Source organism: Methanobrevibacter cuticularis, assembly GCF_001639285.1.
In the GTDB taxonomy this organism is placed as follows: domain Archaea; phylum Methanobacteriota; class Methanobacteria; order Methanobacteriales; family Methanobacteriaceae; genus Methanobaculum; species Methanobaculum cuticulare.
The window spans coordinates 1-57,671 of record NZ_LWMW01000044.1 but is presented as its reverse complement, the minus strand read 5'-3'; the positions used below and the strand labels follow the sequence as shown (position 1 = coordinate 57,671).

Genomic DNA, 57,671 nt, shown 5'->3' with positions numbered 1-57,671 from the left:
AATTTTTCAATAGCTGAAATAACTTCATTTAATCCTTTATTTTTTTTAAGACTAGTTGTTATAATTTTAACATCAGGATTTATAGTTTCAACATCAGATACCATTTTTTCAGTATCAGCTCCAACAGCATCAGCTATATCTATTTTATTAATAATGACTAAGTCTGAATCTTGGAATATAAGTGGATGCTTTTCTACAGTATCATCTCCTTCACTAACACTAATAACTACAACCCTCATATGAGATCCTAGATCAAAATCAACTGGACAAATTAGATTACCTACGTTTTCAATAAATAAATAATCAATCCTATCAAAAGGAATATCATCTAAAACATGTTCTACTAGATGAGCATCCAAATGGCATTCTTTTCCAGTATTCAATCCTACTACTGGAATGTTATGTTTTTCAAATCTTCCAGCATCAAATTTACTTATAACATCTCCAGCAATTACAGCTATTGAACCCTCCATGTTTTCAATCAAATCTTCAATTAATGATGTTTTTCCAGAACCAATAGCTCCTACAAAATCAACACCAAAAACATTATTGTCATCTAATCTTTTCTGAATTCTATCAGCTATTTTCTTATTAGCTTTCATTATATTATGTTGAACTTCAACTTCAGCTATTTTATGCATAACAAATCCTCTCTTACAAATAAAAATCTTGTATAATTAAAATTTCGTATAATTACATATAGTTAATAATATTGATTAAAGCCTAGTGTTAATAATATTGATTAAAATCTAGTGTTAATAATATTGATTAAAAGATATTGAATTATTCACCTAGTTTTTTATTTATTAAAAACAATGGAATTATTCGTCTGGTTTTTCGATTATTATATTTCTCACTATGCAATCTTTTCCATTGGTTATATTCAATCTTTTGTTTCCACATTCTGGACATTCTACCAGGGGAGTATAATGATCTAAATCGTCATCATTTGCTAATCCGGAATAATTGCATTCTGAGCATTCAATTTCAATAGGGATATCTTCAATTACAAATTTAGCTCCTTTAGCTATAGTATCTTCACTTAAAACATCCAACATAAATTTCACTTGTTCTGGATTAAGCAAAGCCAAACGTCCAAGTTCAATAATTACTTCAATAACCTCAGTAGCGTTATTTTCTTCAGCATTTGAAATTACAGCTTTTAAAATTCCATCAGCCATTGATAATTCATGCATGAACACACCTCTATTTAAAATTTTTTCAATAATTTAATTTCTGTAATATTTATATGGTAGCTTTAATATGATATTATTTTCTATTTATTCTGTAATTCATTCTATAAAAATTAGTGTATCTTTAATATATTAATTATTATAATCCTAATAATTATTATTGATTTCTTAATTCTCCTTAGTTATTTATTGATGATTGGAAAACTTATAATCCTAATAATTATTATTCATTTCTTAATTATTATTAGTTATTTATTGATGATTGGAAAACACTTTAGGATACACTTGGCTATTTAAAAATGGATTTAATAATAAATTAGAATGCTAATTTATAATATATAATTTGGAGAAAATTTAGAATCCATAATCTCGAAACTATCGCTATTGGAATTATTAAATAGCTACTATAAGTTAAATTATTATTATACCTTATTAAATCAAATTGAATGCCTAAGTTGATTTAAGCTAAGTATGATATTAAATTAAATACTAAAAGCGAAATTTACTTAATATATAATATTGCAATATAATACTATAATTAAATAGCTAATATTAATTACTAAGAATTACTATTAAACTAAAATTATAAATAATAATTAATACAGATAAAATTATTATATAAACTAATAATTTTCTAAGATAATATACTCATATGTATTTTATTACATCCTACTAAATAGCTTTTGATTTAGTATATTTATCACATTTTCTTATTATTTAATATATTCAGATATTATATTAAGGGTGATATTATTGATAATTGGTGGTTCAGCATCCCAAAAATTGGCAGCTAATGTTGCAGAAGAGCTTGGAGATTGGCTTTGTCCAATTGAAACTAAGAAATTTCCTGATGGAGAAAGATATATTAGAATAAATGGAAAATCAGAAAATGGAGAGTTGGATAAAGAGGCCGTGATAGTTCAATCAACAGGTTATCCTCAGGATGAAAACTTAATTGAGCTTTTATTCTTGATTAAGAACTTAAAAAGCTTGAATGTTGAAACAATAAAAGTAGTGATTCCATATTTTGGTTATGGGAGACAAGAAAAACGATTTAAAGATGGGGAAGCTATTTCTGCACAAATTGTAGCTAATTTACTAGAAAATGCTGGAGTAAATCAAGTTTTATCTATTAATCTTCATGAAGATAGTGTAAGAGACTTTTTTAGTATTCCTAGTACAAATATATGTGCAATGGGGACAATAGCTGAGTATATAGATAACTTATCTAATGATCCAATAATAATAGCTCCAGATAAAGGAGCACTTGGTTTTGCAGAGAAAATAGCTAAAGCTTTAGATTGCACTTGTACATATATGGATAAGGTTAGATTAGGCCCAGATAAAGTTGAAACAAAAATAGCTGATATTAGATGTGATTTCTCTTCGAATGATCCTGATTTTGTTAACAATGAGAAAAAAGTAGATATGAAGTCAGTGAAAGGGAAAGAAGCTATAATTATTGACGATATAATAGCTACAGGTGGAACGATTGTCAATGCTATTAAAATATTAAAAGATCATGGAGCAAAGAATGTTCGTGTTTGTTGTGTTCATCCAATTTTGGTCAATGATGCAATATTGAAAATTTATGCTGCAGGTGCTAAATCAATAGCTGGAACAGATTCCTTAAAATCAGAAGTTAGTTGTATTTCAATTGCTAGAATCATTGCTGATGCATTGAGATAAATATACTAATATTGATAGCTATTAAAACATATAAATCATATTATATAAAATTTAAATTATTAAAATTACTAATTCAGTAAAATACAATTATAATGGATGTTTATTAAAATAATGCAAATATTTATTAAAGTAATAAAAAATAATAGAAAAACAATAAAATCATTTAAATTTATTATAAAAATTTAATAATAAAATTATTTAAAATTAGATTATTTAAGATTATTATAAAAATTTAATAATAAAATTATTTAAAATTAGATTATTTAAGATTATTATAGAAATTTAATAATAAAATTATTTAAAATTAGATTATTTAAAATAATAAAAAATATAATAGAAAAAATAAGTTAATTAAAATTAACTTAGCTATGATTTATTAGGAGTATTGTAGCTATTATTAACTCCTTCAGGAACTTTTGTAACTGCAGTGCCTATTGCTTTCATTTTCTCTACTAATTTGCTTTTTTTACTACCTTCAATTAATATGTTTTCTAAGACATCACTTAAGGTATCAACAGGAATAATCTCAACTTCTTCCTCATATTTCTTTTCAATCATAACATCTTTCATGTTGGATCTTGGAATTATGACTTTTTTAATTCCTGCTTCAGCTGCAGCTTCTATTTTACTAGTAGCTCCACCAATAGGTAGAACGTCTCCTCTTACACTTAGTGATCCTGTTAAAGCAACGGTTTGATCTGCTGGAATTTCTTCAATAGCTGAAATAACAGCTGCTGCTATTGAAACACTCGCACTGTCACCTTCAACTCCATCGTAAGTTTGTAAAAATTGAACATGAATATCATATTGCGAAATATCAGTTCCAGTATGCTTTTTAATTAATGCACTCACATTTTGGACAGATTCTTTAGCTATTTCACCTAATTTACCAGTGGCTATAATTTTACCTTCCCTTGTACTTTGAGCAGGAGCTGCTTCAGCAGCTATAGGTAACATAAGACCACTTCTATCTCCAATAACAGATAAACCATTGACCATACCAATTTTACCACCTGTTGGATGGAATACTGCGTACTCTTTCCTTTGGACTATGGACCTATCAGCTATTTGTTGTTCAAGTGTTCTTGAATATTTTTTAGCAGTAACAACATGTTCTGATGTAACATATTTGGCTCCTTCTTCTTTAGCTACATCTCCTGCAGCTCGAACAAGACCGCCTAAATCTCTGAGCTTTAAAGTAAGGGCATCTTTTTTACCAGCTCTTCGTTTAGCTTCTTTTATTATTTCATCTAACGCTTCTGGATTGAAATGAGGGATTCTACCATCATTTTTAATCTCTTGAGCTACAAATTGGATGAGTTTTTTCCTATTTTCTTCTGTATCATCCATACTATCTTTCATGAAGACTTCATAACCATAACCTCTGATTCTAGATCTCATAGCTATGTGCATACCTTCAAGGACTTGAATATTTCCAGAAGCAACAAGGACAAAATCACATGGAACTGCTTGAGTGTGAACCATTGCTCCACTACTATTTTCACTTTGACCTGTAATTGAATATTTTTTCTCTTGCATTGCAGATAATAATTCTTGTTGGGTTTTCATAGACATTGTACCTATTTCATCAATGTATAAAACGCCCCTGTTAGCTTTGTGGATCATACCAGATTCTACACGCTCATGAGCAGGAGTTCCTAATCCTCCAGATTGATAAGGGTCATGTCTAACATCTCCAAGTAAAGCCCCGGCATGAGCTCCAGTACCATCTACAAATGGAGCAAATCTTTTTTCACCATTGCTAACTAGTAACTTTGGACCCATGGATATATTTTGAGGTTTTATTTGCATGGATATGAAGAATATAAAAAGACATGCTAATAAAGCTATTAATATTTGGTTATAGACAAACCCTAAAGCCATTACTCCAATTATTAAGAATACTGTGATTAAAGTTTTCTTTTCACCATATCCTTTTTCATTGTGTTTACTAGCCATTACAATTTTTTTCCCATCTCCTGCAGGAACTGGGCGTATTAGAGGGTTATTATTATCTTCAGCATTAGGATAAACTAATATATCTTGTAAAACTTCAGGAGGTAGTAATTCAGCCATTCCTTTAGCTATCATAGATTTTCCAACACCAGGATCACCAATAAGAAGAACATTTCTTCTTTGTTTGGCAGCCTTTTTAATAGTTTCCACAGACTCTTCATGTCCAATAACTTGATCAATGAGAAGCGGAGGAACTTCAATATCTTCAGAACTTCCAATATTACCATAATCTAGCATTGGATTTTCTTCTTCAAGGTTATATCTCTCAGAATTCTTTTCAACTAATTCTTCTTCAGAGATATTTTCATCATTTTCTTCGTCTTTATTGATTTTGACATTATATTTGTCAGAATCAATCTTGTCAATTTTCATTTAAGGACCTCGATTAAACTTGATTTGAGTTAATTTTATAAAAATAATTTTAACATTTTTGAAAAATGAACATTAATAAACATTAGAAACAAAGATGGTTTTTAGATATGTAGTTTTACTATTTAAATTGATTTTTTATTAATTAAATAACTTTTTATCAACTTAACAGCTTTCTACTAGTTAAACAACTCCAATAACAATATTGGGAGTATAAGTGTTTTTTATATTGTAATTATCAGTATGTCTTTATTTTCTATTTTATTCTGAAATTTTTCATTTATATTAATTATAAAAATTTTAAAATTTAATGTAGATATAGTTTATAAATATCTATATATAAAAACTTTTGTATTTTAGTTAATAAAAGTAATTAAAATATTTTAATATATTTCAAATATTAAACCCAAACATTATTTATCATTTTAATATATTTTTTATTTTCTTTCAATTTTTTTATTTATTTTAGATTATTATTTTTTATTTTCTTTCAATTTTTTTATTTTCATCTAAACTTTTTTATCTATTTTTAATATTCTTATTTTTATTTAATTATTCTAAAACATTTCTTTCTATTATATTTATAATCGATATTAATGTAATATAAGTTTCTATAAGATGTGATAATTGTATATACAGAAATCTATAATTTAAAATAGAATTAATTATAATTATTTTATTGAATTATTCATAGTTATTCTTTAATTATTTAAGTATAATTAAGTGAATCTTAATTAACCAATAGCTAATTAGATTTTTAGAAAATTAGCTAATTTATAAAGAGAAATTTATAAAAATGTACTTAAAATTCAAATTATTGTAAATTAGATTGGTTCTATAAAATTTTTATTGTAAATTAGATTAGTTCTATAAAATTTTTATTGTAAATTAGATTAGTTCTATAAAATTTTTATTGTAAATATTGATTGATAAAATTTTTTATTATTCTTTATAGGGATTAATTAAACTTATAGGGACTAATTAAGATGTTATATGAAATAATTAAGAATCTTCTAGAAAGTTAAAATGATTTTAATCGTTTATTAATAAATATTTTATAATAAAATATAAGAAAGATTATTATAATTGATTATCAATATAACTTTAAATAATATTTAAAATAATATTTAAAATTTGTAAACCTAACTTAAATTAAAATTTTTGTAACTAAATGATATGATCTTAATTGCAATAATCTTCGAAATTTTATAATTAATTTCTATCAAACTTACGAAAATAGATTGAATATAAAAATATAAAGTTATGAAGGAATGAATTCAATGGCTAAATGTATCATGGTTCAAGGAACATCTTCTAATGCAGGAAAAAGTGTTATGGTAGCTGCTCTTTGCAGAATATACTCAAGAAGAGGGTATAAAGTAGCTCCATTCAAATCACAAAATATGTCTTTAAACTCATACACTACAAAAGAAAATGGAGAAATAGCTATTGCTCAAGTATTGCAAGCAGAAGCAGCTGATATAGAACCAAGTATACACATGAATCCTATTCTCTTAAAACCAAAGGGAAATTTCAAATCACAGGTTATTATTCAAGGAAAAGCAATATGTGATATGAATTTTTATGATTATCAACATGATTTTAGACAAACAGCGCTTGAAGCTATTAAAGAATCATTAGCTATTTTAAATGAAGAATATGATTTGATTTTTATTGAAGGGGCGGGATCACCTGCTGAGATAAACATGAGGGAAGAAGATTTAGCTAACATGGAGATAGCTCATTTGGCTGATGCGGATGTATTGTTAGTAGCAGATATAGATAAAGGGGGAGTTTTTGCATCAATAGCTGGAACATTCTTACTTTTAGATGATTATGATAGAAAACGTTTAAAAGCAGTAATCATCAACAAATTCAGTGGAAATTTAGATATTCTCATGCCAGGAATAGAAAAAATAGAAAAAATAATTGAAGCTCCAGTTTTAGGAGTTTTACCCTATGATCATAGCCTTCACTTACCAGAAGAAGATTCAGCTTCTCTTTTTGAACACAAATTTGAAAAAAATAGAGACATAACCATTGGAGTGATTAGACTTCCAAAAATAGCTAACTTCACAGATATAGACCCATTTGAGTTTGAAGATGATGTAGGTTTAAAACTGATAGATATAAATGAAAACATTAAAGATGATGAATTAGATGCTATAATAATTCCAGGAACAAGGAACACAGTGGAAGATATGATAGCTATTAAAGAATCTGGAATTGGAGATGGAATTAAAGAATTAGCTAAAAAAATCCCAGTAGTTGGTCTTTGTGGGGGATATCAAATATTGGGGAAAAAAATATTTGATGAATCTAACAGAGAATCTCCATTGGGGACAATAGAAGGATTAGGATTATTGGAAATAGAATCATATTTCTCCTTAGATGAGGAAAAGATTGTACAACAAAGTGAAGGAATTTTAGTTGTAAATTATGAAATTGGAAATGATGGGCTTGAAAATAATGAAAATGGTATTATAAGAGGATATGAAATTCATGAGGGGACAACAGAGCTTAAAGGATCAAAACCTCTACTAAAACTCATAAAAGGTATTGGTAATTCAAAAAATAGTGAATTTGATGGAGCTATTGAAGGAAATGTCTTTGGTACATATTTACATGGTATATTTCACAACTATAATTTTAGAAGATCCTTTTTAAACTATATTAGAAAACAAAAAGGTTTAACACAGAAATTTGGTGATGATCCATATGAAACTAAAAAAGATTATTCCATTGATAAGTTAGCTCAGTTAGTGGAAAATAATTTGAATATGGACTTTATTGATGATTTAATTGAAAAATAATCTCTATGAATATCTAATTTAACAGATATTCTAAATATAGCTATTATAGATAATGATTTAAAGTAATAAGACTTTTTTTATTTTTGATAACTGCTTAAAACCTTTTTAAATTAATAATTTTCATTAGATTTATTAATTCTTTGCTATTAGTATATATAGAACAATAATTCCCATTAATTCAATTATATTTTCAATTAATGGCATTAATAAATCGATGGATAGAAGAATAGTTGCCAGTGTAAACACATTTTCAATTATTATAAGGGAAGTAAATGTTAATAATCCAATAGTAAATCTTGCTTTAAATTTGAAATAATTTTGTAAAAATATACTAAATAATCTACCTAAAATTATAAGTTTTATAAGTACTATTATTGTAGTAAGTGTTATTTGTATTGACTCAAAAATCACTATAGTATTTTTCCAAACTTTTTTGACATGGACAAAACAATAATGGAAAATATTTTTTTCCAGTTTGTAAGTATTTATTCATGTTTTTAAAGGTTTTTAGAGCTTTTTTCCAAACTCAATTGTTAATGATCGAATGTTAGATAAGTCACGAGAAGTACTATATGATCACCTGACTATTGTAAATAATTCTAATTATCTTTTATTTAGACCCATATATTATTTAAGCTATCGTAATTTTTTTCTGCTTCGTCTGAAAGTAGATATATTACGCCATAGTTTTCTCCAGCTGAAGGTACTATATTATTTTTTTCTAAAATATTTAAATGGTGAGAAATAGTTCTATAATTGAGATGTAATTTTTTACTAAGTTGATTTGCATTATAGGGTCTTGAATGCAATTTTTTCATTATTCTTGCACGATTATTACCTCCCTTAGTACCAAGAACTAGCCATAACATAATATTTTTCATAATATCTCACTTAAATATTTTTATTTATTAATTTCTATGTTACTATATTAAGAAAACAAAAAATATTCAATTTTTTCTATTATTTAAAAATACTAAATAATTTCTATTATTTAAAAATACTAAATATTTTCTATTATTTGTTTAATGATTAAGTGATAAAAAATAAATAAACATAGCTTTTAAACTATTTTACTATATTTTTTTATATTCTATATTTTGATTTGATAGTCTTCTTAATCTTGTTTAGATTCTTAATAAAATGAATAATAAGCTAATTTTTTGTTATAATATTTTCTCAAATTATTTTTATTTGTTATCAATCTAACAGTAAAATAATTATTATATAATTATCTATGGTTGCTTCAATATGTTTCTATTTAATAGCATATGTTTATTAAATTTAATAATATATAAAATTAATTGTAAATAATAAATGTGATGTATAAAACTTATAATTCTTAGTTTTTATAGAATAATGCATATTGTTCAGTATTCCTAATTTTAATTAATTATTATGGGAAAGACATATTTACACATGGTTTTATGAATATATACATCAACAATACATATTCCTTTATTTTTCTTCTAAATCGTTCATTACTATTCTTCTGAATTAAAGAAAAGGATACAATATAATATATAATTCAGTTTGTGTCAATGAGCAAAGTAAAATAATAGTAAATCAAAAAGTTAAAACACAAAACAATATTACAGTTCGTGAAGGAGTAATTGAGTATGTTGTTGAAAATTGGAATAATGATTTGCTAAATAGTACTGCAGGATTCAATAAATTCCAAGAAGGTGTGTGGGAATATAAGTAAAAACAAAGATTTAGCTTTTGTTCCATATGAAGATTATCATAATGTTTTGAAAAGTTTAGACAGTAATAAAATAATCACTAATAAAGAAATTAATTGTAGTAATTATACAGTTAGCAGATGGAGCAGTATAGTAAATGAATTTATTTTTAGAATGACTGGAGATGGGCATGGAACTGACCAACAAGATTTATTTATTTGGCTATTTAATAGTTATACTTATGAACATGAAAATTTGTACTAATACTATCCCCCGTAGATCCAACAGATCCGATTGATCCTGTTGATCCAACAATTAATCCAACAGAAAACAATACAAGTGACCCAATAGAAAATAATACAATTGATTCTAAAGAGAATAATACAATTGATTCTAAAGAGAATAATACAATTGATTCTAAAGAGAATAATACAATTGATTCTAAAGAGAATAATACAATTGATTCTAAAGAAAAAATTGACATTCCTGAGGAAATATCAAATATGACAAAAATGAATGCAGGTATGAAAAATGCAGGAGTTCCAATTGTAGCTATTGTTATTAACTTTACTAATCACAATATCTACAATAGAATCAAAAAGAAATAATTAAGGGAGTGTCTCATAAGTCACTTTTTTTAGAAATTTTCATGAAATTAGTTTCCATAGAAATCATTTAAATATTAAATAGTTGATAAAATGTGTATTAATAGCTATAATAAATTAATTGTTTTATTTAATTCAATTTTTAAAGAATCTATATTATTTTAAGTTTAATTTATAGATTTTTTAAATATTATTTTTAATAAATAAAATAATATATGTAGTTATACAATATTTAAAGATTTTAAATGATGAATACTTTTATTAAATTTTTTAAAAATCTTACTTATGAGACACTCTCAAAAACATAAAATTCAATAAAAAAATAGAAAAACATAAAATTCAATAAAAAAAACACCAGATTAACAAAAAATAGAAAATGTGAGGATTTTTGAAAATAATCAATTTAATCCTCTAAAAAAGTTCGTTTGAATTATTTTTTCCTATAACCTACAAGACCTAATAAGCTCATTAAAACTACAATTAATGGACCTATAGGGGCACCAGTAGATTCCATCTTTGCTAGAGCAGGATTAAATCCTGAACTTGAAGCATTAGAAGGGCCTGATGGGCTTGGTGGGCTTGGTGGAACTGGTGGGACTGGAGTTTCACCAGAACTATTAATGACTAAAAGTAAATCCTCATTATCTGAAATAGACTCTAATCTATAAGTCTGATTATCAGTTACAGTTAAAGGATAAAGAATACTAGTAGTCCGAATATCTTTAACAACAATAGTTCCATTAGGTAAAATCACTTCCACTAAGAAATAAGGCAGCCTACTCTTATCATTAGCAACTGGTTTATTAGTAGTTAACATATACTTCAAGAGAACCTTACTACCCTCAGCAAAAGATCTTGTAGCATTTTTAGTAGTATTAAAGCTATTAGCTGAAAGTTGTAACACATACCAATATTTTAAGTTAATACCTGAGACCCGGGGAGAATTACTACCCCACCAATTCAAATCAGCATTAGTATTAACACCATGGTTTTCAAGATTATAACCAGTAGCATTCGTATCATTAAGAATACGATTATAATTAATAACAGTGTTTTTAGCATCAGCTCTTACAACAATCCCCCTACCATTATTTAAAATAGTAGAACTTAATATCTTATTACCAATACCAGAAATAGCAATCGCATAAGAATCACCACTTATAGTAGAGTTATAAAGAGTATTATTTACAGAAACAGGATCGAAAGTCACAGCAACACCAGAAATACCACTCACCGAAGTATTATGAACAGTGTTATTCACACCAGTGAAAAGAATACCATTATAATTACCAACTAAACTGTCCTCAATAACATAACTAGAACTCAACCCAGCAATAGAAACCGCGTAAGTGTTATTAACAACAGTGTTATTTTTCAGCCAATCCACAGTATAATTTTTATTATTCAATAAAAATTGAACACCAATACCATTATGAAGTATATTATTATTGTTCACACTAAGATTAGTTGTATTGACACCAATAGCTTGGCTATTATTGGTAAAATTAGACCTAGAAATATTCATACTACCTGCAGCATAAATACCACCACCATAAACAGCATTATTACCTACAAAACTGGAATCAATAACAGTAGCATTCAAACCATTATTATATAAAGCTCCGCCGCTATGAACAGCAGAATCATTAACAAAAGTAGAATTACTAACAGTGAAATTGTTACCAGTGTTAAATATGGCACCACCATCATGACCCGCGGAATCATTAATGAAACTAGAGTTATTCACAACAAAATCATTAGCATTATTAAAGATGGCACCGCCATCATGACTAGCAGAATCATTAATGAAATTAACGTTATTCAAAGTAAGACTACTCTGGTTATTGTAAATAGCACCACCATCATGACTAGCAGAATCATTAATGAAGTTAACGTTATTCAGAATAAAGCTACCGTGATTACTGTAAATAGCACCACCATCATGACTAGCAGAATCATTAGTAAAGTTAGAATTACTAACAGTGAAATTATTACCATAATTATTGTAAATAGCACCACCATCATGACCATCATAATCATTAATGAAGTTAACATTACTTACAGCAAAATTATCACCACGATTGTTGTAAATAGCACCACCATCATGACCAGCAGAATCAGCAGTGAAAGTAGAATTAGTTACAGTAAAATTATCACCATAAGAATTATAAATAGCACCACCATCATGACCAGCAGAATCAGCAGTGAAAGTACAGTTACTCACAGCGAAATTATTACCGTTAACATTGCCGATATCACCACCATCAACCATCGCAGTATTTTCATTGAAATTAGAGTTGGTCACAGTGAACTTATCACTATAAGAATTGAATACCGCGCCACCATCATAACCTGCAGTGTTGTTAGTAAAATTAGAGTTATTTACAGTGAAGTTGTCACCGAAATAGCTTCGAATAGCACCACCATTACTACTTGCATAATTATCAGCAAAATTAGAATCATTTATATTAAAATTAGCACCATAAGAGTTGTAGATGGCACCACCATCAGCATTTGCAGAATTATTAATGAAGTTAGAACGCATAAGTGTGAAATTATCACCATTCTGATTCCTAATAGCACCACCACCAGCATTTGCAGAATTATTAATGAAGTTAGAATCAAAAACAATAATAGTGTTACCATTAGTGTAGAAACCACCACCAGTATAACCTGCAGAGTTATTAATAAAATTACAAGAATTAAGTACGAAATAATAACCATTATAATTTCTAATAGCTCCTCCATCAATTTTTGCAGAATTATTAGTGAAGTTAGAAGTCCATACATAAAAACCATAGCCATCTTCATTATAGATAGCACCACCATCATAATCTGCAGAGTTATTAGTGAAGTTAGAATCTGCAACTAAGACTAAATCACCACGATTATTATAAATAGCACCACCATCACTGCTAGCACTATTATTAACAAAAGTAGAGTTTGTTACAAACCAATTAGATGCATTAAAAGTATATATGGCACCACCATCAGCATTTGCAGTGTTATTGAAAAAACTAGAACTATTCACATTCAAACCACCATCATTACAATAGATAGCACCACCATGATATGCAGTGTTGTTCAAAAATTGACATGATTGAATACGAACAGTACTTCCATCAACATATATGGCCGCACCATTACCAGTAGTCAACCCATTCCTAAATGTTATGTTTTGAAATGTTACTACAATTCCAGGCAGGATATTAAATATCGGCCCTGTACCATTTGCATCAATTATGACATTGTTATTGATACCTATATAATGTAAATCCTTTGAAACTGATATGTTATAGTTCCCATTACCAGTGAATGTCCCATTGCTTAAAATCACATTATCAAGTGAATTTGCAGAATCTGTTGCATTTTTAATAGTAGCTTTAGGATCAAGACCACTACCAGAACCAGAATCGTTTCCAGTTGGTGAAACATGAATATCAGCAGCCGAAACTGAAGAAGTAATTACTACTAGTAAAAACCCTAAAATCATCAGCATTGCCAAAACTTTAGCATCAATTCTATTATTTGAAATACTTTCCATTTTTCTCATTTATTGATCACCCCTATTTAAATTTAGTAAAAGTATGACATATTTTAGTGAAATTATAACAATAGTAGTAACTACAAGTAGCAGAAAATAATGGTAAAATTTCCAAAAATGTGTTATATCCATAATTATTTTGTTGCTAATAGCCATTGCACTGAACAAATATTACATTAACTAGTCAGTACAATGATAATAGCTTTTCTATCGTATAATGAACACTAATCTTGTATATATATGAACTTAATCGTATATATAATTTTCTATAAAAAAAATTAAAATATATAACGTTATATTAAGGATAAATATGATGCTTATACCTTTTTTAACAGAAATTATAGCTATTTGATTGAGTATATAATAATATAACGAAATTAATAACAAATTTAATAAAAATATAAGAAAAAAAACAAAATTATTAATAATACGTTAATACTAGTTTCTAAAGATTATAATATGAATAAAATCTAATTAACAAAAACTATTATAAGCATGAATTTTTTCATACACTCATCAGATATTTTTATCGAAAAAATTAAAAACAAAAATTATAGAATAATAAGAAAAAAAACAAAATTATTAATAATCCATCATCACTCTTCCTTTAATTTTACAAAGAGTATCTAGTTACTATATAAATTATATTATTTCATGAAAAAAGATAATAATAATGTTTAAAGGCTAATCATAATACTCAAAACCATTTATAATAAAAATAAAAAAATTATATTATCAAAAAAGAAACAAAATGTAAATTTTAACATTAAGTAAATTTTAACATTTTAAGCTAATTAATAATTTAAATTAATTTTAATATTTAGGTAGATTTTAATATTAGGTAGATATTTAATATTTTGAATTAATTTTAATATTTTAAACTAATTTAATAATATAAATTAATTTTAACATTTAAAACTAATTTAATATTTTGAATTAATTTTAATATTTTAAACTAATTTAATAATATAAATTAATTTTAACATTTAAAACTAATTTAATATTTTGAATTAATTTTAACATTTAAAACTAATTAATAATTTAAATTAAGAGAAAAAATAGAAGAATTTTAAAGAATTGTTTTATTGATTAATTCTGCATTTAAAATAGATGCTCCTGCGGCTCCTCTGACAGTGTTATGTCCTACTAAAATATATTTAAAACTATTTTCAAATGCGGGATCTTTTCTAAGCCTTCCTGCAGTTACAGACATTCCATTGTTCGTATTTCTATCCATTCTAGGCTGAGGTCTGTCATTTTCTTCTCTAATTAATACAGGATTTTTTGGAGCAGAATGCAAATTAAGGTCTTGAGGAATACTTTTAAAATTTTTCATTGTATTTTTAATATCCTCAATATCAACATCATTATCTAATTCTACAAAAACAGCCTCAGTATGACCATCTACAACAGCTACCCTATGACAAGATGCAGATAAACCAAAATTAGCATTTGTAACATCTGAACCATCAAGAGTTCCAAGTAAATGAAGTGTTTCACTTTCCATTTTTTCCTCTTCTCCACCAATGTATGGAACTAAATTATCGACAATAGCCATAGAAGGGACACCATTGTAACCTGCACCAGAAACTGCTTGCATAGTGGAGACATATACTCTATTTATATCATAGCTATCATATATAGGTTTCAATGTTAATGTCAAAGCTATGGTTGAACAATTAGGGTTTGTTACAATAAATCCATCCCATCCCCTATTTCTTTGTTGTATTTCAATGAGATCTAAGAATTCAGGATTAACTTCAGGAATAACAAGAGGAACATCTTTTTTCATTCTCATAGCACTAGCATTGGAAGCCACAATATAGTTTTTTGCAAACTTTGGTTCTACAATAGCTGCATTTTCAGTAGGTAGTGAAGAAAATACTATTTCAACATTATTAGATACTTCAGTTGGATCAGTATCAGTCACTATAATATCCTTAACAGAATCAGGCATTGCATCATCAAGATACCAAGTTGTAGCATCTTCGTATCTTTTACCAGCTGAGCGAGAAGAAGCTGTTAAAGCAGTTATTTCAAAATCAGGATGTTTATCCAGAATTTGGATAAATCTTTGTCCTACCATTCCAGTTGCACCAAGTATTCCTACATTTACCATTTTATCATCCTTTTCATATTATTATATTAATTGAATCAGTGGATTAAAATTTTTAATATATAATTAGTATTCTATAATTATAATTTAATTATTAACTTATTAAATATTATTATAAGAGACTTTCAGATTATTTAATACCTAAAACGTCAGCCATGTCATGAACTTTTCCAGGTTCACCACTACTAACAAATTTTAAGGCCCTCATCACTCCAGCTATGAAAACTTCTCTAGTGTGGGCTCTATGAGTGATTTCTAATCTTTCTCCTTCACCTACAAACATTACTGTGTGATCTCCAACTATATCTCCTCCACGAATAGCATGCAAACCAATTTCTTTCTTTGTTCGTTCCCCTACAATTCCTTCTCTTCCAAAAATACCTACTTCTTCAGTATTTCTATCTAATTCTTTAGCTATTACTTCAAAAGCGGTCATAGCTGTTCCAGAAGGAGCATCCTTCTTTTTATTGTGATGAGCTTCAATGATTTCAATGTCAAAATCATCTAAAACTGGTGCTAAATCTTTCAAAATTTTAAAAAATACATTGACACCAATTGCCATGTTTGAAGAAATAACAGATTTGACATTAGTTTTTCTGATTATATCGTTTATTTCATTTGATTGTTCTTCTGTAAATCCAGTCGTTCCTACAACTAAATTAACACCCATATTTGCTGCTGTTTTAATTGATTCAAATGCTGCACTAGCTATTGTAAAATCAACTAAAACATCCGGTTTAGCTGATTTTAAGATATCTTCAAGTTTTTCAGCACCATTAACATCAACACCAATACTTCCAATACCAATTACTTCCCCAATATCTTTTCCCTGAAGTTGAGTGTTTGGTATTTCAATAGCAGCTACCAGTTTCATATCTTCTTGTTCAACAATCTTTTTAATGATTCCAGAGCCCATTCTTCCCCCAGCTCCAGTTACAGCAACTTTTAACATTTTTAAAACTCCAAATTACTTGATATTTACTTAAACTAAATCTAAATCTTGTAATGTTTTTTCAATTAAATTCCTATTTTTCTCTTTTAAAGAAGAAAGAGGTAACCTTACATGACCTGCAGGCCTATTTAAAATTTTCAAAGCTTCTTTTGTTGGAACAGGATTACTTTCTATAAATAACACTTTCATTAAATTGTATAATTCATAATGTAAATCCATAGCCTTTTCATAGTTACTGTCAAGAGCATTATTAACCATTTGGGTCATCCTTACTGGATCAACATTAGCCACTACACTAATAACACCTTTAGCTCCGAGAGACATCATAGGGACAGTGAGATCATCGTTTCCTGATAGAATAGAAAATTTGTCATCTAATTCGTTTTCTAATAAGATTTTCTGGATTTTGGAAACTTTGTTTAAATCTGGATTTGCTTCTTTAATAGCTATAATATTATCCATTTCAGCTACTGCACCTATAGTTTCAACATCTATATCAGTACCAGTACGAGACGGAACATTATATACAATAATTGGAATATCTGAATTGTTATTCATAGTTTTATAATGTTCTATCAATCCATGAGCTTGTGGTTTATTGTAATATGGAGTTATCACAAGTGCATAATCTGCCCCAATATTTTCACTGTATTGAACTAAATCTAAAGCTTCTTTTGTAGAATTACTTCCTGCTCCAGCTATTGTAGCTATTCTGCCATCAACCTCATCAACTAAGATTTCAATTAATTTTTTTTGCTCCTCATGTGTAATAGTAGCTGATTCCCCTGTTGTTCCAGCAGCGAGTAATCCATCAACACCATTTTTAATCAAGAAGTTTATGTTTTCCCTGTATCCTTGTTCATCAATTTCATCATTTGAGGTAAATGGTGTGACCATAGCTACTGCCGTGCCTTCAAAACTCATATATCTATCCTCCATTTAAACATTTATATTTAAATATTTTCTAGTTTTACAATATTATAATATATTAATTTTATAATATAATATTTTAATGAAACAATTTTAGATTTTAATAATATTTAATGATAAAAATATAATTATAAAATATAATATTTTAATAAAACAATTTTATGATTTTAATAATATTTAATGATAAAAATATAATTATAAAATATAATATTTTAATAAAACAATTTTATGATTTTAATAATATTTAATGATAAAAATATAATTATAAAATATAATATTTTAATGAAACAATTTTAATGATATAAGATATAATTACAGATATACTATTTACTAAGAATTCTTAATCAGCATAATAACCTTATATCACTTATACTATGATTATAAAATTTCTTTTAGAAGTTCATAAGCTTTTTTACCATCTTCCCATTCTACAAAAACAACAACGGCTGTTTGGGAAGAAGATATTTCCACGATATTTATATTATTATCTCTAAGTGGATCTGTAATATCAGATATGATTCCAGGAGTTTCAATGAAGTCTGGACTCTCTAAAGTCAGCATAGCTATTTCTTTTCCTAAAGAAAGGGAACTAAGTTCACCACAATCAACAACCATGTCATGTAATAGATGATAGGCTTCCATAGAATATTTTTTATTAACAAAAGTTGTTACTGAATTTTGACCTGCTGAAATACCAAATATATTTATATCATTTTCTGCAAGAGTTGTTGTTAGCCTAGATAAAATTCCTGTTTTTTTAAGCATTCCTTTCCCAACAATAGCTACTACAGATATTGGTTCTGGATATAAAATTGTAGTTTTCATCATTTCTCCCTCAAAAGGTCCTACTATTTCAGTTCCATCTTCTGACAGATCTCCATTTTTATAATTAATTATTTTTGCATTTATTAAGGGATCTTTGTATTTTAATGCATGAGGATGTAATACTTGAGCTCCATGAGTAGCTAGATCCCTCATCTCTTCCACTGAAATCTTATCAAGTTTTTTAGCATCTTGAATCTTATTAGGATCAGTTGACATTACCCCATTAACATCAGTGACTATTATTACTTCATCAGCATTTAAACAATGCCCTAAGAAAAAAGCAGTGATATCGCTTCCACCTCTACCTAAAGTAGTGATTTCACCATCAGAATCTTTTCCTAAAAATCCACAGAGGACGGGAATTACACCCTGATGTAAAAGTTTTAATATCTCTTGAGATTTAGTTTCACTTTCTTCAATATCTAATTCAGCATCTAAAATGTTATTATTGGTTTGAACCGGCCACAGTTCATTGTAGGGATCAATATATTCTGATTTTACTCCTAATGACTCAATAACAGAAGACATTACTCTCACACTTGTCATTTCTCCCATAGATAATATCTCTGCCATTTGTTTATCAGACACATTAGAACCTAAAGAATCTTCAATAATCTTTAAAAATTCATCAGTTGTTTTATTAATAGCGGAAACCACAACTACAATTTTTTTCCCCTTCATATACTCATTAACAACTGATTGGGCTGCTTTTTTAATTTTTTTTCCATCTCCTATGGAAGTTCCTCCGAACTTTGCTATTATCAGTTCCATTTCATTTCACAACCTTTAATACACTCACTAGAATCTTTTTGATATAAATTCAATCTTAATTATTAAAGTATATAATTTATAAGTTTACTACATAATTTTGCTACATATCCATAAATAATGATGATAACAATAATGATACATATCAATAAATAATTAATAATGATACATATCAATGAATAATTAATAATGATACATATCAATAAATAATTAATAATGATACATATCAATGAATAATTAATAATGATACATATCAATGAATAATTAATAATGATAATAATGATACACATCAATAAATAATTATTACAAAATTTAAGAATTTATTCTGAATTCTTATATAATATAATTTATCATTTAGTAGATTATGAATAATGCAATTATTAATAATTTTTTATATTATTCATAAATATTGCATTTAACATTAATATAATTAGCTATTACATAATTAAAATATCTTTTTAAAAAATGACACACACCTAGTTATTAAGTAATTGTTAATTTTAAAATCAAAAACTCTTAAATTATTTTAATAAGATATTATATTTTTTTATTAAAATTAATTCTAATAATGATATTGTGTTTTTTATTAAAATTAATTCTAATAAGGATATTATATTTCTTTATTAAAAATAATTCTAATAAGGATATTATATTTCTTTATTAAAAATAATTCTAATAATGATATTATATTTTTTTATTAAAATTAATTCTAATAATGATATTGTGTTTTTTATTAAAAATAATTCTTATTATTTATTATAAAAATAAAAAATCATTATGAAATTAAACGTAGTCTAATTAATGATCTAAAATAGAATGTAATGACTTTTATTCAAAAAATAAGAAAATAATAATAAATAATAAGAAGATTATTAGTAAAAAATAGTAACTATAATTAAAAGTAATATGACTAAGGGAAGATGAATTAACTTAAACTTGAGTTAATTCTTGTCTAACTAATCTAGTAACATATCCTGCTATTTTATTTCTTAAATGTTTTGTACTTACAGTAGAATATTCAGCTACTAATCTTTTATTTTCATCAAAGTCTGTAGTAAATGTTCCTTTATGAGTCTCAATAAGTTCTTTGGATATACGTTTAACAAATGAAGTTCTAATATTTCCCATTCTATTTCCTCCTTAAAATTTCTTCTTTGTATTTATTTTGTTCAACTTTACTTAAATCACGTAATGTATTCATAATTCTACTTAGAATATTTTCATCAATATTTTTTTCCTTAGCTATTTTTAAGATTTTATCATGGATAATCTTTTCTCTTTTTTCATCAAATATATCCATACCTAAAAATATTTTAGATGATACAATATCACCTGCTAAAGAAGTTCTTTCATGAATTAAATCAATTAATTCATTATCAATTTCATCTATCCTAGTTCTAGATTTTTTTAGAAGTTTTTTTGCTTCCTTTTCATTAGTAAATGATATTAATTCCATTATTATTCACATCAACTACCATTATTAGACTATCTGGATTCCATCAGTTACCAATAATTAAATTATCTTGGTTCCATCATTATTCACACTGGTTTCAATGATTTTACCAGAATAAGAATTCCAAACATCCTTAACTTCGTCCTTAGAAGTTTCATCTACAATAGCTACATATGCAGACCCTGTTCCAGATAATCCTGAAGCAATAGCTCCTGCATCTAAAGCATCAATAGCTATGTTAGTATCAAAACCTAAAGAACTAGAATATAATATTCCATTTAAGTTTAAAGCATTGAAATACTGCTTTTGACATGCTTTTTCAAATGCAATATCCACAAGTGGAGCTAATAATTTCATTCTACTCACATCTGACTTTGCAGTCATTGACTCTATGTTCGGAATGTATATTAATAGTTTGTGTTTTTCCATCTCTTCTTGGATTATAATTTTCCGAAGAAGATTATTCGTAACAGTTATTCCACCAAAATATGAGGCTGTAGCATCATCAAAAGCTCCAGTGATTGTTACTCCTGCTTGTAGTGATGAATCAATAGCCATATTTATTATTTCCATATCATTCATATAATTTAAATCAAATTCATCAGCTATTAATTGTGATGTTGCTAATGTAACAGCATTAGAAAGTGCGCTACTGCTTGAAAGTCCTGAAGCAGGAGGTAACTCTGATATTGTAGTAAGTACCACTCCTGTTTCAACACCATAATGTTTTAAAACATTCTTAATACATAAATCCATGAGTGAAGTATCCACATCTAAATCAGGGACACATTTAACTCCTTGGGATGAAAGTTCAGCTTCAGCTATTATTCCTATATCTATACCAAATGCAGAACCACATCCAGTAGCTATTGCATTAACAACAGTAGCTGAACCTGGAGAATACACTTTTTTTTTCATCTAAAAACACCTTACAAAAACCAATACCAACATTTCTAACAAAATTCTAAAATAACACATGATAAAGAAGAATATATCATTTAAAATCTTATGATTAAGTTAATAGATTAGTTTAATTATATTTTAATATTGATCATTTATTCTTATTAAAATTATCATTTAAATTATTCATATCATTATATAAATCTATTGAGTATTTATTATATATTATTGTTGAGTATTTTATAAAATTAGTTAGTAATATGAAAAAGTTAACAAAAAAATTAATAAGAGAGTGTCTCATAAGTAAGATTTTTAAAAAATTTAATAAAAGTATTCCTCATTTAAAATCTTTAAATATTATATAACTACCCATATTATTTTATTTATTAAAAATAATACTTAAAAAAGCTATAAATTAAACTTAAAATAATATAAATTCTTTAAAAAATTGAATTAAATAAAACAATTAATTTATTATAGCTATTAATACATATTTTATCAACTATTTAATATTTAAATGATTTTTATGGAAATTAATTTCATGAAAATTTCTAAAAAAGTGACTTATGAGACACTCCCATCTATTAATCTTTTAATCAGAAAAAAATAAAAAAAAGAATGTTTGGAAAGAATACTATATTGATTAACTTCTTTCCAGAAAAAAATAGATAACACAAAAACAATTTATTTTTTAGGCTTTTTTGTATACTGTTATTTTGAGTTTAGCTATTTTGTTGTATGCTAGGTTTTTGACCATTGTTTTTAGTATTTTAGATGCTTTGTTGTAGTTGTATTTGGTGTTTTTTGTTGTTTGTATTTTGTAGAGTTTGTGTTTTTTGAGTATGTTTTTGAGTGATTTTGTGAATGTCTTTGTGCCTGTTTTTTCTCCGTAGTTTTTGATTGAGTATGTTATGTAGTAGATTTTGTAGTTTTTGGTCTTTTTTGAAGTTGTTTTTTTGCTGTAAACTTTTATTTTTGCTGGTGTTAGTGGTTTGTTAACATTTAAAGATTTTGTTACACTTGCTGATTCTTTGAATGTGTATTTTCCAGTTGAATTAGTTATTGTAGTTTGTTGTGATTTTGCATAGATGCTGTAGTTAGCTGTTTTTGGTACTTTGTAAATGAATCTTGCTTCACCGTATTTATCAGTTGTTGCAGAACCTACTTGTTCACCATTAACATAGAAATAAACCTTCTCACCTGCTAATTTTTCTCCAGTATTTTTGTTTGTCAGTATTGCTGTTATTGTGATTTGTCCATTACTTGAAGAAATCACTAAATCGGTGTTAGTTTCATAAGTCACATCAACGGTTATATTACTGTTGTTCTCTGATTCTGTGTTATTATTACCTGTGTTATAGACTATATCTCCGGTGTTATTGGTTGAATTAGTATTGTTAATAGCTACATTGTTGTTGTCGCCTTCATTGGTGATTAGTCCGTCTTTTGCTGTGTTGTTGGTTATAGTGGAATTGTCGACTGTGATTTTGTTATCATCGCCTTCACTGCTTAATATTCCGTCATTATTGCCTGATAATTCACTGTTATCTATAGCTATCTTGTTTTCATCACCAGTACTACTAATCGCTCCACCATTCTTTGCATTATTGTTATTTGCTGTTGAATTATCCAAAACAATAACATTATTATTGCCATTACTATTGATTACTCCACCTTTATTTATAGCATTGTTATTGCTGAAATCAGTATTATTAACTGTTAAATTATTATCATCACCGTTGCTGCTGATTGCTCCACCATTCCTGGCAGAGTTATTGTTGAATGTAGAGTTGTTAATATTAATCTCGTGGGATTCTCCATTGATATCTATTGCTCCACCAGTAGAACCAGCAGAATTATTCTCAAACAATGAACTATCAATATTAACTTCAGATCCTTCACCATTAATATCTAATGCTCCACCAGTCTTAGCACTATTATTCACTAAAGCACTACCTTCAATATTGATGGTCTGATTAGTACCACTAGCATATAATGCTCCACCATCTCTAACAGCAGTATTATCACTTATAGTACTATTTTTAATAGTAAGCACATTATTATCCTTAGTAAAACCTATTCCACCAGAATCAATACCAGCAGAATTATTAACTACAGTAACATTATCCAAAACAGAATTACTACCATCACCACTAATATAAATAGCACCATAAGTATCTGCTTTGTTGTTTTTGAATACTGAATTTTTGATAGTATTACTGGAACCATCTCCACCCATATGTAAAGCACCATATTGAGAACCTGCAGTGTTGTTTTCAAAAGTACAATTATCAACCAAATTAGTACTATTAACTCCAGTTAGATATGCAGCACCACAAATATTACCTGCTTTGTTATTTTTGAATACTGAATTTTTTAAAGTATTACTAGAACCCTCTCCATCCATATCTAAATTAGCATGCTGAGAACCTGCAGTGTTGTTTTCAAAAGTACAATTATCAACCAAATTAGTACTATTAACTCCAGTTAGATATGCAGCACCACGATTACTACCTGCTTTGTTGTTTGTGAATACTGAATTTTTTAAAGTATTACTAGAACCATCTCCACTCATAATTAAAGCACCATAACTAGCAGTTGAAGTATTGTTTTCAAAAGTACAATTATCAACCAAATTAGTACTATTAATTCCACTTAGGGATGTAGCACCATAACTACCAGTACTTGCTTTGTGGTTTTTGAATACTGAATTTTTTAAAGTATTACTAGAACCATCTCCACCCATACGTAAAGCACCATAACTATTTGCAGTGTTGTTTTCAAAAGTACAATTATCAACCAAATTAGTACTATTAACTCCAGCTAGATATGCAGCACCATAACTAGTACCTGCTTTGTTGTTTTTGAATACTGAGTTTTCGATAGTATTACTGGAACCATCTCCACCCATATAAATTGCTCCACCATTATTTGCGGTGTTGTTTTCGAATGTGCAGTCGGTTATGGTTAATGTGGCATTAGCTTGAGTTGATGTGATTACACCACCATTACCGGTGGTGTTTCCGTTGATGAAGGTTATGTTTATCAGTGTTAGGTTTATTCCTGCATTTATTGTGAATGCTCGTCCACTGTTTTCCATGTCTATTATTGCTCCACCTTTGGTTTTACCAGCTATTGTCATGTTTTTGTTGACTGTGAGAGCTTTATTACCTGCTCCTGAGTATACACCATCTTCTAAGTACAGTGTACTTCCATTTGTAAAGCTATTGTTGTTGATTGCTGCATCTCGTATAGTAGTAGTGTTATTAATAGTAACATCTACTGCGTTTGTTGTGCCGATTAAAGAAAAAGCGCCAATAGCTATTATTGCGGAAATTATCAAAAAAATCGATAATTTCTTAAATTCATTTTTATACATAATTTAAATTCACCTCAATATTTTTTTATTTAATTAATATATACGAACCGTGTTTTTACTTAAATATCTAATATTCAATATAACGCCAGCTATTAGTTAAAAACTAAAAAACATTTAACAGTCATCACCTACTAACTAATATCTCATAAATAATAAATGGAAAAAATTTGTTAGTTATTGGAAGAACAGTTAGTATCCTATTAAACTATTAACTTTTAATTACTGGACAAACATACTTATAGTAATTACCCATATATAAAGATATCACTTCTACGCACTTCAATACAAAAACAAGAAGAAATTACAAGTCAGAACTAATTCCATAGACTACCCCCCCCCCCCCTTAACATATAAAGAACTTAAAACCATTCACACAAAAATTAAACACAAAAAATTATCTTTTTCACAAAAACAAGACATCTAATCCATCACCGAATTTTCAATCTATTCTTTTATTATTTAGCTGGGAAATAATTATTTCTGATTTTTTGTGTTTTTCTTTGTTAAAATCGTTAGTTTTGTATATGAGTTTGTGTATATTAGTTATATGGTTTGTTTGAATTTTTTTGTGGTGTTTTGATGGTTTTACATGAGGATAAAATTGGTCAGACTTTTTTGATTCCTACTAATTTGTTGGATTTGGTTCCTGAGGGTCATCCTTGTTTTTTTGTGAAAAACTTGGTGGATCAAGTTGATTTTGATGATATTCATTCTAAGTTTGTTGGAACTGCAGGTATGCGTGCTTATTCTAAGCGTATGTTAACTAGATTAGTTATTATGGCTTCTAATTGATGGTATTCGTTCTTCTCGTAAAATTGCTAAGTTTTAGCTTGAGGAAAATTTGGTTTATATGTATTTAACAGGTAATGATAAGCCTAGTTATCGTACTATTATTAATTTTAAGAATGAATATGGGTCATTAATTGAAGAAGTTTTAGTTTTAACTATTGGTGTTGCAAGAGAAGCTGGAATGGTTAAATTAAATGATTTAGCTATTGATAGCACCACAATAAAAGCTAATTCCTCCTCATCAAGCATTATTAAAGAAAATAATTTAGAATTAGCCCGTAAAATCATCAAAGAAGGGAAAGAAACAGATATAATAGAAGATGAAAAATATGGAGATAAAAGAGGAGATGAAGTTCCTCAAGACTTAACACTTAAAAAAAAGATTAAAAAACTAATTAAAAAAGTAACAACTGAAGAAGAATGTGTTGATGAGGAGAGTATTGTTTTTACTAAAAAAGAAGTGGAAAAACTTGATCATGTGTACGAAGAACTTGAAAAAATAAAGGAAACACATGAAAATAAGGATAAAGAATTTAGTATTAGTTTAACTGACCCTGAAGCAAGATGGATGAAAAATAAAAAAGGTAAAATAGAACAATCTCTTAATATACAGAACATAGTAGATGTTGAAGAGGGAATAATACTTAAAAGTGAAGTAGTTCAAGATCCAACAGATCATCATCAGCTACCAATACAAATAGAAGGATTAAAAGAAATCTTAGAAAATGACTTGAAAGAAACCAATATTCTAGCTGATAATGGTTATAACACTTCAAAATCAGCTAAATATTTACATGACAATGATTTGAACGGATTCATGCCAAACAGAGCACAAACATCAGCCAAGAAAAATAAAATAAAAAAATTTTCCAAAGCACAATTCCAATACAACATAGAAAAAAACACTTACACCTGCCCTAATAACAGAATACTACCATATAAAAAGACTTACGATATTGATGGTAAAAAAAGAAAAGTATTTTACACAAAAGACTGTAAAAATTGCCAATACAAAGAAGAATGCACTCCCCATTCCAATTATAGGATAATATCACATTATTCAACCAACTATCAAGATTTAATGAGTCAAAAAAATGGATAAAAAAGAAAACCAAGAAATCTACAAAAAAAGGATAATAGTTGAAAGGCCTTTCGCCCATATGAAACATAATCTAAACTTCACACAAGCAAGCACAAGAGGAATAAAGAAAATTCAAAACGAAATCAATTTAATAGCAGCAACACACAACATAAAAAGAATACACACATTCATCAACAACCCCCAAAACCAAAACACATCAAATAACCAAATTTTAACATTAAACCAAAAAAACAAAACAAAGAAAATAAAAAAATGGAACTACATAAAAAATAAGAAAAAATTCATAACAAACACAAAAAATTTTAAAAAAATTATTTCCCAGCCAAATAAATGTGATAAAAAACATGAAATCTTTGTTAAATTAATTATACATTTTTTGAATTATTATTCTTCTTATTTTATTCTCTAGCTATATTTTTTATTTACTTATTTATGATATATATATATATATATATATATATATATATATCAATTCTTTTTCAATAAAGTTTATATATAATATATAATTGTATATTAAATCATGCAGTTAATTAATAGTAGAATAAACCGGAGTTGAAAAACTTATGAAATATAAAAAAATAGTTTTGTTTACGATAATCGTCATGTTTTTAGTTGTATATAGTTTATCAACTATTAGTGCAACAGATCAAAATATTAATAATTCATCTACGATAAGCTCAGGAATAAATAGTACAGGCGATGGGGACACATTAACTTTACAAGAAGGAATATACAACAAATCAGGTGACTATGGAATCACAATCGACAAAAACATAACAATACAAGGTAACGCATCAACAAACCAAGTAATCATCGATGCACGAAAACAAAACAGAATATTCACAATAGGCAATAACTTGAATGTTACATTCATAAACCTAACATTCACCAATGGAAACAGTGTTTCTGGTGGAGCAATCTACAACCAAAATACAGGTACATTATTAACTTTTATCAACTGCACATTCAACAACAACACCGGTACTGGTAGTGGTGGTGGTGGTGCTGTGTATAATACTGGTGCTAATATGAGTATTACTAGTTCTAATTTCACTAACAACACCGCTTTTCGTGGTGGTGCTGTGTATAATACTGGTGCTAATATGACTATTAATAATTCTAATTTCACTAACAACACCTTTAATAGTATTGGTGGTGCTGTGTATAATACTGGTGCTAATATGAGTATTACTAGTTCTAATTTCACTAACAACACCGTTACTAGTACTGGTGGTGCTGTAACTAATACTGGTGCTAATATGACTATTAATAATTCTAATTTCATTAATAACACTGCTGGGGTGGGTGGTGCTGTGCATAATAATGGTCGTACTATGAGTATTACTAGTTCTAATTTCATTAACAACAAAGCTCTTGAGTATGGTAGTGTTGTGTATAATGGTAATGGTGGTGTTACTGTGAGTATTACTAGTTCTAGTTTCACTAACAATACCGCTAATACTGGTGGTGCTGTAGTTAATCAGGGTGGTAATATAGCTATTATTAATTCTAGTTTCACTAACAACACTGCTAATATTGGTGGTGCTGTAAGTAATGGTGGTGGTACTGTGAGTATTACTAATTCTAGTTTCACTAACAACAATGCTACTAGGGGTGGTGCTGTGCAAAATATTGGTACTATGAGTATTACTAGTTCTAGTTTCACTAACAACAATGCTACTAATGGTGGTGCTGTAAGTAGTGAGAGTGGTACTGTGAGTATTACTAGTTCTAATTTCACTAACAACAATGCTACTAATGGTGGTGCTGTAAGTAGTGAGAGTGGTACTGTGAGTATTACTAGTTCTAGTTTCACTAACAACACTGCTAATATTGGTGGTGCTGTGTATAATTATGGTACTATGAATATTACTAGTTCTAGTTTCACTAACAACAATGCTACTAATGGTGGTGCTGTAAGTAGTGAGGGTGGTACTGTGAGTATTACTAGTTCTAATTTCACTAACAACACCGGTACTGGTAGTAGTGGTGGTGCTGTGTATAATACTGGTGCTAATATGACTATTAATAATTCTAACTTCACTAACAACACCGCTACTAGTACTGGTGGTGCTGTGTTTAATGGTGGTACTGTGAGTATTACTAGTTCTAGTTTCACTAACAACACTGCTAATATTGGTGGTGCTGTGTATAATGGTGGTACTATGAGTATTACTAGTTCTAGTTTCACTAACAACACCGCTGGGGCTCGTGGTGGTGCTGTGTATAATTATGGTACTATGAATATTACTAGTTCTAACTTCACTAACAACAAAGCTGCTACTAGTAATGGTGGTTATGGTGGTGCTGTAGCTAATGGTGGTGGTACTATGAATATTAGTGATTCTAGTTTCACTAACAACAGCCTTATTATTTCTCTGACTTCGAGTCTTGGTGGTGGTGCTGTGTTTAATGATGGTACTATGAATATTACTAGTTCTAACTTCACTAACAACACCGTTGGGACTCGTGGTGGTGCTGTGTATAATTATGGTACTATGAATATTACTAGTTCTAACTTCACTAACAACAAAGCTGCTAGGGAGGGTGGTGCTGTGTATAATACTGGTGCTAATATGAATATTACTAATTCTAATTTCACTAACAACACCGCTACTAGTACTGGTGGTGCTGTGTATAATACTGGTGCTAATATGAATATTACTAATTCTAATTTCACTAACAACAATGCTACTGCTACTAATGGTAATGGTGGTGCTGTGTATAATACTGGTGCTAATATGAGTATTACTAGTTCTAATTTCACTAACAACACCGCTTTTCGTGGTGGTGCTGTGTATAATACTGGTGCTAATATGACTATTAATAATTCTAATTTCACTAACAACACCGCTAATTATGGTGGTGGTGTGTTTACTTCTGGTATTAATAGTGTGATTGTGGATTCTAATTTTACTGGTAATAGTCATGCTGTTGGTTTAGCTACTACTAATTTCACATTATCTGGTAATCGTATTGTTAATAATGCTGTTGGTATTCAATTTATTTTAAATAATTTGAATTATAATATTAGTGGTTTAAATAATACTAATACTATTACTGATAATTTGTATGCTGTTGCTATAAGTGGTAATAATACTAATTATGCAGTGAGAGATAGTTTTGGTTATAATGATAATGGTGGGTTCATATTCACTAATGGTGCTAATGGTAATCGTTTAACTGGTAATTTCACAGGGTATACTAGACCATCTGATAGTGATGGTGGTGTTGCTATATTCTTTAATGCTAGTTCAATTAATAATGAGGTTTATAACTCCACTATCAGCAATAGTGATTTTGGTGTGATTTTTAATGGTACTAATAATAATTTAACTGGTTCTACTATACTCAATAACCTAGAAGGAATAGTTGTTCTTAATGTGGCTGGTAATCGTATCAATTATAATCGTATACTTAACAATACTAATAAAACTGGTTTTGATATGGTTAACCTTGAAACTACTACTGATGCTAGCTTGAATTGGTGGGGTAATAATACTCCTGCTGTTGAGAGTGTTAACGATCTTGGTAGTTGGTTTGTTATGGAACTATCGGCTGATATTTTCAAAACTATTGTCAATGATACATATAATCGTACAATCGGTAATGTTAACTTGTCATATCAGTTCGTTTTGTATAACAATGTTAGTAAAACAACTAGCTCTTCCAGTTATGGTGATCTACCATACTTTATAGTTAATATCACATGGAAAGACAACACAAATACTACAATAAACAGTACTACAGGTGATGCAAGAAATAGCTACTCTGATAGTGTACAGTTAAATTATACTAATGGTTTCTCTATTGAAGCTATTGGTGATAATAAGGACATAATTCTCTATCTTGGTCCTGATATTAATGGTACTGTGAATTTAACTGTGACTAAGACCGCAAATGTTACAGGAGTTGTTATAAATGGACAAGAAGTAACTTATACTATAACTGTTACTAACAATGGCCCAGCAAATGCAACCAATGTAATTGTTTATGAAGACTTATCAGGCAATTTCATTCTTGTAAGTGCAGATACTAATAATGTTGGATTGTATGATAATGCTACTGGAATATGGGCTATAGGCAACTTAGACCTGGGTGAAACAGCAACTATGATTTTGACTGTTCGTGTTAATGCAACAACTAATGGTAACAGAGTAAACTTAACCAACAATATAACAGTTACAACTGATGATGATAATCTTGGTGACGATACAGCAAACGCTACAATCACAATCGACCCAGGGGTTAATCTTACTGTGACTAAAACTGTTAATGTTACTGGTAATGTTGTTAATGGTCAAACTATTAGTTATAATATCACTGTAACCAACAATGGTCCAAATAATGCAACTAATGTTAAAGTTAATGAATTATTACCAAGTGCTCTTGTCTATCTTAATCATACTGCTAGTCTTAATTATAATCCAAGTACTGGTGTGTGGAATATAGGTAATTTAGCTAATGGTGATAGTATTTCTTTAATTATTGTTGTTCGTGTTAACGGCACAGGTAATATTGGTAATAGTGTTAATGTTACTTCTACTGAGGAAAACATTAATAATGAAACCAATGGCACTAATATTACTGAAAATATCACTGTTGTTCCAGGAGTTAATCTTACTGTGACTAAAACTGTTAATGTTACTGGTAACATTGTTAATGGTCAAACTATTAGTTATAATATCACTGTAACCAACAATGGTCCAAATAATGCAACCAATGTTAAAGTTAATGAATTATTACCAAGTGCTCTTGTCTATCTTAATCATACTATTGGTGCTAATTATGATCCAAGTACTGGTGTGTGGAATATAGGTAATTTAGCTAATGGTGATAGTATTTCTTTAATTATTGTTGTTCGTGTTAACGGCACAGGTAATATTGGTAATAGTGTTAATGTTACTTCTACTGAGGAAAACATTAATAATGAAACCAATGGCACTAATATTACTGAAAATATCACTGTTGTTCCAGGAGTTAATCTTACTGTGACTAAAACTGTTAATGTTACTGGTAATGTTGTTAATGGTCAAACTATTAGTTATAATATCACTGTAACCAACAATGGTCCAAATAATGCGACCAATGTTAAAGTTAATGAATTATTACCAAGTGCTCTTGTCTATCTTAATCATACCGCTGGTGCTGGAACTTACGATCCAAATACTGGTGTGTGGAATATAGGTAACCTCAACAATGGCAATAGCATTTCTTTAATAATCACTGTTCATGTTAATGGAACAGGCAACATTGGTAATAGTATTAATGTCACTTCCAACGAAGAAAACATTAATAACGAAACCAACAATACAAACATTACAAAAAACATCACTGTTGTAGGAGCTGTTAATTTAACTGTGACTAAAGTGGTTAATGTTACTGGTACTGTTACTAATGGCCAAACTATTAATTATAATATCACTGTAACCAACAATGGCCCAGATAATGCAACTAATGTTATTGTTAATGAAGTATTGCCAAGTGCTCTTATCTACATTAATCATACCGCTGGTGTTGGTTCTTATGATCCAAGTACTGGTGTGTGGAATATAGGTAACCTCAACAATGGCAATAGCATTTCTTTAATAATCACTGTTCGTATTAACGGCACAGGTACTATTAGTAATGGTGTTAATGTTACTTCTAACGAAGAAAACATTAATAATGAAACCAATGATACCAACATTGCAGAAAATATTACTGTTGTTAAGGGGAATGTTGTTATTGATATCAATGTTCCTGATGCATATATCGGTGATACTGTAAATGTTGTTGTTAAACTAACTGATCAGTTTGGTAATGTTTTAGCTCATACTACCGTTATTGTTGTTATTGATGGTAAGTCAATGACTCTTACCAGTGATAAAAATGGTAATATTGTTATTCCTACTTTGGTAACAAAGAAAACCACTTTAGGAACTGTTAGTTTCCAAGGCAATGATAACTATAACTCTGCTGTTGCAAATGATAGTGGAGTTAATAAAAAACATTATATTATCGTGACCTTCGAAGTTATAGAACACAAAGATGGTTCTATCACCATCACAGCCAAAGCTATCGATGACCTTGGAAAACCTGTCAAAGACTACCCAATTAGTTTCTATTTAGATGGTAAATTGATGGGCTCTGACAAAACAAACAACAAAGGTATCACAACCCTATACATACCAACCAACAAAATATCAGACGGTAAACATCTAATAACTGTAGTAGCTATCTCTAATAATAAATATGATGGTGACAGTGCTTCAGATAACTATGTTAAAAACACTACAGAAAATCCTAGTGATAATTCAACAACAAAGACCAATGGTTTAGTTGTTATGAAAAAAACAGGAATACCAATAATAAGTGTCTTAATACTACTACTGATATCCGCATTTGGTATCTACAGAAGAAAGGATAAAAAATAAACAGAAAAACAATAAAATTTAAACATTTAAAGGATTATGATGGAAAAAGAAAACATTTATTGTAATGAGATATACTTTTTATCACTCTACAATAATAACTTTTTTCATCAATCCAATTTTTTTATTAATGAGCTGGGTCACAACATATATTTTTAAATTTTAGCTATTTTAAAATTCTATGAAAATATTTTAAATTTATCATATCTATTAATTTTAGTTTCAATTAATAAAATAATAACTATTAAATCAATAAATTTAAAGAAAGATTAAGCTATTAAATCAAAATTAAAGAAATCAAATTTTTCTTGAAAATAATCGTGTCCCATCCTCAAAAACAATCAAAAAATCAAAGTTAGTCAATACAAAAATTATTATAATATTAACAATTATATTAACTATAATATCAAATTGTAATGAGAATAAATTGTAATATTTTATTTTTATTTTTAATATATGGTGAAATGATGGATAAAAAAACAAAATATTTTGGATTAGGAATTTTGGGAGGAATCGGAATAATAGCTATTTTTATAGCTATATTAATTTTTATTCCCATAGTTTCAATGATCGCTGGACCTAGTGCAGTAGCTGTTATACCTGTAGCCGGAGAAATTGGGTATGGTGCAAGTAGTGAAAATATGACTGTAGCAAACCCTGATATAATTAATGCATTAATTGATAGGGCTAATACAGATCCATCAATTGGAGCTATTGTTTTAGATATAAACAGTCCCGGAGGTAGCCCAGTAGCTAGTGAAGAAGTATTAAGTAAAATTAATAGCTCTCAAAAACCAGTGATTGCTTGGATAAGTGATACTGGAACTTCTGGAGCTTATTTAATAGCTGCAGGTGCAGATGAAATAGTAGCTAGTCCTTCTTCCTGGACTGGAAGTATTGGAGTGATATTAACATTAGCTGACCTTTCAGAATATTATAAAAAACAAGGAATAGACATATATTCATTAACTGGTGGAAAATATAAAGCTATAGGCGCAGATTATAAAAATTTAACTTCAGAGGAAAGACAAATGCTCCAAACAATGATTGATGAAGAATATGCTCATTTTATAGGACTTGTAGCCAAAAATAGAAACTTAACTATTGATTATGTTGAAAGTATAGCAGAAGGAAAAATATATACTGGACAACAAGCTCTTGATTTCAAATTAATCGATAAATTAGGTGGAAAAGAATATGCTATCGAATTAGCAGCTAATAAATCAGGTATTGGGCCAGGTTATCAGGTTATTACCATGTCTCCTGATTATGGACCTTTAGGGGAACTTGGTATTTAATTTTCTTATGTCCCTTATTGAAGAGAATACCATTAAAAATTATTCAATACATCATTTAAAAAAAAACCTAAAATCCAAGATTCACCCAATACATCATTTAAAATAACTCAATATTTAATATTTTTTAATTATTTATTATAGAAAATTTCATTTAGACAATTCTTAGCCTATTTTTCAATGATTTTCATAATAAAATATATCAAATTTTAAATATTATTAAAAATATATAAATGTTATAAAGTGAAATATTAATTGATTGTTAATATATAATATAATAACATTTATAAGAATGAATAATATAATAACTATAACTATAGACAAAATATGATATTATAATAATTGTCACATGGAGGATTACACAATGAGCTTAAAAGTAGAAGTATTCACATCTCCAAGTTGTCCATACTGTCCAATGGCAGAAAAACTTGTAGAAGAAGCAAAGGAAGAAATTGGAGACAGTATGGAAGTTGAGGTCATTAATATAATGACTGATAGACAAAGAGCAGTAGATTATGGTATAATGGCTGTTCCAGCCATAGCTATTAATGGTGTTGTTGAGTTTCTTGGAGCCCCTGATAAAGAAGAATTAATGGCTAAATTAAAAAAATAATTATTTAAATTTTTTATTTTTTAATTAATACCATATATATCATTTATTTTCTAATTTAATATATTTTTTATTATTTTTCCAATATTTTCATATCAATTACATCTTATTTTAAAAAATAATATTCTATACTGACTTAGTTCCTTTATAACCAATAGCTATTGTATTATTAAACTATATTATTAATATTAAAAATTATTAATATATGAAAGATAAAAGAATATTATGAAAAATATTATGAATAGTTGCTATAAAATAGTAATATAAGATAATAGTATAAATGAATTTTAGTTAATCAATATTGAAATAAAGAAGCTGCTTTTTATGATCAATGATGGAAAGATTACTGATTCAAAGGAATTAAAACCAATTTATGGATTGACAACTGGGAGTTTAGCCACAGCATCATCTATTGCAGCTTTAAAAACAATTTTAACTGATGAAACAATAGAATTAGTTAATATCATCACTCCTTTTGAAGAAATCAATGTAGAAATTGCAAAGTGTGAGAAAATAGCTAAAAATAAGGCTATAGCCTCCTCAGTGAAATATCCATATAATGATCCTGATGTGACTGTTAATTTAGATATCGTAGCTATTGTTGAATTATTAAATAAAAATAAGGATGATAATGTAGAAAAAAATGTGATAATTACTGGAGGAAAAGGTGTTGGAACAATAACAAAACCAGGACTTCAAATTCCTGTGAATCATCCTGCAATAAATCCAGTTCCATTATCTATGATAACTAATAACATTGAAAAATATCTCCCTGAAGATAAAATAGCTAAAGTAGAGATAACTATACCAAATGGAGAAAAAATAGCTAAAAAAACTATGAATCCTCGTCTTGGAATTATTGGAGGAATTTCCATACTTGGAACAACAGGCATAGCTAGATCCATGTCTAATAAAGCTTATAAAAAATCTTTACTATGTCAATTAGATATAGCTATTGCTGAAGGTTATAAAAAGGACAGTTTTGTTTTTGTTCCAGGCAATATTGGAGAAAAACTTGCATTAAAGGAATTAAGTATTGATAAAGATCAAGTTATACAAATGGGTAATTTCATAGGTTTCATGTTAGAAGAAGCTAAAAAAAGAGGCATAAATAAATTAACACTTTTTGGACATATTGGAAAATTAGTTAAAATAGCCGGAGGAATATTTAACACCAAACATGCAATAGCTGATGGTAGAAGAGAAATAATAGCTGCCCATGCTGGACTATTGGGAGCTAACTCACAAACAATTGAAAAGATTTTTAATTCTAAAACAACTGAAGAAATGATAGCTATTTTAAAAGAAGAAGATTTAGACAAAGAAGTTTCAAATAGTATAAGCTTAACTATTAAAGAAAGATGTTTAAGCCAGTTTAATATTGATACAGATGTAATACTTGTAGATATGAAAGGAACTAGATTAAATTCCAAATAGAATACAAACTATGGTCAAAAATAAATTAAAAAATTCAATCAAATTATTATTATTATTATTATTATGATAGTTATAATGATTTTAATTCTTAATAATTATTAATTATTAATTATTAATTATTAAATTATTATATAACAAATGCTCTTTCTAAGTATTTTTAAATAAAAATAAACATATAATTACTAAAATAAGAAATAAAATAATAAGAAAATAACTAATAAAACAGTGATTATTAAAATAAGAAATAAAATAATAATAAAATAACTAATAAAACAGTAATTATTAAAATAAGAAATAAAATAATGATTATTGAGCGAATAACTATTAAAAATAATTATCAACAAGAGTAAAGAGTAATTAAATAATAATATATTTGTTTAATGAGGAATAAAATGAAAATAGCTATGGTAGGTCAGTTTCCTCCGCATATTGGGGGGGTTGGAGTTCATATTCACAGTCTAGCCAAAAAGCTTGTGAAAAATGGTGATGAAGTTTTTGTTATCACTTATCCTCATAAAAACATAGAAAATATCGACGGAATTAATGTCATAGGCACAAAAGGACCAAATATAGGTGGTCTTAGAAGTTTATTTTTTGTTTTATTTGGTACAATACAACTGATTAATACCATAAGAAAATATGATATTGATATCATACATGGACATTATCTTTATCCTGCAGGGCTTGTAGCTGTTTTAGCAGGGATTTTTACCAAAAAACAGGTTTATGTGACTTCCCATGGCTCAGATATGTTTTGTTTATATCCTCAACACAAGTTCATGCAACCTATATTAAAATTTGTGTTGAAGCATGCCGATGTAATTTTAGCTGTAAGTGAAGCTCTAAAGGAAGAAATCCTAAAGGTCAATATTCCAAATATAGAGAATAAAACAAAAATATATTGGAATAGTGTTGATGTTGATAAATTTCATCCAAATGAAAAAGCTAAATTTAAAAAAGAGCTCAAAATTCCAGCCAATCAACCTATGATCCTTTTTGTTGGAAACATTATTAAAAGGAAAAATGTGGTTACACTCCTAAAAGCAAAGCAATTGATGAAGGAAAATTGTACTTTAGTTGTAGTAGGAGGAGGTCCTCTTTTAAATAAGTTGAAAAAAAGAGTATGTGATGAAAAAATAGCTAATGTTATTTTTACAGGCCCACGAAATGATATTGAGAATATTATACCTAGTGCTGATTTATTGATACTGCCCTCATATTCTGAAAGCTTTGGATTAGTTTTAATAGAGGCTCTAGCTTGTGGAAAGCCTGTTATTGGAAGTAATGTTGGTGGAATAAAAGAAATAATAACAAAAGATGTGGGACTCCTAATAGATCCTAAAAATCCCAAGGATTTAGCTAATGCAATTGATTTAATTTTATCTGATGATGAACTTAGATCAAAATTCAAATTAAATGCAAGAAAAAGAGCTATGGATTTTGCAGAAGCTGAAATACCTTATTATAATTGAACAAGTCTAAATTCAGATCATTGAAAAATATTAAAACCCTGTAAGAAATAAATATTATTAATGGTAGTAATAAATAAAATATAAATAGTAATAAAAAATATAATAATTATAAGTAATATTAGTTAAGAATAAGTAATATTAGTTAAGATAGATTAGGAATGATTAAATGACAAAAAAAGAATTTACACACTTAACTGAAAAAGGGGTTCATATGGTAGAAGTTGGTGAAAAACAACCTCAAAAACGAAGAGCTGTGGCTAATGGAAAAATTATACTCCAAAAAGAAACAGTATCCATGATTGAAAATGAGGAAATAAAAAAAGGAAATGTTTTAACAACTGCACAAATAGCTGCTATTAATGCAGTTAAAACTACATCAAATATGATACCTCTTTGTCATCCTTTAAATATTACAGGGATAGAAGTAGATTTTAAAATAAAGTCTAGGGAGATTGAAGTTACAGTTAGTGTAAATTCACTTGGTCAAACAGGCGTTGAAATGGAAGCTATTACTGGAGTCAGTGTGGGACTTTTGACAATTTGGGATATGGTGAAAGCAGTTGAAAAAGATTCAAATGGACAATATCCCAATACTACCATCACAGATATATGTGTGATAAAAAAAGAGAAAATTTAATTGAATCATCTTATGATTTTATTATTAAATATTCATTCAATTTAAATCATACTTATATCTAAATTTAACATTTTAATCTTATGATTTTATTATTAAATATTCATTCAATTTAAATCATACTTATATCTAAATTTAACATTTTAATCTTATGATTTTATTATTAAATATTCATTCAATTTAAATCATACTTGTATCTAAATTTAACATTTTAAAATTAAAATTATGCTTACAGTTAAAATTAACATATGCTTAAAAATGATTGATTAATATGGAAACCCTACCTACTGAAATAAAAAATATAATAATGGATTGTTATCCATATATCAAAGAATTTAATCCTGCTCAAAGGCATGTGATTGATTCTGGATATATAGAAACTAAATCTAACTATATAATAGCTATTCCCACAGCTAGTGGGAAAACTATTCTCGGAATTATGGCTGCTTTAAAAACTATTTTAAATGGTGGAAAAGCCGTTTATGCAGCTCCTTTAATTTCAATACAAAATGAAAAGGTAAAAGAGTTTAAAGAATTTGAAAAGCATGGAATTGAGGTAGGGAAACATCCATCATCTGCAGACTTATCTGTTATGGTTTTTGAATCTTTCGATGCTTTAACTAGATTTTCATGGGATACCTTACGTGAAGTTGATACTCTAATCATAGATGAATTTCATATGATTGGAGAATATTCAAGAGGGCCGACATTAGAATGTGCTATAACGAGAGCTAAGATAATTAACCCAAATTTAAGAATCGTAGCTCTCTCAGCAACTTTACAAAATATGGAAGAGATTGAAGGATGGTTAGAAGCAAAGGTAGTAGAACATGATTATCGTCCAGTGCCATTAAATAAAGAGGTTTTGAATACAGAAATGTTCAATACAAGTAATAAAAATGAAGTTGTTGTGAAAATTGTTGAAAAAGCTATTGAAGACAGTTCACAAGCACTTAGTTTCGTTTCAACTAGAAGATTCACAGAAAGTTTAAGTAACTACGTTTCTGGAAAAATAAAGAAAAAAATTACTTCTGAACAAAAGAATATGTTTAAAAAGGTATCTGAAGCTATTCTTGAAGTTCCAAAAAGAAAAGGCTCAAGACCAACTTCTACTTGTTTGAAATTAGCAGAAAGTTGTGAAAATGGAGCTGCTTTTCATCATGCAGGTTTGTTCAATGAGCAAAAAGAGATAATCGAAGAAGAATTTAGGAAAGGAAATCTTTTAATGATTGCTGCCACTCCAAGTTTAATGTATGGAGTTAATTTGCCTTCAAGATCTGTAGTTATACGTGATTATACTCGTTGGACTTCTCAAGGCCCTCAAGCTATTCCTGTTTTTGATTATGAGCAGATGTCTGGAAGAGCTGGAAGACCACAATATGATGATGTGGGTTTTTCATATCTTGTAGCCAAGTCTTTAGATGAAGCATGTGATCTTCAAGAGAAATATATCCATGGAGAAATTGAAACTACTAATTCTAAGCTCATAGAAAATAAAGACGCTGTGTATAAACAAATTATATCACAAGTAGCTTCAAGCTTATCAAAAAATCCAGAAGAGATCCAAAATTTCTTCAAAATGACTTTTTATGGTTATCAAATGACAAATAACCCCTCTATGAGTCTTTTTGCAGAAGATAGTTTAAAGTATGAAATAGAAACTGCTTTAGAATTTTTACTGAAAAATGGAATCCTTCAAGCTACTCCTGATGGTTTAAAAGCTACAGCCTTTGGAAACTTAATAGCTAAGTCTAACTACACTGTGGAAACCTCTGTAAAATTAAAAGAATATGCAACTCAATTAGAGGAACTTGATATAAATGAACTTATATATCAATTATCATTAACTCCTGATTTACCCCTTATATCATTTAAAGGAAGAAAAAGTAAGGATCCGGTTAGAGAAAAACTCTCAGAAAAAGGATTATTTGTAATGAATATTGGAAATTCAGAAGCTACAACTGTAGCACTCCTTGAATGGATTGATGAAAGAAGTGAATATGAAATTGAAAATGCTTATAATGTTTATTCTGCCTCAACAAGGCGTTCTGCATATGAAGCATCTCTGCTTGTAAAGTTCTTTAAAAATATTCTTGAAGTTTTAGGAAGATATAATTACTCAAGAGATTTAGATTACCTCTCAGCTAGATTGTACTATGGAGTAAGAGATGATTTAATTCTATTAGTCATAGGAGTAAAAAGGTTAGGGAGAAAACGAGCAAGAGCTTTAATAAAAACATTTGGAGAGGATCTAAGACCTATAAATGAAACCCAACTACAAAAAATAGAAGGAATTGGGCCAAAACTAGCTAAAAATATAAGAGTCTTTGTTCAAAACTACTAAAATAAAATTAAAACTTTTTTTAAATCTCTAACAACTAACATTGGATGATAATAATAATAATAAAAATAATAAAAAAGAATTACTATGAGAGAATGAATAAAAAATGTAAATTAAAAAAATTATTCAATTACTTTAAAATCTCCCATAGCAACAGCTATTCCATCAACGATCAAACTGACTCCTATAATAATAGCTACATATACTGGACTTAGTAATGCAAAATACCCTAAAACTATTGTTAAAATACCTAAAATCCCCATTAAAGCAGCAGAACCTTTTGTGACTACATGAGCTCTTGAGAATAAACCTATAAACCCAGTAAATAGTAACAAGAATCCAGTAACATAAAGATAGAAACTCACTAAAAGATCAAATAGGAATGCATTACCTAACAACATTAAACCAAGAATCAATGCAAGAATACCTAGTATGACATATGCTACAGATGCAGCTTTACTTAAACTCCAAAAACTAGCTCCCATGACCAATAAATAAACACCAAATACTACTATACCAATACCTGCAATAACTGCAAATACAATTTGACTTGTAAAAGGGAATACTATTATTAAAATACCAAAAATTACTGCTAAAACTCCTATAATCGATTTGTTTTCCATATAAACACCTACAAAAAAATATAATTAATCTACTTCAAATACCGTTATATTCATTCATCCCATACAAACAAATAATTTATATTCATTCATCTAATATTAATAAATAATATATAATATTCTTATATATGAAGGTATTAATAAATGTTTTCTTATAAATGTGATTTAAAACACTCCATTAATAACTTTATCAATATTTTAATAATTAATTAAGTTTTATCTTATTAAGAATATTATAAATAAAAAATGAAAAAATTAAGTTATATTAAATCCTATCTTATTGATTAAAAACTTCTTTATTTGTACCTAAAACGAAAATAAATCCCTCTACAACTAACCAAATACCTATTATAAGAGCCACCAAATAATCCCCAAAACCTGGAATTTTCAAAGATATTTGTGCAGACATTAAAAGAACAATTCCAAAAATCAGTGCTAATGCTGAAGATTCTTTAGAGAAACTATTCTTACTTCGTGTGGTTAAACCAGCTATTCCTCCCAATATCAATAAGAAACCAGCAATATACAATGCCCAGATTACTAAAATACTAAATAGTACTATATTTTCAATTAACATAATGCCAAAAACTATTGCAAAAAGAGCTATTAATAGAAAAAATACAGTAGTTGCCTTATTCTCTTCCCAATGTTGTATCCCTTTAAAAATCAAATAAATTCCTAAAATGATAATTGCAATAGCTATCACATTGTCTAAAATAAATATATCAAAGAAAGGAATTGATAATAATATAACCCCCAATATAATCCCTAAAATCCCTAAAATTCTCTTATTAATCATGGAACACCAACCTATAATTTTTTTATCTAACTATTATCAATAATAATAAATTGTTCTCAATAGAAATTTACTACTTACAATTATTACTTTCAACTAACAATAAGACTATTTATAACAAACATTATAAATATTCCCATCTGCCTATTATACGTGATGACTATAATTAAATAGCTACTAGAATTTATAACAGATAAATTACTATAAATGAATTTTATAGAATTTCTAAGAAAAAATAATACAAATAAATGATTGCTATGATTATAAAAGTAAAGAACTAATATGAAAATCAATAATATGAAGTAAAAATTTGAATTGATTATAATTTGAATTTAAAAAGAATTATAAATAAGAAAAACATATCCAAGATAAATATTAAAAGAAATATTAAAATAAATATCATTATAAATATTAAAAGAAATGTCTAATAATGAATATGAGAATAATAAAGAGTTAGAAGGTTAACCTCCTCCTTCTGCACCACCTGAACCTAAAGAAACATTTTCAAAATTATCAGAGTTGTTTTTGGTTTCAGTATTATTTTTCGGGACATATCTATTTTTAATTTTTTCAATGTTCTTTTCATTCACAGTTTCGATGAATTTAGAAGAATACCACAAATTAGGATTTTCCAATTTTACCCAAGACTCTTCATCTTCTTTTTTAGTATCAACTACTTTACCAATAGTTCCAGTACCAACATACCTAATATAAGAACCTATTTCAACTAATTTCCCTCTAGCATCCTTAATTTCCATAATAACACCATTACTAATGAAAAAGATGTGATATATAATTTTTTGTAAAAACTAAATAATTTAATTTAATCAAATAGTCTATCTTATAAAATCAATACCATCAATAATAGTTAATTAACAATCTAATTTGAAATCAATAAATAACCTCAATAATAGTTAATTAACAATCTAATCCGACTTCAGTCTTCAGTTTTATCTTTATTATCCCTATCAATATTTATCTTCAATAAAACATAATCTCCAATACTCTGAATATTATCATAGTGGATCATTACTTCATCATGAGATAAAATATTTTTCTTCAAGGAAATAGCTATTTTGTCAATTCTTCCATTTACAGAATTAAAATCAACATCAGTTACTTTTCCTATATCATTTGCATCCATGTCTAATACTTGCATCCCTAATAACTTCTTAATTCTCATTTTAATATCCTCAGTAAAATATATAAATAATACTATCTTTAACTATTTCATGATTAGACTATACATAACATGATAAAATTTATGTATTCGAAAATATATATAATTATCTATATTTTGTTTACAAATAAATTGAAATAATAAACTAAGGAGATTAAATCTATGGAGAAAGCATGCCGGTTAATAATTGATGATATTATAGATAAAAAAATAAAATCTCGGCATGAATTAGAAAAAGCTAAAAGACAAATTTGTAGAGATTTCAATTTATTAAAATTCATGAGTAATTCTGATATATTAAAATATACGAGTTCTGATGAAAGAGACATAGTAGCCAATATAGTAAGAAAAAAACCAACGAGAACCATCTCTGGAGTAGCTATTGTAGCTGTTATGTGTCATCCTCACAAATGTCCTCATGGAAGATGTTTCTATTGTCCTGAAAGTGAGTTAGCTCCACCAAGTTACACTGGAGAGGAACCAGCAGCACTAAGAGCTCGAATGTTTAATTTTGATCCTTACACCCAATGTTACAATAGATTGAATCAGCTAAATGCAGTGGGACATCCTGTAGATAAAGTTGAATTAATAATAATGGGAGGAACTTTTCCTTCAAGAGAGTTATCATATCAACAATGGTTCATATCTCAATGTATAAAAGCAATGATTGATTTTGGATTAAATTTAGAAGATATTAATACTGGAGCAAAGTTAGAAAATGTTAATACTGGATTAAATTTAGAAAATGTTAATACCAAACTAAATTTAAAAAATGTTAATACTGGATTAAATTTAGAAAATGTTAATACCAGACTAAATTTAAAAAATGTTAATACTGGATTAAATTTAGAAAATGTTAATACCAGAGTAAATTTAGAAGATATTAGTATTAATTCAAACCCAAAGAATAATGATTCAAAATTAAATAATTCAATAACTAATAACCCAAAAACAAGAAAAACTAATACAAACTCAGAACTATCTAAAATCACTAATAAAAAGGACATTGATACAAAAATATCAAAAAATCTTCTAAAAATTTACCCCCCCAATGATTATGTCTTACTTGAAGATGTTCAAAGAGTTAATGAGAATTCAAAGATAAGATGTATAGGAATGACATTTGAAACACGCCCAGATTACTGTAAAATCGAAGATGTTGATAGAATGCTCAATATGGGAGTTACAAGAGTTGAATTAGGTGTTCAAACGACATACGATTTTATTTATAAGCGAATGGAGAGAGGCCACACAGTTCATGATGTAATCAATGCAAATAAAATTTTAAGAGATTCTGGAATAAAAGTAGCTATGCACCTTATTCCGGGGTTGATAAACAATCCAGATATGGATTTAAGAATGTTCAAAAGAGTATTCCGAGATGAATCCTTTAAACCAGATATGTTAAAAATATATCCTTGCCTTGTGACAAAGGGGAGTAAGCTCTATGACCTATGGAAAGAAGGAAAGTATAAACCTTATGAAGATGAAGAAGCTATTGATTTAATTGTAAAAATAAAAAAAATACTTCCAAAATGGGTTAGAACTATGCGAATCCAAAGAGACATCCCTACGCCATTAATAGAAGCAGGTGTACAAAAATCAAATCTTGGAGAGTTGGTTTACAATAAATTAGATAAAGAAGGTGTAAAATGCCAATGTATAAGATGTAGAGAAATAGGTCATAAAATAAACAAATCAGAAGACATATCAAAAATTAATGTGGATGATTTCAAGCTATTTAAAGAGAAATACTCAGCTACAAAAGGGAAAGAAATATTTTTATCATTTGAAGATGAGATGGAAGAAACTTTAGCTGGTTTTCTTAGATTGAGATTACCCTCAAAAGAAGCCCATAGAAAAGAAGTGGATGAGAAAACAGCTATTGTAAGAGAACTTCATGTTTATGGCAAAATGATAAAAATAGGATCAAAAGGAAAATCTGCAGGTCAACATGCTGGCTTTGGTGAAAAATTGCTTTCAAATGCTGAAGAAATAGCTATTAAAAATAATAAAGACAAATTATTGATAATTAGTGGAATTGGTGCTAGAAATTACTATCGCAAGTTTGGTTATGAAAGAGAAGGACCATATATGGCTAAAAAACTGAATTAAAGATAAAATAATCATAAAGAATTGTCCTGTACTAATAATACCAATTAATAATAAGAATAATGAGAATAATAATAATAATAAGTATTACTAATAATAAAAATAATGATACTACTAACTATTACTATTAATAAAAATAATGATACTACTAACTATTACTAATAATAAGAATATTACTAATGAAAATTAGAAAATAAATAATGAACTATAAATGAATTAAAAGTGATTGTTATGAATAAAATAAGATCATCTGAAGAATTAGCAAATACTATAGATTACACTAATTTAAGTAATATTGCTAAAAAAGAGGATATTGAAAAACTTTGTAATCATGCAAAACATTATGGATTTTATTCTGTTGTTGTATCTCCTTATTATGTAAAATATGCAAAAGATCTTCTAAAGGATAGCTCTGTTAAAATTTGTACAGTTATAGGATTTCCATTAGGTTTTGTTAATTCTGAAATAAAAGTTAAAGAAGCTGAAATAGCAGTTAAAAATCATGCCGATGAATTGGATATGGTCATGAATATAGAAGCTATGAAATCAGAAGATTATGACACAATTAAAGAAGAAATTGAAACTGTTAAAAAAGTAACTAATGATAAAATACTAAAAGTTATTATTGAAGCAGAACTTTTAAATGATGAGGAAATAGTTCGTATTTGTGAAATAGTAAGTGCTGCGAAGGCAGATTTTATAAAAACCTCTACAGGATCATCTGGTCTAAGTCCAAAAGCAGCTAACATTAATCTAATTCGTAAAACTGCCCCTAATATAAAAATAAAAGCGTCAGGTGGAATAAAAGATTATAAAACAACCATAAGACTGTTAGCTGCAGGTGCAAATAGAATAGGAACCTCTTCTGGAGATTTAATCATAGAAGAGTATAAAAGAATCTATGAAAAACAATTAGTAGACTAACATAGAAATTAAAAATAGCTAAAGCTATTCTGACATAATAATCATAAATAATCACCATAACATTAGCAATCATAAATACTGACTACAAATAACCAATAAAATGTGATTGTATTTCTAAGATACCTTTTAATAAAATAATATTTCTAAAATACTCTTTAATAAAATAATATTTCTAAAACACTCTTTAATAAAATAATATTTCTAAAACACTCTTTAATAAAATAATATTTCTAAAACACTCTTTAATAAAATAATATTTCTAAAACACTCTTTAATAAAATAATATTGCTAAAACACTCTTTAATAAAATAATATTGCTAAAACACTCTTTAATAAAATAATATTGCTAAATGATGGTGAAAAAATGGATCATGCCGAACTAACTTATGAAATATGTTATGAAAACAAAAAAGTGGTTGAAATGCATATAATTGAAACCAAATCAAATAAGCCTAATTTAATATATTTCAAAGAGTATCGAAATCTTTTTGAAAATGATGAATGGCAAACCATAAAACTAATTGAAGGAGAATTAATTCCCTTAGTGAATCAATTAGATGAAGTCGATAGAAAAACACCAATAAACAATTACGAAACATTCAGAGAAAACTTAAATAAGATATGGGAAACCTATAAATTAGAAAAAGAAGCTTTAAAATTAGATAAAGGAGAAATAAAGGATATGGGAGATCAAATAACGATTACAAGAGTAAACTAATTTAATTTTTATTCTTTGACAATAAAAGCATCAACTAACTTTTAAATAGATAAAAATAGATGCATTATCCTTAAAACACCCAATAACTAAATCTCTTCTTTAACAGCATAATGAGAATAATTTAGTTAATAATTCTCATATTTTCTACCTCTTTTCGTAAAATTATCAAAATGTCAACTTACATGAGAAAAACTATTAATGTTATTAAAAACATAACAGCTAGTAATTAAAATAAGTGGATGAGATAAAAATGTTTTTAAAAAGAATTGAAGTAGTCTATAAAAATAGTACATTGAATTTCATTATTGGAAGCCCTATGGAAACTATCACTAGTGATGTTAAAATGAAACCAGACCCAGATAAGATTGTAAAAACTGTTGAATTAACTAATGACATGATTAAAATTGAGTATGGAAATAATGAAGTGACTTGGTTACCTATAAATAATGTCATAGAACTACATTTTAAAAAAGAAAGTTAAATTTCTGTTTAATTATTACTATTTTTAGTTTTTTTCTTTTATGGTACTGGAAAAAAATTTTCAAAATTATAACATAAGTATACTATTGAGGCTTGAATATCTTTAAAATTAGCTATTTAATGAATTAATATAATCATAAAATTAACTCTAGAGTTAAATTCAATTTGAAAAGTTTTATCCAACACTACATTCATATTTTATTTAAAATATCTAGAGTTAAATTCAATTTGAAAAGTTTTATCCAATACTACATTCATATTTTATTTAAAGTAAATAATTCAATTATGATTATATAAATATTTTTATAAAAGAATATTCTTGTTATTTTCATGATGTTATTATGGGTTAAATGATTTAGAAATACTTATTTTTTCTTTTTTATTCATTTATAAATATTTATATGGTATTCACATATGCTAATGATCTAGATATTTATAATATTTTTTCCTTTAATTGATTTTTTTGTAATATTAGAAATGTTGCAGTTGTAATCAGTTACATCCTTTATAATTATTATAAATGAAAAATTAAATAAAAAGAAATTCTTTATAAAAATCTTTTATAAAAACTTCTCATTCCTGGTGAAAATTTAAATAAGATAAAATAGTAATGTAATATTCACATTTTTGGAAAAGCTGAGGTGAATTAAAATGAAAGCAAATACATTAATAGGTATGAAGATTATTGATACTAGAGGTAACAATTTAGGCAAAGTTGATAATCTTGAGATCGATGAACATACAGGTCTAATTGAAAGCATTGATGTGAAAGAAAAAACAGATAAACTAGCATCCGAAGATAATCCAATTTCTTTTAGTGAAATAGATAACATAGTAGATAGTGTTCTAGTAAACCTCGATAAAGACTAATCTTTTCTTAAAAAACATGCAAAATTTTTTTATATTCCTTCTTATATTTCTTTTTATATTTCTTTTTATATTATTCGCATGATATTGAGCTTATTTCTTTAATTATCATATTTTTATAAAATTTCCAATAGATATTACTGGATAAAGCTTATCAAAATTATAATGTTTTTGATAATAATTTTCTAAATAAAGAGTGGAAAAAAAAGAATTCTATTTCTAAATATAATTTATAATTAAAGAATAAATTAAAAATAAAATAAATAATATTGAAAAACAAGTAATTGTATGCCGTGGGCCGGACTTGAACCAGCGACATCTAGATCTTCAGTCTAGCGTTCTCCCAACTGAACTACCACGGCAAATGGACCGGACGAGATTCGAACTCGTGATCACCTCCGTGTCAGGGAGGTATCATACCCCTAGACCACCGGTCCTATACACCTTCTAAGATATAGTTTAATTAATATATAACCTTTTCCATTTATTGGTAATTATAGGTTAATAGCTATGATTGAAAAACTACGTGGAATATAGAATGATGGCTATAAAATGATTAAAATCTTTAAATAGAATAGCTAATTTATACAAAACAGAATAATGAAATTTTAAATGTAATAACTATTTAATAAAAAAAGAAAATTGGCCAGAATAGGCCAATAGTTCAAAACTTCTTATTTGATAGCTAATTTGATGTCTTCAGCTTTCACAGTTTTTCTACCGGCATGGCGAGCATAATCAACAGCTTTTTTAGCTAATGCTTCACCTTGTTCTTCTAGTGCTTCTGCTAATGCAATTTTTGCGTCATCACTAATTCTTTGTGCACCGGCATTTTTTAATATTCGACCTACAGGTGCAATTGGTAATTCACTCATATTTTCACCTCCAATTTAATGTTGTTCGATATGGTATATAAAGCTATCGGTTTAAATCTCTTACAATATTGTATAATTTAAAATTAATCATTAAATTATTATAAATTTATAATGTATAAATTTTTAAAGTAGTGGTTGCTAATTAAAGAAAATTTGATGTTAAATTAGAAAAATAAATAATTTAAACTACTAAAAAATTTAGGTCTTAAAATATTAAAAATTCTTTATTTTAGTAAATCTACATTAAAAACGCACAAATTATATTAATAAAAAATTATTGCATCTTAAAAAATATTTTAACATTAAACAATCAATATTTCACATAAAATAAAGAATAATACTATTAATTCTAAAATTAAGGGTCAAATACACAATAAAAACTATAATAAAAAGCATACAATTAATTTCAAAATTAAAATCTCTATAAATGAATCTTAAAACAATCTAATAAGAAACAGTGAAATAAAAAAAATATCTAGCAATATAAATCGAAAATTTTAATATTAAGATTTAAAAATAATAATATTATGTTTCCCAATCCAAATATAACTGAAAGAACTAAAAAAATTTTAGAAAATAGTCTTGATAATCCTATTTCCAAAGAAGATGCATTATACTTGATGAATGTAAAAGGTAAAGAGATCAATGCATTAATAGCTACTGCAGATATGGTAAGGGAAAAAGTAGTTGGGAATAATGTAACTTTTATTGAAAATTGGAATATAAACTTCACGAATATATGTTCTGGGAATTGTGGTTTCTGTGCCTTCAAAAGAGATCAAAAAGATGATGATGCATTCTTTTTAGATGTGGAAGAAGTAGCTAAAATAGGAAAGCATGCTTACGATAATGGAGCAAAAGAATTATGTATCCAAGGAGGATTACATAAGGATGTAGATATATACTTCTATGAAGACATCTTAAAAGCTGTAAAATCAGAATGCCCCAATGTTCATATACATGCATTTTCACCGATGGAACTATATTACGGATCAAAAAAAGCTGAACTTCCTTTAGAAGAATCATTAAAAATATTAAAAAAGGCAGGACTTGGAACCACCCCAGGAACTGCAGCAGAAATCCTAAATAATGATGTTAGGAAGATAATATGCCCTGGAAAGCTAACTGTAGAAGAATGGAAAGATGTTGTGTCTACTGCACATAAAATAGGAATTAAAACAACAGCTACCATGATGTATGGACATATTGAAACATTAGAAGATAGAATTAATCATTTAAATATAATAAGAGAAATTCAAAAGGAAACCAAAGGATTTACAGAATTCGTACCCCTCACATTTATGCATGAAAAAGCTCCAATATTCTTAAAAGGAAAATCAAACCCCGGAACCACAGGAACTGAAGATTTAAAAGTCTATGCAATAGCCAGACTAATGTTCCATAACTATCTCGAAAACATCCAAGTGTCTTGGGTGAAATTAGGGTTTAAATTTGCACAGATAGGATTGATATCTGGTGCAAATGATCTAGGAGGAACTTTAGGAGAGGAAAACATCTCCAAATCTGCAGGAGCTTCACATGGAGTAAGAACAGAAATTAACAAACTAAAACATTTAGCCGAAGATTTAGGCCGAACACCTGCAATTCGAGATACAAAATATGAAAACATATCAAAACTGTAATAAAATTAAAAATAATACACTACATTATTGATAATTAAAAAATCATACCTAATAAAAATAAAAAAATCATACACAATACAAATAAAAACCATCATACCTAATAAAAATAAAAAAATCATACACAATACAAATAAAAAAATCATACACAATACAAATAAAAACCATCATACCAATAAAAATAAAAAAAAGTCTAAAAATAAAAAAAATATCTGAAAAATGATAATTAGTCTATTTTAATTCCTTTTAAGTATGTACTTGTGGTTTCTGTGATTTTAACTTTAATAAAAGTCCCGATTTCTGCATCTTCCACAACTACGGGGATGTAAAAATTTGTTTTAGCTATGAAGCCTCCTTTAGATCCTTCCTCAACAACTAAAGCATCTTGGATTGATCCAATGAGTTTTCTATTTTCTTCTTCAGTTATCTTTGATTTGATATCTGTTAGATCTTTAGATCTTTTCTTCATAATTTTATATGGAATTTCAGGAAGTGTGGAAGAGCTTGCTCCTTCCCTATGTTTATATTTAGATAGATGTATGAGTCCTGGTTTAATCTCTTCCAAAAGTTCTGATGTTTTATTAAAATCATCATCATCTTCTGTAGGATAACCCACAATTATATCAGTAGCTATTGTCAATTCAGGAATTCCTTCTTTAAATCTTTTAACAATATGCTTATATTCATCTATGTCATGTTCTCGTCTCATATCTTGAAGTACCTTATTACTACCACTTTGAATAGGTAAATGAATGAATTTATAAACATTTGGAAGATTAATAGCTTTAATTAAATTATCAAGATCATTACCAATGTTTTTAGGGTGCATCATTCCAACACGAACTCTAAAATTTCCATCTAAGGTAGCTATTTCTCGTATAAGATCTGACAATTTCTCTTTTGTATCCTTTCCAAAGGCAGCAGTATCTTGAGCAGTGAGTTGAATTTCAACACAGCCCTCAGCTATTGCTTCACTGGCTTCTTTTTTGATATCTTCAATAGAATAGCTATTAAGAGGCCCTCTTGCAAATCGAGTACAACAATAGCTACAAGTTCCTAAGCATCCCTCACAAATCTGTATTATATGAATAAAAGGATCAAACCTAATTTTAGGAACTCCTACTTTCGAATCTCTAGTAAATCCACATTCTCTCGAAATTTGTCCATTGAGAGTAGATCTAACAACATCAGGAGCGTGATTAAGTTTATGAGGTCCTATCCAACTTGCAGCTGGAGCTATTTTATCCAATTTTTTTGGATCAATTTCAACCATACATCCACTAACGATTATTTTCTTATCAGGAAATTGTTCATTCAGTTTCTGTATTTTATTAGTAACTTTATTTTCAGTTGGTTGTTTTACATAACACGTGTTCACAATAGCTACATCAGCTTCTTCAATAGTACCTACTACTTCAATATCATTTTCGATTAATGATCCAGCTATTATTTGAGAATCTGCTTTATTAAAAGTGCAACCATAAGTTTCAATAAATACTTTTGATGATGATTTATTGTTTTTATTTAGATTTGACATAAAATTCAATCATATTATTAATCATAATTCTTATATTAACTTAGTTAATAATTAAATTTAAAAATTAAGCTCATAGTAAATTATCTAATTATTAAAAATTAGAAATTTCTTGAAGATATCTTAAAAATATTTCTTGAAGATATCTTAAAAATATTTCTTGGAGATAGCTTAAAAATATTTCTTGGAGATAGCTTAAAAATATTTCTTGGAGATAGCTTAAAAATAATTCATCTTTAAAAATTAGATTTAAAGAATAAAAACTTATTTTTTATATGCTGTTATTTTCTTATAAACTATATTAGCAGTTAAATCATAGTCATAATTCTTTAAGTTGACAGGATTTCCATAAACCCTTTTTATAACTGAAGATTTAGCAAAACCTTTTTTTAAGATTCTTTCTAAGGTTTTTATTGCATATATTCTGATTATTTTATCATCTACCTTTAAAATATCATCCACTGCGAATTTTGAATCTCTATCAACATCAACTTTATAAGAATCAACATCCCCTGAAAAATCAACAGATATTCCTACACGAGCAGGGATTTCCATAGAAGATGCCCAAATTGTTGAAACATCTTTAGCAATAGCTGAATCCACTCTTTTACCATCTTTCAGTTCTAAAGATTTGATTTCAACTTGTCCTAAATCAGACAACAGAATATTATCCTTAGATAATTTTTCATCGCTATAAAGATCTATGAAAGTTTTCTTGGATTTTTCATGTTCACTTATAATTAAACGATAGCTAACTGGTTTATTAGCTATTATAGAATCTTTAAAGACAAAATCACAATTTTTACATTTTAATAACAGTTCATTAACTTCTTTAGTTTTTGATGGTACTGTTTTTGATTTCAAAGTCTCTGTAGAATCGCATCCACACATTGGACAGTTCATTTTTCATACCTCATAACTAAATTATGATCTTACATAAATAAATAGTTGATGAATTTTATAATTATTTTTAAAAAAATGGAAATAAAATAAATATTGATGATAAAAAAATAACACGATAAAAATAAAAAAAAGAACTAAAAGCTTTCTAATATTATTTAAAATGTTAAAAATTTAAAATCTAGCTTAAAAAGAGATATAATATTAAAATAAGGTAGATCTTAAATTAAAAAAAATGAAAAATCATTCTTATTGAATATTGTTTACAACATAATATTAAAATAAGGTAGATCTTAAATTAAAAAAAATGAAAAATCATTCTTATTGAATATTATTTACAAAATTTAATTAATATCACTAATCACGTCATTTTTGTCATTTCGAAGTGAATTCATTCCTAGTAATTTATTTAGATAAATTTTAACCCATATATAACTAATTGTGACTCCAATGACTCCTCCAAGATTTAACCCCCACCATACTCCAATTACACCCATATTGAATACTATGGCAAATAAATATGAAAAAATGCTTATAAATATAAGAGAATGTAATAGAATCATTATAAAAGAGCTTAATCCTTTTCCAACTCCTTGGAAAGTTGATGTTGGAATTAACCCAATTGGAATTGTAATAAAGAATATTGTCATGATTCTAAGAAAATCTACAATTCCTGGTATCAAATGTACATTAGCCTCAGTATAAGCAAATGTTAAAGCTATTTGTTCTGCAAAAACAAATACTATAATACTGATAATTATGGCAAAGATTAATCCTAATTTAATAGCATAATTAAATCCTTCAGACATTTTAGCATAATTTTTAGCACCAAAACCTGCACCTATAACTGTTAAAACAGCAGTTCCTAATCCTAGATGAGGAATAAGTGCCATTAATAAAATTCTCCATCCTGCAGTGAAAATTGCGACGCCATAATTACCAGCAACGATAGCTAGGATTAAATTTAGAATCATGGATAATACAGACATTATTAAAGTAGATGCTGAAGCAGGTAAACCTACATTTAATAGATCACTCATTATTTTGTTACTATAATTAAAAGCTTTTTTACTAAATGATAAATATGTATTTTTTTGAATAAACAGCCAATACGCAATTATAATACAAGATATTAACGCTGATAATATTGTTGCCCATGCTGCTCCTGCCATACCCATATTTAAACTATAAATAAATATTGGATCAATAACAATGTTTAAAATTGCTGTTATTGCCATAGCATACATAGCACGATTAACATCTCCTTCAGCTCTTAACACACTTGCTCCAACATTAGAAAATAAAAATACAAATAATCCAATGAACACTATGTATCCATATTCCAGTGCTAAATCTATTGAGTCTCCTGCACCCATAAGTAATAGTAAATCTTTTAATGAAATATATAATACAATCATTAATATTATTGAAATTACTATTGTTAGTAAGATTGAATGTATTGCTGCATTGTCTGCTTTTTTCTTGTTCCTTGCACCTATATATCTCGCAATCAAAGAATTAGCTCCTGCTCCAAGTCCACTTCCTAAACCTACAACAATCATGAATAGTGGTGTTGCAAATCCTAATGCTGCTAATGCTTCTGTCCCTAGTCCAGCTACCCATATTCCATCAGCCAAGTTGTATGCCATTGTAAGAAACATAGCTATCATCATTGGCCAAGCTAATTTTCTAATTGCTCTTTTAGGATCTCCTGTAATTAATGCAATATTAGTATGATTCTCATTTTCATAATTATCCATTCTTTTATCTCTCCATAATTAATAGTAAATTAACTCTTTTATAATCAAAAATATCATAATAATCCCATAAATACCAAAAAAATCAAAATAATCCAAGAAAAATCAAAATAATCCAAGAAAAATCAAAATAATTCGAGAAAAATCAAAATAATCTTAAATATTATAATAATTTTACATATCAATAATTTTACATATCAGAACATTTTTGAATTATTTCAATAGACTTCAATGAGAATGATTTAGCTAATTCCATAACTTTCTCTTTTTGTAAATCAGTTAAGCCTTCTAAAATTGAATCTTCCCATTCTTTATTTAATTTTTCAATATTTAATGCAATTTCTCTACCTGAAGGTGTGAAATAGATGATATATTTTCTTCTGTTGTCATCCAATCTCTTTCTTTTAACTATTCCTTCTTTTTCCAACCTTTTTAATGCAATGGCTACAGTTCCTTTATCTACAAATAAATCTTCAGCAAAATCATTTTGTGAAATATTTTGTTTTTTGAGCAAATGTAAGATAAAAGGAATTTGACCTGCTGTAAGATTAAATTCTTCTAATATATGATTCAAATATACATTGTGAGTTCGATATATGATAGATATTAGAGCAGCCAATGGATATTCAAAAGAAGAATCTTCACCAAAATTTTTAATAGAATCCATAAATCTCTCCCCATTATAGCTAATAAAAATCAATTAAAAAGATAATTGATTTCATAATATATTAATTAATTAATTCTATATAAATGTTGTGAATACAACTATTGCATTTACAACGATGAAAATTAATGAAAATTGTTTCTTTATATATAATAAGTTATCATATTTGGTTAAAATTTATATATTTTAAGATAGTAATGTAATACTCACGTTTTCAATGAAAATATTCAGTTGACTAAAAAGGAATGATATTCAAATTATTAGATCTTTGAAGAGAAAAAAAGAGGTGATTAAGATGAGAGTAATAGATTTAATAGGTAAAATTGTTGTTGATAGAGAAGGTAATACAATAGGTCTAGTTGAGGATATTGATATTGATGAAAAACAGGGTTATATTAAGAAAGTTGATATAGATTTAAATCCAAAGCTTTTTTCTAAAGAAAAGAAATCAATCAACTTTGATCAGATACAAGACATATCATATAGTGTATTGTTACATAATATCATAGATTTAGGTTAATTAATAATAGAAAATAAGTCAAACTCATATTCCAATTAAAGGGGGTGAATTAATGGCAGATTATGAATGTGGTGATCAACCTGGAGATGGTCTTTATCAATGTGATGGTTGTGGTGAAGTAGTTGATATAACTGATTCTAGCATTACTCTTGCACCATGCAGCTCGTGTGGTTGCTGTAGTTGGTTAGATCGTTGTAGTGAAGACTAAAAAAATTTATAAGTTATCTATCTTTATATTTTTCTATTTTTTATTTTTAATAAAACTTCAATTATTAGTTTTTAAAAAATGAAATATTTTTGAGGTCAATGAATAAAATATACTATACTTACCATATAATAATTTTAATCAAATTGATATAATTCTTAATAAAATATATAGTTTAAATCGAAAAGTTTAAAAGTAATGTGAAGTAAATTATTTTTATGGTAAATAAAATACAAAAAAGAGTTAAAATGTGTGTTAAGAAAAGTTGTTTGAATAAAATTATTAGTAGGCATCAGCAAGAAGCTGATGTTTTAAAAAAGTTGATTTTTATTCGATTTTTGTACAATGGAAAAAGCGTTGATGAAGCAGTAGAATTGATGGAAATTTCATTATCTACTGGGCATAGATGGTTAGATGAGTGGAATGAGGGAGGATATGAAAATTTATATCCAAAATACAAGAATGGTGGGATAAAAGCTAAATTAACTGAAGAAGAGTTTAAAAAACTAGATGAAATAATGATTAATGAAAGTTTCTTGAGCACTCGTAAAATTC

The 57,671-nt window shown here is 27.5% G+C and carries 44 protein-coding genes and 2 tRNA genes (1 of these 46 running past the window's edge); 22 read left to right on the top strand and 24 right to left on the bottom strand.

Going from position 1 to position 57,671, the window contains the following annotated elements:
• Nucleotides 1-641: the 5' portion of a hydrogenase nickel incorporation protein HypB gene (gene hypB / locus MBCUT_RS01390; RefSeq protein ID WP_067257856.1), read on the bottom strand. It extends 13 nt beyond the left edge of the window; the window shows 641 of its 654 coding nt (coding positions 1-641); its start codon is at nucleotides 639-641; its stop codon lies off the left edge, out of view.
• Between the two features lie 180 nt (nucleotides 642-821).
• Complete coding sequence (gene hypA, locus MBCUT_RS01385) at nucleotides 822-1,196, bottom strand: hydrogenase maturation nickel metallochaperone HypA (RefSeq protein WP_067257853.1); 375 nt, start codon at nucleotides 1,194-1,196, stop codon at nucleotides 822-824.
• A 750-nt stretch (nucleotides 1,197-1,946) separates the two neighbouring features.
• Here hypA and MBCUT_RS01380 point away from each other — a divergent pair.
• A complete protein-coding gene (locus MBCUT_RS01380) occupies nucleotides 1,947-2,882 on the top strand; it encodes a ribose-phosphate diphosphokinase (RefSeq protein ID WP_067257850.1) in 936 nt (311 codons plus the stop codon).
• 366 nt (nucleotides 2,883-3,248) lie between these two features.
• Here the strand turns inward: MBCUT_RS01380 and lonB are convergent, their stop codons facing one another.
• Nucleotides 3,249-5,135 (bottom strand): ATP-dependent protease LonB, encoded by a 1,887-nt coding sequence (gene lonB / locus MBCUT_RS01375; protein ID WP_245634923.1) that lies wholly within the window; start codon nucleotides 5,133-5,135, stop codon nucleotides 3,249-3,251.
• Nucleotides 5,136-6,547: 1,412 nt separating this feature from the next.
• Between lonB and cobQ the strand changes: the two genes are divergently transcribed.
• Nucleotides 6,548-8,080 (top strand): cobyric acid synthase CobQ, encoded by a 1,533-nt coding sequence (gene cobQ, locus MBCUT_RS01370; protein WP_394327047.1) that lies wholly within the window; start codon nucleotides 6,548-6,550, stop codon nucleotides 8,078-8,080.
• 614 nt (nucleotides 8,081-8,694) lie between these two features.
• Here the strand turns inward: cobQ and MBCUT_RS01360 are convergent.
• The gene (locus tag MBCUT_RS01360) at nucleotides 8,695-8,961 is read right to left on the bottom strand and encodes an ArsR/SmtB family transcription factor (protein WP_067257838.1); all 267 of its coding nucleotides are present in this window, start codon (nucleotides 8,959-8,961) and stop codon (nucleotides 8,695-8,697) included.
• A gap of 801 nt (nucleotides 8,962-9,762) precedes the next feature.
• On the opposite strand from MBCUT_RS01360, the gene MBCUT_RS01355 reads away from it, so the two are divergent.
• Entirely contained in the window at nucleotides 9,763-10,023 is a 261-nt protein-coding gene (locus tag MBCUT_RS01355; protein ID WP_067257833.1) for a hypothetical protein, read from the top strand.
• 771 nt (nucleotides 10,024-10,794) lie between these two features.
• On the opposite strand, the gene MBCUT_RS01345 is transcribed toward MBCUT_RS01355, so the two are convergent.
• The 9 genes from MBCUT_RS01345 to MBCUT_RS01305 form a co-directional block, all read right to left on the bottom strand.
• A complete protein-coding gene (locus MBCUT_RS01345; RefSeq protein ID WP_067257827.1) occupies nucleotides 10,795-13,917 on the bottom strand; it encodes a beta strand repeat-containing protein in 3,123 nt (1,040 codons plus the stop codon).
• Between the two features lie 1,060 nt (nucleotides 13,918-14,977).
• Nucleotides 14,978-16,027: an aspartate-semialdehyde dehydrogenase gene (gene asd, locus MBCUT_RS01340; RefSeq protein WP_067257824.1), complete on the bottom strand. Its 1,050-nt coding sequence runs from the start codon at nucleotides 16,025-16,027 to the stop codon at nucleotides 14,978-14,980.
• Nucleotides 16,028-16,154: 127 nt separating this feature from the next.
• The gene (gene dapB / locus MBCUT_RS01335; protein ID WP_067257821.1) at nucleotides 16,155-16,976 is read right to left on the bottom strand and encodes a 4-hydroxy-tetrahydrodipicolinate reductase; all 822 of its coding nucleotides are present in this window, start codon (nucleotides 16,974-16,976) and stop codon (nucleotides 16,155-16,157) included.
• A 30-nt stretch (nucleotides 16,977-17,006) separates the two neighbouring features.
• The gene (dapA, locus tag MBCUT_RS01330; RefSeq protein WP_067257818.1) at nucleotides 17,007-17,900 is read right to left on the bottom strand and encodes a 4-hydroxy-tetrahydrodipicolinate synthase; all 894 of its coding nucleotides are present in this window, start codon (nucleotides 17,898-17,900) and stop codon (nucleotides 17,007-17,009) included.
• A 384-nt stretch (nucleotides 17,901-18,284) separates the two neighbouring features.
• Nucleotides 18,285-19,502, bottom strand: a complete 1,218-nt coding sequence (locus tag MBCUT_RS01325) for an aspartate kinase (protein ID WP_067257816.1) — start codon at nucleotides 19,500-19,502, stop codon at nucleotides 18,285-18,287.
• A gap of 927 nt (nucleotides 19,503-20,429) precedes the next feature.
• The gene (locus tag MBCUT_RS01320; RefSeq protein ID WP_067257813.1) at nucleotides 20,430-20,627 is read right to left on the bottom strand and encodes a 30S ribosomal protein S17e; all 198 of its coding nucleotides are present in this window, start codon (nucleotides 20,625-20,627) and stop codon (nucleotides 20,430-20,432) included.
• 1 nt (nucleotide 20,628) lies between these two features.
• Nucleotides 20,629-20,955, bottom strand: a complete 327-nt coding sequence (locus MBCUT_RS01315; RefSeq protein WP_067257810.1) for a chorismate mutase — start codon at nucleotides 20,953-20,955, stop codon at nucleotides 20,629-20,631.
• A gap of 57 nt (nucleotides 20,956-21,012) precedes the next feature.
• Complete coding sequence (locus MBCUT_RS01310; RefSeq protein WP_067257807.1) at nucleotides 21,013-21,870, bottom strand: shikimate kinase; 858 nt, start codon at nucleotides 21,868-21,870, stop codon at nucleotides 21,013-21,015.
• Nucleotides 21,871-22,543: 673 nt separating this feature from the next.
• Complete coding sequence (locus MBCUT_RS01305; protein WP_067257804.1) at nucleotides 22,544-25,231, bottom strand: beta strand repeat-containing protein; 2,688 nt, start codon at nucleotides 25,229-25,231, stop codon at nucleotides 22,544-22,546.
• 579 nt (nucleotides 25,232-25,810) lie between these two features.
• Between MBCUT_RS01305 and MBCUT_RS01300 the strand changes: the two genes are divergently transcribed.
• The 10 genes from MBCUT_RS01300 to MBCUT_RS01255 all read left to right on the top strand — a co-directional run bounded on the left by MBCUT_RS01300 (nucleotide 25,811) and on the right by MBCUT_RS01255 (nucleotide 41,327).
• Nucleotides 25,811-26,023 (top strand): hypothetical protein, encoded by a 213-nt coding sequence (locus MBCUT_RS01300; RefSeq protein WP_067257800.1) that lies wholly within the window; start codon nucleotides 25,811-25,813, stop codon nucleotides 26,021-26,023.
• Between the two features lie 58 nt (nucleotides 26,024-26,081).
• Complete coding sequence (locus MBCUT_RS11650; RefSeq protein WP_281177918.1) at nucleotides 26,082-27,122, top strand: transposase; 1,041 nt, start codon at nucleotides 26,082-26,084, stop codon at nucleotides 27,120-27,122.
• A complete protein-coding gene (locus tag MBCUT_RS11645; RefSeq protein ID WP_067257795.1) occupies nucleotides 27,115-27,531 on the top strand; it encodes a transposase in 417 nt (138 codons plus the stop codon). Before MBCUT_RS11650 ends, MBCUT_RS11645 begins: the two co-directional genes overlap by 8 nt.
• 154 nt (nucleotides 27,532-27,685) lie before the next feature.
• Nucleotides 27,686-33,538: a beta strand repeat-containing protein gene (locus MBCUT_RS01285; RefSeq protein ID WP_067257792.1), complete on the top strand. Its 5,853-nt coding sequence runs from the start codon at nucleotides 27,686-27,688 to the stop codon at nucleotides 33,536-33,538.
• A gap of 464 nt (nucleotides 33,539-34,002) precedes the next feature.
• Nucleotides 34,003-34,833: a signal peptide peptidase SppA gene (gene sppA, locus MBCUT_RS01280; RefSeq protein WP_067257789.1), complete on the top strand. Its 831-nt coding sequence runs from the start codon at nucleotides 34,003-34,005 to the stop codon at nucleotides 34,831-34,833.
• A gap of 361 nt (nucleotides 34,834-35,194) precedes the next feature.
• Entirely contained in the window at nucleotides 35,195-35,443 is a 249-nt protein-coding gene (locus MBCUT_RS01275) for an MJ0307 family thioredoxin (protein WP_067257786.1), read from the top strand.
• Between the two features lie 321 nt (nucleotides 35,444-35,764).
• Nucleotides 35,765-36,877, top strand: a complete 1,113-nt coding sequence (cbiD, locus tag MBCUT_RS01270) for a cobalt-precorrin-5B (C(1))-methyltransferase CbiD (RefSeq protein ID WP_067257783.1) — start codon at nucleotides 35,765-35,767, stop codon at nucleotides 36,875-36,877.
• A gap of 392 nt (nucleotides 36,878-37,269) precedes the next feature.
• Nucleotides 37,270-38,349 (top strand): glycosyltransferase family 4 protein, encoded by a 1,080-nt coding sequence (locus MBCUT_RS01265; RefSeq protein WP_067257780.1) that lies wholly within the window; start codon nucleotides 37,270-37,272, stop codon nucleotides 38,347-38,349.
• Between the two features lie 166 nt (nucleotides 38,350-38,515).
• Entirely contained in the window at nucleotides 38,516-38,986 is a 471-nt protein-coding gene (moaC, locus tag MBCUT_RS01260) for a cyclic pyranopterin monophosphate synthase MoaC (protein ID WP_067257777.1), read from the top strand.
• Between the two features lie 259 nt (nucleotides 38,987-39,245).
• Nucleotides 39,246-41,327 carry a DEAD/DEAH box helicase gene (locus MBCUT_RS01255; protein ID WP_084270668.1) on the top strand — a complete coding sequence of 694 codons (2,082 nt, stop codon included), beginning with the start codon at nucleotides 39,246-39,248 and terminating at the stop codon, nucleotides 41,325-41,327.
• Between the two features lie 119 nt (nucleotides 41,328-41,446).
• Here MBCUT_RS01255 and MBCUT_RS01250 read toward each other — a convergent pair whose 3' ends face one another.
• The 4 genes from MBCUT_RS01250 to MBCUT_RS01235 all read right to left on the bottom strand — a co-directional run bounded on the left by MBCUT_RS01250 (nucleotide 41,447) and on the right by MBCUT_RS01235 (nucleotide 43,923).
• Complete coding sequence (locus MBCUT_RS01250) at nucleotides 41,447-41,947, bottom strand: DUF308 domain-containing protein (RefSeq protein WP_067257774.1); 501 nt, start codon at nucleotides 41,945-41,947, stop codon at nucleotides 41,447-41,449.
• A gap of 274 nt (nucleotides 41,948-42,221) precedes the next feature.
• Nucleotides 42,222-42,743, bottom strand: coding sequence for a DUF308 domain-containing protein (locus MBCUT_RS01245; protein ID WP_067257770.1), 522 nt, complete (start codon nucleotides 42,741-42,743; stop codon nucleotides 42,222-42,224).
• Nucleotides 42,744-43,201: 458 nt separating this feature from the next.
• Nucleotides 43,202-43,498, bottom strand: coding sequence for a DUF2098 family protein (locus MBCUT_RS01240; protein ID WP_067257767.1), 297 nt, complete (start codon nucleotides 43,496-43,498; stop codon nucleotides 43,202-43,204).
• 179 nt (nucleotides 43,499-43,677) lie between these two features.
• Complete coding sequence (locus MBCUT_RS01235) at nucleotides 43,678-43,923, bottom strand: PRC-barrel domain-containing protein (protein WP_067257764.1); 246 nt, start codon at nucleotides 43,921-43,923, stop codon at nucleotides 43,678-43,680.
• Nucleotides 43,924-44,082: 159 nt separating this feature from the next.
• Here MBCUT_RS01235 and MBCUT_RS01230 point away from each other — a divergent pair, with 159 nt between their 5' ends.
• The 5 genes from MBCUT_RS01230 to MBCUT_RS01210 all read left to right on the top strand — a co-directional run bounded on the left by MBCUT_RS01230 (nucleotide 44,083) and on the right by MBCUT_RS01210 (nucleotide 49,024).
• Complete coding sequence (locus MBCUT_RS01230) at nucleotides 44,083-46,035, top strand: tRNA uridine(34) 5-carboxymethylaminomethyl modification radical SAM/GNAT enzyme Elp3 (RefSeq protein ID WP_067257761.1); 1,953 nt, start codon at nucleotides 44,083-44,085, stop codon at nucleotides 46,033-46,035.
• Nucleotides 46,036-46,263: 228 nt separating this feature from the next.
• The gene (gene deoC, locus MBCUT_RS01225) at nucleotides 46,264-46,956 is read left to right on the top strand and encodes a deoxyribose-phosphate aldolase (protein WP_067257757.1); all 693 of its coding nucleotides are present in this window, start codon (nucleotides 46,264-46,266) and stop codon (nucleotides 46,954-46,956) included.
• A 364-nt stretch (nucleotides 46,957-47,320) separates the two neighbouring features.
• On the top strand, nucleotides 47,321-47,674 hold the full coding sequence (locus tag MBCUT_RS01220; RefSeq protein ID WP_067257754.1) for a hypothetical protein: 354 nt from the start codon (nucleotides 47,321-47,323) through the stop codon (nucleotides 47,672-47,674).
• Nucleotides 47,675-47,924: 250 nt separating this feature from the next.
• Nucleotides 47,925-48,155, top strand: a complete 231-nt coding sequence (locus tag MBCUT_RS01215; protein WP_067257751.1) for a hypothetical protein — start codon at nucleotides 47,925-47,927, stop codon at nucleotides 48,153-48,155.
• A 650-nt stretch (nucleotides 48,156-48,805) separates the two neighbouring features.
• Entirely contained in the window at nucleotides 48,806-49,024 is a 219-nt protein-coding gene (locus MBCUT_RS01210) for a PRC-barrel domain-containing protein (protein WP_067257748.1), read from the top strand.
• 286 nt (nucleotides 49,025-49,310) lie between these two features.
• Here the strand turns inward: MBCUT_RS01210 and MBCUT_RS01205 are convergent.
• From MBCUT_RS01205 to MBCUT_RS01195, 3 genes are all read right to left on the bottom strand, one after another.
• Nucleotides 49,311-49,383, bottom strand: a tRNA-Phe gene (locus tag MBCUT_RS01205).
• A 3-nt stretch (nucleotides 49,384-49,386) separates the two neighbouring features.
• A tRNA-Val gene (locus tag MBCUT_RS01200) sits at nucleotides 49,387-49,458 on the bottom strand.
• Nucleotides 49,459-49,695: 237 nt separating this feature from the next.
• Nucleotides 49,696-49,896, bottom strand: a complete 201-nt coding sequence (locus MBCUT_RS01195) for a histone family protein (RefSeq protein ID WP_067257745.1) — start codon at nucleotides 49,894-49,896, stop codon at nucleotides 49,696-49,698.
• A 527-nt stretch (nucleotides 49,897-50,423) separates the two neighbouring features.
• On the opposite strand from MBCUT_RS01195, the gene cofH reads away from it, so the two are divergent.
• A complete protein-coding gene (gene cofH / locus MBCUT_RS01190) occupies nucleotides 50,424-51,539 on the top strand; it encodes a 5-amino-6-(D-ribitylamino)uracil--L-tyrosine 4-hydroxyphenyl transferase CofH (protein ID WP_067257742.1) in 1,116 nt (371 codons plus the stop codon).
• 223 nt (nucleotides 51,540-51,762) lie between these two features.
• On the opposite strand, the gene MBCUT_RS01185 is transcribed toward cofH, so the two are convergent.
• The 4 genes from MBCUT_RS01185 to MBCUT_RS01170 all read right to left on the bottom strand — a co-directional run bounded on the left by MBCUT_RS01185 (nucleotide 51,763) and on the right by MBCUT_RS01170 (nucleotide 56,394).
• Entirely contained in the window at nucleotides 51,763-53,073 is a 1,311-nt protein-coding gene (locus MBCUT_RS01185) for a tRNA (N(6)-L-threonylcarbamoyladenosine(37)-C(2))-methylthiotransferase (protein ID WP_067257739.1), read from the bottom strand.
• Nucleotides 53,074-53,334: 261 nt separating this feature from the next.
• Complete coding sequence (locus MBCUT_RS01180) at nucleotides 53,335-53,973, bottom strand: HVO_0476 family zinc finger protein (protein ID WP_067257736.1); 639 nt, start codon at nucleotides 53,971-53,973, stop codon at nucleotides 53,335-53,337.
• A 341-nt stretch (nucleotides 53,974-54,314) separates the two neighbouring features.
• A complete protein-coding gene (locus MBCUT_RS01175) occupies nucleotides 54,315-55,730 on the bottom strand; it encodes an MATE family efflux transporter (protein WP_067257732.1) in 1,416 nt (471 codons plus the stop codon).
• 187 nt (nucleotides 55,731-55,917) lie between these two features.
• Nucleotides 55,918-56,394 carry a MarR family winged helix-turn-helix transcriptional regulator gene (locus tag MBCUT_RS01170; RefSeq protein ID WP_067257729.1) on the bottom strand — a complete coding sequence of 159 codons (477 nt, stop codon included), beginning with the start codon at nucleotides 56,392-56,394 and terminating at the stop codon, nucleotides 55,918-55,920.
• A gap of 292 nt (nucleotides 56,395-56,686) precedes the next feature.
• On the opposite strand from MBCUT_RS01170, the gene MBCUT_RS01165 reads away from it, so the two are divergent.
• The 3 genes from MBCUT_RS01165 to MBCUT_RS01160 all read left to right on the top strand — a co-directional run.
• Complete coding sequence (locus MBCUT_RS01165; RefSeq protein ID WP_067257726.1) at nucleotides 56,687-56,911, top strand: PRC-barrel domain-containing protein; 225 nt, start codon at nucleotides 56,687-56,689, stop codon at nucleotides 56,909-56,911.
• Nucleotides 56,912-56,963: 52 nt separating this feature from the next.
• Nucleotides 56,964-57,119 carry a hypothetical protein gene (locus MBCUT_RS10695; protein WP_157082422.1) on the top strand — a complete coding sequence of 52 codons (156 nt, stop codon included), beginning with the start codon at nucleotides 56,964-56,966 and terminating at the stop codon, nucleotides 57,117-57,119.
• A gap of 245 nt (nucleotides 57,120-57,364) precedes the next feature.
• On the top strand, nucleotides 57,365-57,671 hold a 307-nt coding region (locus MBCUT_RS01160; protein ID WP_169805350.1), incomplete at its 3' end, for a helix-turn-helix domain-containing protein.

Excerpts from the sequence above, each read along its gene's own strand:
- hypA (WP_067257853.1), bottom strand. The coding sequence starts at position 1,196 with ATGCATGAATTATCAATGGCTGATGGAATTTTAAAAGCTGTAATTTCA.
- lonB (WP_245634923.1), bottom strand. The coding sequence starts at position 5,135 with ATGCTAGATTATGGTAATATTGGAAGTTCTGAAGATATTGAAGTTCCT.
- cobQ (WP_394327047.1), top strand. The coding sequence starts at position 6,548 with ATGGCTAAATGTATCATGGTTCAAGGAACATCTTCTAATGCAGGAAAA.
- MBCUT_RS01360 (WP_067257838.1), bottom strand. The coding sequence starts at position 8,961 with ATGAAAAATATTATGTTATGGCTAGTTCTTGGTACTAAGGGAGGTAAT.
- MBCUT_RS01345 (WP_067257827.1), bottom strand. The coding sequence starts at position 13,917 with ATGAGAAAAATGGAAAGTATTTCAAATAATAGAATTGATGCTAAAGTT.
- asd (WP_067257824.1), bottom strand. The coding sequence starts at position 16,027 with ATGGTAAATGTAGGAATACTTGGTGCAACTGGAATGGTAGGACAAAGA.
- dapB (WP_067257821.1), bottom strand. The coding sequence starts at position 16,976 with ATGTTAAAAGTTGCTGTAACTGGAGCTGGGGGAAGAATGGGCTCTGGA.
- dapA (WP_067257818.1), bottom strand. The coding sequence starts at position 17,900 with ATGAGTTTTGAAGGCACGGCAGTAGCTATGGTCACACCATTTACCTCA.
- MBCUT_RS01325 (WP_067257816.1), bottom strand. The coding sequence starts at position 19,502 with ATGGAACTGATAATAGCAAAGTTCGGAGGAACTTCCATAGGAGATGGA.
- MBCUT_RS01320 (WP_067257813.1), bottom strand. The coding sequence starts at position 20,627 with ATGGGAAATATTAGAACTTCATTTGTTAAACGTATATCCAAAGAACTT.
- MBCUT_RS01315 (WP_067257810.1), bottom strand. The coding sequence starts at position 20,955 with ATGGAATTAATATCATTTACTAATGAAAAGGAAGCAAAAAAACTTCTA.
- MBCUT_RS01310 (WP_067257807.1), bottom strand. The coding sequence starts at position 21,870 with ATGAAAAAAAAAGTGTATTCTCCAGGTTCAGCTACTGTTGTTAATGCA.
- MBCUT_RS01305 (WP_067257804.1), bottom strand. The coding sequence starts at position 25,231 with ATGTATAAAAATGAATTTAAGAAATTATCGATTTTTTTGATAATTTCC.
- MBCUT_RS01300 (WP_067257800.1), top strand. The coding sequence starts at position 25,811 with ATGGTTTTACATGAGGATAAAATTGGTCAGACTTTTTTGATTCCTACT.
- MBCUT_RS11650 (WP_281177918.1), top strand. The coding sequence starts at position 26,082 with ATGTATTTAACAGGTAATGATAAGCCTAGTTATCGTACTATTATTAAT.
- MBCUT_RS11645 (WP_067257795.1), top strand. The coding sequence starts at position 27,115 with ATGGATAAAAAAGAAAACCAAGAAATCTACAAAAAAAGGATAATAGTT.
- MBCUT_RS01285 (WP_067257792.1), top strand. The coding sequence starts at position 27,686 with ATGAAATATAAAAAAATAGTTTTGTTTACGATAATCGTCATGTTTTTA.
- sppA (WP_067257789.1), top strand. The coding sequence starts at position 34,003 with ATGGATAAAAAAACAAAATATTTTGGATTAGGAATTTTGGGAGGAATC.
- MBCUT_RS01275 (WP_067257786.1), top strand. The coding sequence starts at position 35,195 with ATGAGCTTAAAAGTAGAAGTATTCACATCTCCAAGTTGTCCATACTGT.
- cbiD (WP_067257783.1), top strand. The coding sequence starts at position 35,765 with ATGATCAATGATGGAAAGATTACTGATTCAAAGGAATTAAAACCAATT.
- MBCUT_RS01265 (WP_067257780.1), top strand. The coding sequence starts at position 37,270 with ATGAAAATAGCTATGGTAGGTCAGTTTCCTCCGCATATTGGGGGGGTT.
- moaC (WP_067257777.1), top strand. The coding sequence starts at position 38,516 with ATGACAAAAAAAGAATTTACACACTTAACTGAAAAAGGGGTTCATATG.
- MBCUT_RS01250 (WP_067257774.1), bottom strand. The coding sequence starts at position 41,947 with ATGGAAAACAAATCGATTATAGGAGTTTTAGCAGTAATTTTTGGTATT.
- MBCUT_RS01245 (WP_067257770.1), bottom strand. The coding sequence starts at position 42,743 with ATGATTAATAAGAGAATTTTAGGGATTTTAGGGATTATATTGGGGGTT.
- MBCUT_RS01240 (WP_067257767.1), bottom strand. The coding sequence starts at position 43,498 with ATGGAAATTAAGGATGCTAGAGGGAAATTAGTTGAAATAGGTTCTTAT.
- MBCUT_RS01235 (WP_067257764.1), bottom strand. The coding sequence starts at position 43,923 with ATGAGAATTAAGAAGTTATTAGGGATGCAAGTATTAGACATGGATGCA.
- MBCUT_RS01230 (WP_067257761.1), top strand. The coding sequence starts at position 44,083 with ATGGAGAAAGCATGCCGGTTAATAATTGATGATATTATAGATAAAAAA.
- deoC (WP_067257757.1), top strand. The coding sequence starts at position 46,264 with ATGAATAAAATAAGATCATCTGAAGAATTAGCAAATACTATAGATTAC.
- MBCUT_RS01220 (WP_067257754.1), top strand. The coding sequence starts at position 47,321 with ATGGATCATGCCGAACTAACTTATGAAATATGTTATGAAAACAAAAAA.
- MBCUT_RS01215 (WP_067257751.1), top strand. The coding sequence starts at position 47,925 with ATGTTTTTAAAAAGAATTGAAGTAGTCTATAAAAATAGTACATTGAAT.
- MBCUT_RS01210 (WP_067257748.1), top strand. The coding sequence starts at position 48,806 with ATGAAAGCAAATACATTAATAGGTATGAAGATTATTGATACTAGAGGT.
- MBCUT_RS01195 (WP_067257745.1), bottom strand. The coding sequence starts at position 49,896 with ATGAGTGAATTACCAATTGCACCTGTAGGTCGAATATTAAAAAATGCC.
- cofH (WP_067257742.1), top strand. The coding sequence starts at position 50,424 with ATGTTTCCCAATCCAAATATAACTGAAAGAACTAAAAAAATTTTAGAA.
- MBCUT_RS01185 (WP_067257739.1), bottom strand. The coding sequence starts at position 53,073 with ATGTCAAATCTAAATAAAAACAATAAATCATCATCAAAAGTATTTATT.
- MBCUT_RS01180 (WP_067257736.1), bottom strand. The coding sequence starts at position 53,973 with ATGAACTGTCCAATGTGTGGATGCGATTCTACAGAGACTTTGAAATCA.
- MBCUT_RS01175 (WP_067257732.1), bottom strand. The coding sequence starts at position 55,730 with ATGGATAATTATGAAAATGAGAATCATACTAATATTGCATTAATTACA.
- MBCUT_RS01170 (WP_067257729.1), bottom strand. The coding sequence starts at position 56,394 with ATGGATTCTATTAAAAATTTTGGTGAAGATTCTTCTTTTGAATATCCA.
- MBCUT_RS01165 (WP_067257726.1), top strand. The coding sequence starts at position 56,687 with ATGAGAGTAATAGATTTAATAGGTAAAATTGTTGTTGATAGAGAAGGT.
- MBCUT_RS10695 (WP_157082422.1), top strand. The coding sequence starts at position 56,964 with ATGGCAGATTATGAATGTGGTGATCAACCTGGAGATGGTCTTTATCAA.